Source organism: Pseudonocardia oceanicola, from assembly GCF_047200735.1.
Classification (GTDB): Bacteria; Actinomycetota; Actinomycetes; order Mycobacteriales; family Pseudonocardiaceae; genus Pseudonocardia.
Genome location: NZ_JBJZON010000020.1, coordinates 1 through 53,553 on the forward strand (window position 1 = coordinate 1; position 53,553 = coordinate 53,553).

A 53,553-nucleotide genomic window follows, 5' to 3' on the forward strand; every position below is an offset into this window, starting at 1 on the left:
GACGGAGACCGGCTTGCCCTTCTCGAGGGAGACGACCCCACGGACCTCTTGCGCCATGCCTCTCACTCCCTGTGTCGGTCCACGTCGTGCCGGACGCACGCATCGTGACCCTTTCATGGATGCGGCGCGAGGTGGCCGGCGTCCCTCACACCGAAACGTCCCCCGTGGGAGGCATCCCGCTCAGCCTGCGAGGTCGAGCGGGCGCAGCCAGATGCCGTTCTTGGTCTGCACCAGGTCCAGCCGGCGGGGGTCGGTGCACGCACCCTTCGGCCGGTGCGCGTCGAAGAGCTTCGCGTCGTCGAACACCGCGCCGCAACCCCCGAACCGCCTGCAGCAGTGCGCCCGGTCCGCACCGACCCACGACGAGCCGCAACAGGTGATCCGGATCAGCTCGCTCGTCGCCACGGCGGGGAGGGTACGTGGCCGCACCGACAGAACCGGGGCCGGTGATCACCTCTCCCGCGCCGACGAGGACGAACGGGTGGAACGGGCTGTCCGGGGTAGCGTTCGCCCATGATGCGGACGGTCGACCTGCTCCCGCCGGACCCGCCGCTGGGCACGGCCCTCGGGGTCGTCGCCGGCTCGGGCCGCCCCGGCCCCTCCCGGATCGTCGCGCCCGCCGGCACGGCCTACGTCGACGTCGGGACGCTGGCCGCTGCGCAGGACGGCCCGCACCCTCGCCTCCTCGCCGAACCCAGCCTCGACGGCCTGCTCGCGGCCGGGCGGCCCGCGTGGCGGGAGGTCCGCGAATGGCTGGCCTCCTGGCTGGCCGACCCGGAGCGGCTGGCGCCCTATGCCCTGCCGCACGCCGGCGTGGTCCCGGTGCTGCCGTTCACGGTGGCCGACTACGTCGACTTCTTCGCCTGTGAGCAGCACGCCGAGAACGCCGCCGCGATCGCCCGGCCGGGCGCCACGATCCCGCCGAACTGGAAACACCTGCCGGTGGGCTACCACGGGCGGGCCGGCACGGTGTACGTGAGCGGCAGCCCCGTCGTCCGGCCCGCGGGTCAGCGCGGGCCCGGCGACCTCGGCCCGACGAGGGCCCTGGACTTCGAGGCCGAGCTGGGGTTCGTGCTCGGCGGCCCGAGCACCGGCCCGGTACCGCTGGAGGAGGCGCTCGACCACGTCTTCGGCGTCGTGCTGCTCAACGACTGGTCCGCCCGGGACATCCAGGGCTGGGAGTCGCGCCCGCTCGGCCCGCTGCTGGGCAAGTCCTTCGCCACCTCGATCTCCGCCTGGGTCACCCCGCTCGACGAGCTGGCCGGCGCCTGGGTCGACCCGCCCGTCCGGGACCCGCGGCCGCTGCCCTACCTGCTCGGGAAGGCCGACCGCGGCCTGGACGTGACGTTCGAGGTGCGGCTCAACGGCGAGCGGATCTCCACCCCGCCCGGCGCCGACCTCTACTGGACGCCGGCCCAGCTCGTCACGCACCTGACCACGAACGGCGCCCCGATCCGACCAGGGGACCTGCTCGGCTCCGGCACCGTCTCCGGGCCGCGCCGGGACCAGCGCGGCTGCCTGCTCGAGCTGACCTGGGGCGGGCGGGACGAGTTCGCCCTCTCCGACGGCACCACCCGCCACTACCTCAACGACGGCGACGAGATCTCCCTCGTCGCCAGCGCCCCGCGGCCGGACGGCGGCCGGTTCTCCCTCGGCGAGGTGCGGGGCACCGTCCTCCCCGCGGACTGACTCCGCTGCTCGAACCCGTCCGCGACCCCGTCGACGGGGAGCTCGACAGCGGGGCGGGAACGTGCGCGGTTGCGCGAGCGGCCCGCCGCGGGGGCCGACCGGCTCCGGCCGTCCCGGTACAGCGCCTTCACCGCGTGTACGGCCCAGGAGGCGACCGGTAGCTTCCACGCCGCCCGGGCCGACCTCGCCGTCCGGCCGATCACCCTCACCGGGGTCCTCGACAAGGCGTTCTGCACCGGCGGCGGCGTCGAGCTGCGCGCCGGCGCGGGCGACCACGGCCCGAGCGCAGGGTCGAGATCGGCGGTCAGGTCGTCCTGCGGGTGAGGCGATGGAGGGCGACGCCGTCCTGCGTGGTCGGTCGGCGGATGGCCGTCCACGTCGTCCGTGCGGCGGCGAGGAACTCGGCGGCGAGCGGGCGGCCGGGGTCGGTCAGCCACACCTGCGGGGCGAGCCGGGGCAGGACCTCCAGCAGTTCGACGACGTTGCGGTGCCCGTAGAGCAGATCCGCACCGAGCACCAGGTCGACGGCGGGCAGTGCCGGATCGGTCCAGCTCAGGGCCTCGGCGCGCAACGGCAACCCGTTGAGCGCGGCGCTGCGGCGGACCAGGGTGATCGCGGTCGTCGAGAGGTCGGTCGCGAGCACCTCGGCGCCGGCCCGCGCCGCGGCGAGGGCGGGGAGCCCGAGGCCGCAGCCGAGTTCGAGCACCCGCGTGCCGGCCGGGACGGCCCGGACAGCCTGCGCCAGGGCGATCCCGCTCGGCCACAGCTCGGCCCAGTACGGCGGCAGGAGCTCGTCGCCGACCTCGTCGAACGGGACCTCGGCCCCGGGCGCGGGCCGGACGACGACGATCTCGCCGCCGGGCAGGGTCAGCGACTCCCGCACCACCTCGATCACGCCCTGAGGCTGCCCGGCAAGTCTGCTGCCGGCAACTCCACGATCATCCCCGGCCCGCGATGTCCTGGTGCCCCGCGCCGACACCGGGGTCGGCGCACGTCCCCGCAACTCCCGACTCGCGCGCCGTTGCTCGCGACTCGCGCTGCCGCAGCTCACCCCGCCCTCTCACCTCACCTCGCCCACCCGCGTCACGACGTGGTCGACGAAGCCGTAGTCGCGGGCCTCCTCGGCGGAGAACCAGCGGTCGCGGTCGAAGTCCGCCATGATCCGCTCGACGGTCTGGCCGGTGTGCTCGGCGATCAGCCGAGCCATCTCCTCCTTGTTGCGGCGCAACAGTTCCGCGCGGATCCGGATGTCGGTCTCGGCGCCGCCGACCCCGGCGGAGGGCTGGTGCATGAGCACCTTCGTGTGCGGCAGGACGTACCGCTTCCCCCTGGTCCCGGCGGACAGCAGCACCTGCCCCATCGAGGCGGCCAGCCCCATCGCGTAGGTCGCGACGTCGCAGGGGACGAACCGCATGGTGTCGAGGACGGCGAGCCCGTCGTGCACGGAGCCGCCGGGCGAGTTGATGTAGAGCGAGATGTCGGCCTCGGCGTCCTCGGCCGCGAGCAGCAGCATCTGGCCGGCGATGCGGTTGGCGATGTCGGCGTCGACCTCCTGCCCGAGGACGACGATGCGGTGGGTGAGCAGGCGCTCGAACACTGCGTCGGCGAGGCCGGGGGAGGCGGTGGGCGCGCTCATCCGGGCCGGCGGCAGCGGACCGGGGAGCGGGACGGCCGGCAGGTGGAACGGCGGGTGCGGGGACGGGATCGGGACGGGCACGGTGACCTCCACGCGGTGCGGCGACGGGCGGGACCTGACTCGGCCGACGCTAGGACCGGTCGGGCCGGTGGGCCCCGTGCTTCGCCCACGGCGAATTCGTGACCTGCGCTCTTCGCCGACGGTGAACGCCGGCCCCGGTCCCGTGATCGGACGGTCGCTCCGGGCCGACATCTCAGCAGCCGGCGCCGGCCGAGGGCGCCGCGGAGGGTCGGGGTCGGGACGGGTCCTCTGACGAGGGACACGGGGTCTCCGGGGAGGGCGGTGGGAACCGTTGCGCGGAGACGTGCTCCTGCGCGAGCCGGCGGAGGGCGGCGAGCAGTCGCTCGCCGAGGACCGTGCCGACCAGCGCGGTCTCCACGCGGGTCTCCCGGTCCTCGAGGGCGGTGATGGTGTCGAGGTCGGCCTCGGCCACCCGCTCGGCGGCCTCGGCGTACACGGCGGCGAGCCCGTCGAGGCGGTCGCCGGTCACGCGGCGCATGGTGGCGAGGACGTCGATCGCGGCGCGGCGGGCCGCCGGGTCGGGCGAGAGCCGCCAGCCCCGCTCCGCGACCAGCCCGTCGATCCGCTCGGTCGCCTCCGCGTGCAGGGGGTCGTCGACCGGGGGCCCGGGCGCCGCGGTGGCGCCGACGGTGAGGCCGAGCGTGACGTGCAGCGGGACGGCGGGGTCGTCGACCGCGGCGAGGACGGCCCGCACCGCGGCGATGGACAGGCCGCCGACCTCCACCAGCGACCGGACGAGCGCCAGCCTGCGGACGTGCTCCTCGCCGTAACGTGCCTGGTTCGGCGAGGTGGTGACCTCGCCGCGGGGCACGAGCCCCTCGCGCAGGTAGTACTTGATCGTCGCGACCGGCACCCCGGTCGCCCGGCTCAGCTCGGCCATCCGCACGCTCGATACCTTAGCTATCCGATAGTTCTGCTGTCCACTCACTGTCGAGGGGCGTGGCGGGGATCGTTCGCGGCGGGTGATGCCGCACGGGTCCGGCCGGTCGACCGTGGCCCGATCAGCGCCGTCGAGGAGGAGCTCATGCCCGAAACCGCGATCGCCGACCACGGGTTGATCGGGGACCTGCACACCTCCGCCCTGGTGAGCACGGAGGGCACGGTGGACTGGTTCTGCTGCCCGCGCATCGACTCGCCCAGCGTGTTCGGCGCGCTGCTCGACGACGAGCGCGGCGGGCACTTCCGGCTCGCCCCGATGGACCCGCACACCTCCCGGCAGATGTACTTCCCGGACTCCGCGGTGCTGGTCACACGCTTCTTCACGGATTCCGGCGTCGGCGAGGTCGTCGACTTCATGCCCGTGCTGGGCCGGCACAACGGCGGGAGCCGGCTGGTCCGGATGGTGCGCTGCATGCGCGGGAAGATGCGGTTCGCGGGGCACGTCGCCCCGCGCTTCGACTACGGCCGCCGCGCCCACCGGACCGAGGTCACCGAGAGCGGCGGGATGTTCGTCACGGACGCGCTCACGTTGACGGTGCACGTCGTCCGCGAGCCGGAGGACCCGCGGATCGCCCACGTGAAGGTCGAGGAGGGCGACGTCGGCTTCACGCTGGAGCTCGACGCCGGAGAGCTGCGCGGAGTGGTCCTCGAGGCGGACGCCGACGGCCCGCCCCACGAGATCCGGGTCGGCGAGATCAACCAGCTGTTCGACGACACCGTGGCCTTCTGGCACCGTTGGATCGGCCGCTCGACCTACCGCGGACGCTGGCGGGAGATGGTGAACCGCTCGGCGATCACGCTGAAGCTGCTGACCTACGACCCTTCGGGCGGGCTGGTCGCGGCCCCCACCGCGGCCCTGCCCGAGCAGGTCGGCGGCGAGCGCAACTGGGACTACCGGTACACGTGGGTGCGCGACGCGTCGTTCTCGGTGTTCTCCCTGCTCAAGATGGGCTTCGTCGAAGAGGCGTCGCGGTTCGGCGGGTGGCTGGGCGACCGGGTGCGCGAGCGCATCGGCGGCGAGGGCGGCCCGCTCAACATCATGTACCGGGTCGACGGTTCCTCGGACCTCAAGGAGGAGATCCTCGAGCACTGGTCCGGGTACCGCGGCTCGGCTCCCGTGCGGATCGGCAACGGCGCCGCCGAACAGCTCCAGCTCGACATCTACGGCGAGGCCGCGGACAGCATCGCGGCGCTGGACCGGGTCGGGCTCCGCGCCCCGCACCGCGGGTGGACGGCGATGGTGGAGGTCCTCGACTGGCTCTGCGAGCACTGGGACCAGCCGGAGGAGGGGATCTGGGAGACCCGCGGCGGCCGCCAGTCCTTCACCTACGGCCGCGTGATGGGCTGGGTCGCGCTCGACCGCGGCATCCGCCAGGCGATCGAGACCGGCCGGCCCGCGCCCCTGGAGCGGTGGCGCGAGGAGCGGGACCGGATCTACCGCCAGGTCATGGAACGTGGGTGGAACGCCCGCCGCGGCGCCTTCGTGCAGCACTACGACACGGAGGTCCTCGACTCGTCGTTGCTGCGCATGGCGACCGTCGGGTTCATCACGCCCGAGGACCCGATGTGGACCTCGACGCTCGACGCGATGGAGGCCGAGCTGGTGACCGACAGCCTGGTGTACCGCTACGACCCGGCCGCCTCGCCGGACGGGCTGCGCGGCTCCGAGGGCACGTTCTCGCTGTGCTCCTTCGCCTGGGTCGACGCGCTCGCCCGGGCCGGCCGGCTCGACCAGGCCCGGCAGGCGTTCGAGAAGATGCTCACCTACGCCAACCACCTGGGCCTCTACTCCGAGGAGATCGCCCTCACCGGCGAGCAGATCGGCAACTTCCCGCAGGCGTTCACCCACCTCGCGTTGATCGACGCGGCCACCACGCTCGACGCCGCTCTGGACCGTCGACGCTGAGGGAGGACACCGTGTGCCTGCTCGTCGGACTGCTGCTGTTCGGACCGCGCGTGGTCGACGTGCTGTGGTGGCTCCTGGACCCGGTGCGCTGGGACGCGACCTTCGGCACCGTGCTGTGGCCGATCATCGGCATCGTGTTCCTGCCGCTCACGACGCTGATCTACGTCCTGGTCGCGCCCGGGGGGATCGCCGGCCTCGACGCCGTCTGGCTGGCGCTGGCGTTCCTGGTCGACCTGTCGGGCTACGCGGGCGGTCGGCGGTACGGCCGGCGGCGGAGCGTGGCGGCCTGACCCGGCTCACCTGTGCGGGGTGAGTCGGTGCGGATCCCGGACCGGCAGCATGGGCGGCGACCGGGGGAGGCGCGGCCGCGGCGTGGGGCGGTCGCGCGAGAGGGGGTTCCACGTGCCGTTCGTGCTGCTGCTGTCGGTGGCGCTCGGTCTGCCGCTGCTGCTCATGCTCGCCGTCCTGCTGCTCGCGCGGTTCGAGGCGGCCCTGCTCGCACCGGCCCGCCGTGGCCCTGCGCCCGGGGCGGCCCGGGATCCCCGCGACCACGTCCCGGCAGCGGCCCGACCGCACGCTCGTCCCGCACGGGTGGTGCGTCGGCCGGCCCCCCGCCCGACGGTCGGGGCGTTGCGGACGTCCCGGCTGCGCGTGCGGCGGTCCTGAACCGGCGCCGTCGCTCACCGGTTCTTCGTGGTGGCCCGCTGCACCGCGCCGAGCAGCAGCCTCGCCACGACGCCGACGGCGAGCAGACCCGTGATCATCTGGATGGTCACCACGATCCGGGCCGGCTCGCTCACCGGGGTGATGTCGCCGAACCCGACCGTCGCGAAGACGGTGACGGTGAAGTACAGCGAGTCCGTGGGGCTCAGGGGCTGGGTGAACGAGGCCGGGACGTCGTTGGACATCAGCGTGTAGACCGACGCGTAGAGCAGGAGGAGGGCGGGCAGACCGACCATCGCGGTCTCGGCCGCCCGCAGTTGCGGGACGTCGGAGCGCAGGATCGCCCGGGTCTGCCACGCGACCGCGACCGCCAACGCGGCCAGGCCGCCCAGCAACCAGATCAGGGTCGAGAGGCCGACCTGCCGGTCGAACGGCGCCCGGTAGTAGATCACGAGCAGCATGATCGTGGTCAGGACCGCGCGGACGAGCGAGAGCGCGGCCTGGCGCCGCCGCGACCGCCGCCCCTCCGCGGGACGGCCGCTCATCCGGCCCCTGGCCGGTCGCTGCTCGCCTCCCACCCGGGACCTCCCTCCGCGCAGGGTCCTCCGCGCAGGGCCAGTCTCGCGGCGGATCCCGGGCGGCGGGTCACCCTCCGGAGGTGGCCCCCGCCCGCGACGACCGCCCGACCGGCGGGTGTGCGGAGCGCTCGCGGATGGTCCGGTTCACCGCGCGCCCGAACGCGGTGACCACGCCCTGCACCGTGACCGGCTTCAGCCGGGACAGCGCGGCGGCCAGCCGGGTCCGCTGCTCGGCGGGGCGGCCCGCGTCCCGGTACGGCTGCAGGACCTCCTCCTGGAACAGCGACATCAGGTCGTCGGCGAGCGCGGAGGTGTGCCGGTCGATGATCTCCCGGGAGCGGCGCCAGAAGTCGGCCGGCAGCGCGCAGTCCAGCGCGTCGAGTCCGGCGCCGAGCGCGATCGGGCCCTGCACCCGGTAGCGGTCCCCGTCCACGGGTTCGACGGCGCCGTACGCGATCAGCTTGTCGACGGCTCCCTCGTCGAGCCGGCGCCCGGCCCGTTCCTCCAGCCCGGCGTGGTCGACCTCGTCGAGCTGCTCGGGAGCCCAGGGGGTGAGCAGCGCGAGCTGCAGCGCGAGCTCCTCGGGGCCGGCCGAGTGGGGGAGCCGTTCGAGGTGCCGTTCGATCGCCGACAGGGTGAACCCGAGGTCCGAGAGCTCGGCGACCAGGAGCAGTCGGGCCACGTGATCCGGCCCGTACAGCCCGGTGCGGCCCCGCAGCTGCGGTGGGGGGAGGAGCCCGCGACCTGCGTAGTAGCGGATCGTCCGCACCGTGGTGCCGGTGCGGGCGGCCAGCTGGTCGACCGTGAGGAGCTCGGGATCGGGTCCCGCAGGCGCTGGGGCAGCCATGGTCGGCACGGTACGGCACGGGTTGCTCATGTGACAGTCCTGCTGTAACAATTCCGCTGTCACGATCGGACGCGGGGCGGCGCCGCCGCCGGCGCTCCGGGCAGACTTCTTCACGAGAGGGTTCGCATGAGCGAGACCGCCCCGTCGATCCCACAGGCGTACGTCTACGACGCGATCCGGACCCCGCGGGGACGCGGGAAGGCCTCCGGCTCCCTGCACGAGGTGAAGCCGGTCTCCCTGGTCATCGGCTTGATCCAGGAGATCCGGGCCCGGTACCCGGAGCTGGACCCCGACGTCATCGACGACGTCGTGCTCGGTGTCGTGTCCCCGATCGGCGACCAGGGCGGGGACATCGCCAAGACCGCCGCCATCGCGGCCGGCCTGCCGCCGACCGTCGCCGGGGTGCAGCTCAACCGGTTCTGCGCGTCCGGCCTGGAGGCGGTGAACATCGCCGCGCAGAAGATCCGCTCGGGCATGGAGGAGATGGTCCTCGCGGGCGGCGTCGAGGCGATGAGCCGCGTGCCGATGGGCTCCGACGGCGGCGCCTGGGCGATGGATCCGGACACCAGCTACGAGACGGGCTTCGTGCCCCAGGGCATCGGCGCCGACCTGATCGCGACGATCGAGGGCTTCTCCCGCGAGGACGTCGACACGTTCGCGGTGGAGTCGCAGGCCCGTGCGGCCAAGGCCTGGGCCAACGGCTACTTCGCCAAGTCCGTCGTGCCGGTCAAGGACCGCAACGGCCTCACCGTCCTCGACCACGACGAGTTCATCCGCGCCGGCGCCACGCTGGAGAGCCTGGCCGGCCTGAAGCCGTCGTTCGAGATGATGGGGCAGGACGGCGGCTTCGACGCCGTCGCGCTCCAGCGCTACCACTGGATCGAGAAGATCGACCACGTGCACCACGCCGGGAACAGCTCCGGCATCGTCGACGGCGCGTCGCTCTGCCTGATCGGAACCGAGGCGGCCGGGAAGGCCGCCGGGCTCACCCCGCGCGCCCGGATCGTCTCCACCGCGCTCTCCGGCGCCGACCCGACGATCATGCTCACCGGGCCCGCCCCGGCCAGCCGCAAGGCGCTCGCCAAGGCCGGTCTCACGGTCGACGACATCGACCTGTTCGAGATCAACGAGGCGTTCGCCGCCGTGGCCCTGCGCTACCTGCGGGACATGGAGATCCCGCACGACAGGACCAACGTCAACGGCGGCGCCATCGCCATGGGCCACCCGCTGGGCGCCACCGGTGCCATGATCCTCGGCACCCTGCTCGACGAGCTGGAGCGCCGCGATCTGCAGCGCGGCCTCGCCACCCTGTGCGTCGGCGGCGGCATGGGCATCGCGACCATCATCGAGCGGGTCTGAGGGAGATATCCGTTGTCTGACAAGGCTGTCCGCTGGGAGAAGGACTCCGACGGGGTCGCGATCGTGACCCTGGACGACCCGAACGCCAGCGCGAACACGATGAACGACGCCTACAAGCAGGCGATGGGGGAGGTGATCACCGAGCTCGAGGCCGCGAAGGACGAGATCACCGGTGTCGTGATCACCTCGGCCAAGAAGACCTTCTTCGCCGGCGGCAACCTCGACGACCTCATCTCCGCCGGGCCGGACGACGGGCCCGCGGTGTTCGAGAACGTCACCGAGGTCAAGGCGCAGCTGCGCCGGCTGGAGAAGCTCGGTCGGCCCGTCGTGGCGGCCATGAACGGCACCGCGCTCGGCGGCGGCCTGGAGATCGGGCTGGCCTGCCACCACCGGATCGGGCTCGACGCGAAGGGTGTGGTCTACGGCCTGCCCGAGGTCACCCTGGGCCTGCTGCCCGGGGGCGGCGGCGTCACCCGCATCACCCGGCTGCTGGGCATCGCGAACGGCTTCATGAACGTCCTCGCGCAGGGTCAGCGGCTCACGCCCGCCAAGGCCCTGGAGCTGGGCGTGATCCACGAGGTGGCCTCCTCCAAGGAGGAGATGTTGACCCGGGCCAAGGCCTGGATCGCGGAGAACCCCGAGGCCAGGCAGCCGTGGGACACCCCCGGCTACAAGATCCCCGGCGGCACCCCGTCGAACCCGAAGCTCGCCGCGATCCTGCCGGCCTTCCCGGCGAACCTGCGCAAGCAGCTCAAGGGCGCGCCGATGCCGGCGCCGCGCAACATCCTCTCCGCCGCCGTCGAGGGCGCGCAGGTGGACTTCGACACCGCGCTGCGCATCGAGAGCCGCTACTTCGTGGACCTCGTGGTCGGCCAGGTGTCGAAGAACATGACCAAGGCGTTCTTCTTCGACCTGCAGGCGATCAACGGCGGCAAGTCCCGCCCGGACGGGTTCGAGAAGTACACGCCGCGCAAGGTGGCCGTGCTCGGCGCCGGGATGATGGGCGCGGGCATCGCCTACGTCTGCGCGCAGTCCGGCTGGGAGGTCGTGCTCAAGGACGTTTCGCCGGAGGCGGCCGAGAAGGGCAAGGCCTACTCCGAGGGCCTGGTCCAGAAGGGCGTCGAGCGGGGCAAGGTCACGCAGGAGAAGGGCGAGGCCCTGCTCGCCCGGATCACTCCGACCGCGGACTACGCCGACCTGGCCGGCTGCGACATCGTGATCGAGGCCGTGTTCGAGTCGGTGCAGCTCAAGCAGGAGGTCTTCCGCGAGGCGATGAAGGTCGTCGAGCCCGACGCGCTGCTCTGCTCGAACACCTCCACACTGCCGATCACCGAGCTCGCCCGGGGGCTCGACCGCCCGGCCGACTTCATCGGCCTGCACTTCTTCTCGCCGGTCGACAAGATGCCGCTGGTCGAGATCATCAAGGGCGAGCAGACCGCCGACGCCACGCTGGCCAAGGCGTTCGACGTCACCCTCGCGATCCGCAAGACCCCGATCGTCGTCAACGACTCCCGCGGGTTCTTCACCAGCCGGGTGATCGGGACGTTCGTCAACGAGGGCATCTCCATGCTCGCCGAGGGCATCGACCCGCAGACGATCGAGCAGGCCTCGTCCCAGGCCGGCTACCCCGCGCCCGTCCTGCAGCTGATGGACGAGCTCACGCTGACCCTGCCGCAGAAGATCCGCAAGGAGACGCGGGCGGCGGCCGAGTCGGCCGGGCAGACCTGGACCCCGCACCCCGCCGACGAGATCGTGGACCGCATGGTCGACGAGTTCGGCCGCAAGGGGAAGAGTTCCGGTGCCGGGTTCTACGAGTACGCCGAGGGCAGGCGCGTCCGGTTGTGGCCGGGGCTGCGCGAGCAGTTCGGGGCCACGAACCACGAGGTGGACCTGCACGAGCTCGCCGAGCGCATGCTGGTGATCGAGTCGCTCGAGACCGTGCGCTGCTTCGACGAGGGGGTGCTCGAGACGGTGCCCGACGCCAACATCGGCTCGATCTTCGGCATCGGCTACCCGGCCTGGACCGGCGGCGTGATGCAGTACATCGAGGGCTACCCGGGCGGCGTTGCCGGCTTCGTGAAGCGGGCGGACGAGTTCGCGGCCAGGTACGGGCCGCGCTTCGAGGTCCCCGTGAGCCTGCGCGAGCGGGCCCAGGAGCACGCCGCCGCGGCCTGATCACGCCGGGTCCGTGCTGCTCGCGGCCCGGTCGGGTGCACGAACGGCACTCTTGTGCGGTAGGTCCGCACGAGAGTGCCGTTCGTGCGTTCCGGGAGGCGCGTGCGTTCCGGGACGTGCGTGAGTTCGGGGAGGCGCCGCTCAGCGTAGATTCAGTCGAATCGGGCACCCTGGGTCCGTGGCCGACTGGGTGTTCTCGATCGTCGACCGCCTCGGAGCGGCCGGGGTGGGGCTCCTGATCTTCCTCGAGAACGTGATCCCACCGATCCCGTCGGAGGTGATCCTGCCGCTCGCGGGCTTCCGCGCCCGGGTCGGCGCGATCGACACCCTGTGGGTCTGGCCCGCCGCCACCGCCGGTTCCGTGCTCGGGGCGCTGGTCCTCTACGGGCTCGGCGCGTGGCTGGGCTACGAGCGGCTCTACGATCTGTCCGGCAAGAAGTGGTTCGTGCTGTCCAGCCGCAAGGATCTCGAACGCGGGTACGCGCTGTTCGCGAAGCACGGTTCCTGGATCGTGCTCGCCGCCCGCTGTGTGCCGTTGATCCGTAGCGTCGTGTCCATCCCCGCCGGCCTCGCCCGGATGCCGCTGTGGCGGTTCACCGTGCTCACGGCCGTCGGCAGCGGGGTCTGGAACGCCGTGTTCCTCGGCCTCGGGTGGCTGCTCGGGGAGAACTGGCAGCAGGTCGAGGGGTACCTCGCGCCGGTGTCGACGGTGATGGTGGTGCTCGTCGTCCTGGGCCTGCTGTGGCTGGTCGTCCGTCGCCTGCGGGCGCGGGACCGGCGCGGCGGGGCGCACCGCGACCGGTGAGGTTGCCTCCGTGCCCGCTTCGGGTCACGATCGCTCGGCGGCGGACGGCGGAGGGGTGGCGTGGTGACCACGGAGCAGGACTGGGCGGAGGACCGGCGTCGGTTCGCCGTACCGCACGAGGACGTGGGCGGGCCGTTGGCCCGCGAGTTCGTCGGGCTCGCCACCGCCCTGCTCGAGGCCGTCACGGTCGGCGAGGTGCTGGAACGCGTGATCCGGGCGGCCCGGGCCGTCGTCCCCGGGGCGGACCTGGTGAGCGTCACCCTGCGCGACCCGCAGGCGGGCTTCCACACCCCCGTCGAGACCGAACCGCTGGCCACCCGGCTGGACGAGCTGCAGTACCGCCTCGACGAGGGGCCCTGCGTGGCCGCGACCCGGCGGGAGGGGATGGGTCTGGTCCACGAGGTGGACCTGGCCGACGCCCCGCAGTTCCCCCGGTTCGGCCGGGCCGCCGCCGATCTCGGTGTCCGGGCGGTGCTGGCCGTCGGCCTCTTCCCGGAGCGCGACGCCCCCCGGATGGGCGCGCTCAACCTGTACTCGCGGGAGGTCGGCGGGCTGGGCGAGGCCGAGCGGGACGTCGCGCTGGTGCTCGCCGCGCACGCCTCGACCGCGCTGGCCGCGACCCGGGCCTGCGCGGCGGCGGACCTGGAGGCGGCGCAGCTGCGCCGGGCGCTGCAGAGCCGGGACGTGATCGGCCAGGCGAAGGGCATCCTCATGGAGCGCCGCGGCATTTCCGCGGAGGAGGCCTTCGACATCCTGCGGCGCACCTCCCAGCAGCTCAACGTCAAGCTCGGGCAGCTGGCCGAGACGCTCGCCAGCCGCCGGTCGGAGCTGTGAATCAGCAGGTCGTGAGCCCCGGACGGGTGCACTGACGGCCGTGTGCCGATCCCCGGCCGCGCCGGGACGACGATCTACCCAGCTCAGGGGAGCATTTCCGCGTTCCCCGGACCTCCTCGGGCGTCCGTGTCGGTCCGGCCCTCCCGGCTGCGCGCTTGACACCCGGCTGGAGCGCCTGCATGGTTAGCCACATGAGTAACGAACCAACGGACTGGGACAGGGGCGGGCGGTCGCCGTGAAGGACGACGGGCGGCCCCTCTTCCTGCAGATCGCCGAGCAGATCGAGGCGTCGATCATCGACGGCTCGCTGCCGGAGGAGGGCCAGGTCCCGTCGACCAACGAGCTGGCCGCGTTCCACCGGATCAACCCGGCGACGGCCGCGAAGGGCGTGAACCAGCTCGTCGCCGACGGGGTGCTGTACAAGCGGAGGGGGATCGGGATGTTCGTCAGCACGGGTGCGCGCGCCCAGCTGCTGGAGCGACGCCGCGAGGAGTTCGCGAAGCAGTACGTCGCGCCGCTGCTGGCGGAGGCCGGCAGGCTCGGGATGGACACCGAGCAGATCAAGAAGATGATCGACGTCTGGGGGGACGACCGATGACGGCGGTGCGGATGCGCGGGGTCGTGAAGCGCTACGGCGATGTCACCGCGCTCGACGACGTGAACCTCGAGCTCAGGGAGAACACCGTCCACGGTCTGCTCGGCCGCAACGGCGCCGGCAAGACCACCATCATGCGGATCCTGACCGGGCAGGGCTTCGAGACCGCGGGTGAGGTGGAGGTCTTCGGCCTGCACCCGTTCGAGAACCCGACGGTGCTCGACCGGATCTGCTTCATCCGGGAGGGGCAGAAGTACCCGGACAGCTTCCGGGTGCGCGACGCGCTGAGTGCGGCGGCGATGTCCTACCCGAACTGGGACGCGGACTTCGCCGGGTCGCTGGTGGACGAGTTCGACCTGCGTCCGCGGCAGGGGATCAAGAAGCTCTCGCGCGGCCAGCTCTCCGCCGTCGGGGTGATCATCGGGCTGGCGTCGCGGGCGCCGCTGACCTTCTTCGACGAGCCCTACCTGGGCCTCGACGCGGTCGCCCGACAGCTGTTCTACGACCGGCTGCTCGCCGACTACGCCGCGCACCCGCGCACGGTCGTGCTGAGCACCCACCTGATCGACGAGGTCTCGGACCTGATCGAGCACGTCGTCCTGATCGACAGGGGCCGGATCCTCATGGCCGAGGACGCGGACGTGCTGCGCGGCCGGGCCGTCACGGTCACCGGTCCGGCGGCCGCCGTGCGGGCCTTCGTCGCCGGGCACACCGAGCTGCACCGCGAGGAGCTGGGGGGCTTCCTGCGGGTGACGCTCGAGGGCGCCGACCCCGACACCCGGCTGCGCTCCGAGGGGCTGGAGTTCGAGCCCGTCTCGCTCCAGCAGCTCGTGGTCCGCACGACCCAGCTCGCGACCGAGAGCCGCCGCGAGAACCACGACGGCCGGGAGCTGGCCGCGCGATGAGCGCCGCTCTCCACTGCGCCCCGTCCGCCCTCGACACGCCGGGCCGGCGGCGCCGCCCGCTCGGCGTCGCCCGGATGCAGGTGGTCAACCTGCCCGTGCAGGTGGGGTTGCCCTGGCTGATCCTCGGCCTCGCCTTCGCGGTCAACCTGGTGATCTTCGCGCTGGTGCCGGACGCGCCGCCCGGGGAACCGAAGGTGACCGGCGGGATCCTGTCGATCTACATGTTCGTGGTCGTGGCCCACCTGGTGACCATGACGCAGGTGTTCCCGTTCGCCCTCGGGCTGTCGGTGACCCGGCGGGACTTCTTCACCGGCACGTCGCTGTTCATCCTGGCCCAGTCCGCCGTGCAGGGCCTGCTGCTGACCCTGCTGCTCGGGCTGGAGCAGGCCACCGGCGGATGGGGGCAGGAGCTGCACTTCTTCGGGGTGCCCTTCCTGGTGCAGCAGAACTGGGTGCTGCAGTGGGTCGTCTACACGGTGCCCTTCCTGTTCTTCTCGTTCGTGGGCATCCTCGCGGGCACGATCTACGCGCGCTTCGGCCAGCTCGGGATGTGGATCACCTCGGTCGGCCTGGTGCTGCTCGGCGGGACGGCGGCGATCCTGCTCACCTGGCAACGGGCCTGGCCGGCCGTGGGCCGGTTCTTCGTGGACACGCCGACGTCCGTGCTGCTCGCGGGGTACCCGGCGGTCCTCGCGGCCCTCGCCGCGGGTGCCGCGTACCTGCTCCTGCGCCGCGCCGCGCCGTAGTCGGGCACGGCGGTGGGGGCCGCCGAGGGGGAGTCGTCGTCCCGGATCGGGGGGTCCGGGACGACGGCGTGTCCGCGATCAGGTCCGCACGAGGAGGTCGGGCTCGGGGAGGGTGGCGAAGTACCGGCGCTCCTGGGCGAGGAAGCGGGCGCGGTGCGGGGCGTACCCCGGCCAGTCGGCTCGGGCGCGCAGCCTGCGCTCCCGGTCCGCGGGCGGGCAGTCGACCTGGATCGCCGTGCTGGTGAAGGGGCGCAGCGCGGCGGCACCCGAGCCGCACCCCTCCAGCACCACCACGGGTGCGCAGGGCTGGGTGCGCAGGCCGGGCGACCGCTCGCCGCGCTCCCAGTCCCACGGCCGCCAGCGGGCGGGACGGCCGTGGAAGAGCGGCTCGGCCACCCAGTCGCGGGCCAGCGGCACCGCTGCGGCGAGGCCGTCCCACCCGGGGTAGAGCTCCTCGATCGAGAGCACCGGCGCCGCGAGCGTCCGGCCGAGCAGTTCGGCCAGCACGCTCTTGCCCGAGCCCGACCAGCCGTCGACGGTGACCAGCCGGCACCCGCCGGGCCCGGGAGGACGCTCCCGGACGAGGTCGGGTAGGGCGCCGGTGCCCGTCTCCACCCCGTCAGCCTGCCCGCCCGGGGAGCCCGAGGTCGTCAGGCCCCCCGCTTCCTTCCGCCGGGCGCGGTGTCCCCGGAGGGCGTCGACCAGCAGGAAGGCCTGCAGGCTGGTGCCGAACCCCCGCGAGGAATGCGTCCGATCCGGTCGGCCCTCGCCAAATGGCTCGACCCCCGCGCCCCGGCCCACCACACTCGCGGCCGTGACCGTCTCCTTGTGTTCCCTGGACGAGCCGTTGCTCGTCGCCCTGCTCGACGCCGCCGTGGCGGGTGCCGAGCCGGTCGAGGTCATGCCGCCGGTCGCCGGTGCCGACGGGTGGACCGACGCCACGCGGGCCGCCTTCCTCACCTTCCACCGCAGCCGCTCGGTCGGCGCGGTGGCCCCCGTGGAGCGGACCTGGGCGATCCTCGACGCGGACACGGTCGTGGGAGCGGGCCGGCTCGAGCCGATGGCCGAGGGCCTGGAGATCGGGCTCTGGCTCGTCCGCGGGGCCCGCGGCCGGGGGATCGGCCGCGCGGCCGTCGTCGAGCTGGTCGCGCGGGCCGGGGACCGGCCCGTCGTCGCCGCGACGACGGCGGACAACGCCGCCGCGGTCGCGGTGCTGCGCGAGCTCGGCGCGGTGCTGGTCGAGAGCGAGGGTGCGGTGCACGCGGTCCTGCCGGGCGGACGGGTCCCCGAAGGAGCCGCGGCCGGCTCCCGGTGAGGGCCCGCCCGGTCGAGCTGCGCTGGTGCTCGCGGCGTTCGCGGGGTAGGCCTGGGGTATGAGGTCAGCCTTCTACGACCGCACCGGGCCCGCACGCGAGGTGCTGCAGGTCGGCACCGTCGACACCCCCGAGCCCGGATCGGGGCAGGTCCGCGTCCGTGTCCGGGTGTCGGCGGTCAACCCGACGGACACCAAGACCCGGGACGGCACGACCGCCCGGCCCTTCGACGGGGTCCGGGTCCCGCACCAGGACGGCGTGGGGGAGATCGACGCCGTCGGCGCGGGGGTGGACGCCGCCCGGGTCGGGCAACGGGTGTGGCTCTGGCTCGCCTCGCCCGGCGGAGCGGGCGGCGCCCCGCTCGCGGAGTGGGGCACGGCCGCCGAGTACTGCGTGGTGCCCCAGGAACAGGCGGTCCCGCTGCCGGAGTCGGCGTCCGACGAGCTCGGCGCCTGTCTCGGGGTCCCCGCGCTGACCGCCTACCACTGCCTGTTCACCGGCGGCTCCCCGCACGGGACGAACGTGCTGGTCGCGGGCGGGGCGGGCGCCGTCGGCCACTACGCGGTCGAGATCGCGGGATGGGCCGGGGCCACCGTGGTCGCCACGGTGTCGGGCCCGGAGAAGGCCGAGCTGGCGAAGCAGGCCGGTGCCGACCTCGTCGTCAACTACCGGGAGCCCGACGTCGAGCAGCAGATCCGCGCGCTGGTCCCGCAGGTCGACCGGGTCGTCGAGGTGGCGCTCGCGGCGAACCTCGACCTCGACCTGGGGCTGCTGGCGAACGGCGGGACGATCGTCACCTACGCCGCGGCGCAGGACCCCACGATCCCGGTGCGGCGGCTGATGACGGCGAACGCGACGCTGCGGTTCGTGCTGCTCTACGGGGTGGCGCGCGAGGAGCTGGCGGCGGCCGCGCGTGAGATCACGGTGGCGGTGTCCGAGGGGGCGCTCAGCCCGCTGCCCGTGCAGCGTTTCCCGCTCGACGAGATCGCCGCGGCCCACGAGGCGGTCGAGTCGGGGACGACCGGGAAGGTGCTGGTCGACATCGGGTAGGTCGACCCGGACGGCCGCGTGCGAGCCCGCCGTGCGTGGGTAGCCCTTCGGCATGTCCGACCGGTCCACCTCCGAGCCCATCACCGTCGTCGGCCTGCTGGCGGACCCGAACCTGCCCGGGGAGCTGGCCACCCGCCTCGCGGACGGCCTGCCGCAGGTCCTCTCCGCACGGCTGGACGTGCCGCGCACGTGGCGTGTCGAGACCGTCGTCGAGCCGTTCGAGGCCAACGACCGCGGCGAGGGTGCCCTCGACCGGGCGCGGGAGCGGGTCCGCCGGACGCGGTGGGACGTCGCCGTCTGCCTCACCGACGTGCCGGCCAAGTCCAGCGGCGTCCCGGTCGTCGCGCAGGTGGGCGAGCGCGAGCGGGTCGCCGTCATCTCCGTGCCCGCCCTCGGCGGCGTCCGCCTGCTGCCGCGGGTGCGCGACGCCGTCGTCGACCTGGTCGGGAGGTTGCTCGGGATCGACGCGGCGCCGGCGGCGCGGCGCCCCACCCGCCGGACGGCGCTGCTGCACGAGCCCGGCGCGACGACCGAGGACACCGACGAGACCGTCGTGACGCAGCGCGGCTCGTTGCGGCTGCTCGCGGGCATGGTCCGCACGAACCGGCCGTGGCGGCTCACCCTGGGACTGTCGGCCGCGCTCGCGGGGGCCGCGGCCGGGTCGGCCTTCGGGTTGCTCTACTCGAACCTCTGGGAGTTGGCCGCCGCACTGGACGTCTGGCGGCTCGCGCTGGCCTTCGTCGGTTCCCTCGCGATCTTCGTCTTCTGGCTCATCGTCGGACACCGGCTGTGGGAGCGCACGGGGCCGGAACGCGGCCTGGGCCGGCTGCTCAACCTCGGCACGGTGCTCACCCTCACCGTCGGCACCGGCGTCTTCTCGTTGGTCCTGCTCGTCCTGAACTCGGCGGTGGCCTCGGTGATCATCCCCGTCGACTACCTGGCCCAGGTGCTCGGCCGTCCCGTCGGGGTGGCGGAGTACGGGCGGATCGTGGTGCTGGCGACGATCATGGGCCTCGTCGCCGGGGCGGTCGGTTCGGGGCTGGAGGACGACGCCACGGTCCGCCAGGTCGCCTACGGCCACCGGCAGCAGGACCGCCGTGACCTGGCCGCCCGGCTCGAGACGGTGTCCGAGGAGGAGTAGCTACCCGACCACCGTCGCGGCGCCGTCCGCGGCGACCACCAGCCCCGTCCGGCCGCGCGCGGTGAGCCAGTCCGCCGCGCCGGGGCCGAGGGCGTAGGCGGCGGTCGCGTCCACGTCGGCGACCGTGAGCGAGGGCGCGAGCACGGTGACCGAACCGAGGCCGGCCGGGGGGAGCCCCGTGCGCGCGTCGACCACGTGGGCGCCGCGGTGGGCCGTCCCGGAGGTGGCGACGGCGCCGGTGCGGACCGGGACGACCGCGACGAACCGGCGCGGGTCGCGCGGGTCCTCGATCCCGATCCGCCACGGAGCGTCGTCGGGATGCAGGGTGCGACAGGTCAGGTCGCCGCCGGCGGAGAGGCAGAAGTCGGTGTCGGGCAACGCCTCCAGTGCGCCGGCCGCCCGCTCCACGGCCCAGCCCTTGACCACGCCGGAGGGGTCGAGCCGGCCGGCGCGACGGACGTCGAACGCCCCGCCGGAGTCCCGGCGGGCGGCCTCGCCGATCGCGAGGACCTCGCCGATCCCGTCCGGGCAGTCCCGCTCGTCGAGCTCGCCGCGGTCGAGGCGAGAGATCACCGAATCGGGCCGGTAGGTGCTGAAGACCCGATCGGCCTCGCGCAGGACGGCGAGTGCCCCGGTCCAGGCGCGGCGGGCACGGGCGTCGGTGGTGTGCCGGCCCCGCAGCGCCAGGCTGATCGGCATCCCCATCACGTGCTCGACGTATCGGGCGGGGCGGGGGGCGACGGTGGGGGCGGTCATCCCAGGCCCGCCCGGTCGAGGGCGCTCTGCAGGGACTCGACGTAGCCGTCGGAAGTCACGGTGGCCCCGCTGACCAGGTCGATGTCGGCGCTCTGCGCGGTCAGGGTCTCCTGCGTCAGGACGGGCAGGGCGTAGGCGTTGATCTGCTGGTCCTTGCCGTTGCCGTCCGGGTACTGCGGCACGGAGACGTCCGTGATCCTCCCGCCGGCCACGGTGATCGTCACCTGGACGGCGCCCCAGCGGGTCTGGGCGACGGAGCCGGTGTAGGTGGTGGTGGCGGTGCTCGCGCCGGAGTCGGTGCTGTCGGTGCCCGTGCTGCTGGTGCTCCCGGCGCCCGGCGCGGCGGCGGTGTCGGTGGCGGGCTCGGCGGAGGCGCCCGTCGAGGTCTTGTAGCCGAACAGCAGCACGACCACGGCGACCGTGCTGAGGAACCAGGTCAGGATGCGGCGCACGCGGTCACCATCCGAAGGTCTCGACGTGGATGCGGCTCTCCGGCACCCGGGCGGCGGCCAGGGACCGGCGGACCGAGGCGGTCCAGGCCTCGGGGCCGCAGAGGTAGACGTCGCGCCGGGCGACGTCGGGGATCAGGGTGAGGAGGACGGTCGGATCGTCGGCGGGACCGGCGCCGTCGCCGAGCCAGGAGTCGGGGGCGCGGCGCCGGCCCGGCAGCCAGTGCACGCGCAGGCCCCGCTCGTGGGCCAGGACGTCGAGCTCGCGGGCGAACAGCGGTGTGCCGGTGCCGCGCTGGAGCAGCACGGCGTCGCCCGGGGCGTACGGCAGCTCCTCGGCGAGGGCGCGTAGCGGTGTGATGCCCACGCCGGCGCCGATCAGCGCGATCCGGTCGCGGGTGCGCGGTCGGGCCGTCAACCGGCCGTACGGACCCTCGATCAGGGCTCGGGTCCCCGGCCGGAGGTTGCGGACCAGCCGGCTGCCGTCGCCGAGGTCCTTGACCGTGATGCGCAGGCTGCGTCCGTCGGGGGCGGCGGACAGGGAGTACGGATGAGCTCGGGTCCAGCCCGGCCCGCTGAGGAAACGCCACGTCAGGAACTGGCCCGCGGTGACCGGGAGACGGTCCGTGTGCCGGCCGGTCACGTACACCGACACGACGTCGGGCGCCTCGGGGACGATCGAGGTCACCCGGAGGTCGTGCCGCAGCGAGCGGAGGACCGGCAGGCCGACCCGCCACACCAGGACCGCCGCGGCTGCCGAGGCCCACAGCGTCCACCAGAAGACCGTGGCGGCCGTCGAGGAGAGGAACTCCTGGCCGGTCCACAGCTGGTGCGGCAGCGCGAGCCCGACGCCGAGGTAGGCGTAGAAGTGCAGGAGGTGCCAGGACTCGTGCCGCAGCCGGCTCCGCGCGGCCCGCACACTCGTCACCACGACGAGAACGAGGCAGATCGTACCGGCCAGGGCCAGCAGCATCCCGGGGTAGTCGACGGTCAGATTCCAGAACGTGGCTGGTAGGGCGCTGATGCGGCCGGCGGCGTAGCCCCACGTGATCAGCACGAGATGCGCGAGCATCAGTGTGAACGAGGTGAATCCGACCAGCCGGTGGGTCCGGGCGAGCCGGTCCTGGCCGACCGCCCGTTCCACCGGGGGGATCCGCGCCATCAGCACCACCTGGATCAGCAGGAGGTCCGAGGCCAGCAGCCCGGTCCAGCGACCCAGCGAGGTCAGGCCGTCCGTCCAGGAGCCGAGGTCGGCGACCCCGCCCCCGGCGATCCAGAGAGAGGTGACGACGACGAGGCTCGCGGCCGCGAGGACGCCGGCCAGGTAGCGGATCGCCGCGTCGGTGCGGGCCGGTCGGACGTCGACCCGGCTGCCGTGCCGGGCGGTGGACGGCTCGACGGTGACGCTCAACTCGGTCGTCCGGTGCTGCTGCGGCCACCGAGGCCCGGATCGCCGAGATGGTGCCGCTCGCCGCCGGGTCCGCCGGGTCCGCCGAGGCTGCCGACGGCACCGGCGACGCCGTCGATCCCGGTCGCGGGCGGCGCTGCCGCGGCATGCCCGATCGCGTAGCCGCCCACCCCGCCGGCGAGCACGAAGCCCGCGGCCGCGGCGGCCAGCACCACGGTCCGGCGCAGGCCCGTGCGGCGGGCCGGCGGTTCGGGGGTGACGGGTTGCAGGGCTGCCGAGGTGATGTCGTACACGGGGTGCGGAGCCTCGGATCCGGCGCGCTCCCGGGCCGGGACCGTCCCCGCCGGTTGGTCGGGGCGCGACAGGACGGGATGCGGGGAGGAGAGGGGTTCCCAGCGGGACCCGCTGGGCGAGACGTCGTTGCTCACGGTGCTCCTTCGGTGGCGTCTCCGGCCAGGGTGCGAGGGCTCCGTGGGTGAAGTCGGTGTGCGAGCTGTGAACCGGCTGTGGGCGCGAGGCGTGTCGGCGGTGGGTCAGGCGCCGGATCGATCTCGTGCACGGGACGTCGCGGCCGGGCCGCCTCTCAGGGCGACAACCCGCGCCGCAGGGTCGCGAGCGCGCGAGCGAGCAGCCGGGACACGTGCATCTGCGAGAGCGCGACCATCTCCCCGATCTCCGACTGGGTCTTGTTGCCGAAGAACCGCAGCAGCACGATCCGGCGCTCCCGCTCGGGCAACGTCGCCAGCATCGGCCACACGCTGCCCCGCATCTCCACGTCGTCCATGCCCGGGTCGGTGTCACCGAGCCGCTCGGCGAGGGGCGGATCGCCGGGCTCGATCGCGGCGTCCAGGCTCGCGCTGCGTCGCTCGGCCCGGACGCCGATCGCCTCGATCACCCGTCCGACGTCGACGTCCAGGCGCTCGGCGAGCTCGCTCGGCCGGGGCGCCCGGCCGAGGCGCTGGGTGAGCGGACCGGTGGCCTTGTCGACCGCCACGACCAGCTCCTTCACCGGCCGCGCCACCCGCACCGACCACGTGCGGTCCCGCAGGTGCCGCAGGATCTCCCCGCGCACGCACGGGACGACGTAGCCGAGCGCGTCGCCCCGCGCCGCGCCCGGGTCCCAGTGGTCGATGGCGTGGATCAGGCCGATCACGCCGGCCTGGGTCAGGTCCTCGCGGGCCGCGTCGTCGCCGTAGCGCCGCGCGAGGTGTTGCACGACCGGGAGGAACGCGAGGATCAGCGTGGACCGCAGCCCCGCCCGGCGCGGGTCGTCGCAGGGCAGTGCGGCGTACTCGGCGAGCGTCGGCAGGTGCCGGGCATAGTCACTGGGGACGTCCACCGTGCGCGCAGCCTCCTACGGGGAAGGGGACGGAGCCCGGCCGAGCCGGAGGGAGGCGAAACCGCCGCCACGTCCGCCGCTGTCCGCCGCTGTCTGCCGAACGGCGGTGCGCTCCTCCTGCCGGAGCGAGATGCCGGGCGAATGCCCGGGCGGGCGGTGGCCAAACCCGCACGCCTCGGGTTCGACCGCGTCGGCCGGTGGCCTGTCGGGCACGGAGGGCCGAGTGATCCTGACGGAACCTGTCAGGGTTGCCGGGCATCGTGTCCGGCATGAGCGACGGAGCACCACTGCACGGGACGGTCGCACTGGTCGCGGGGGCGACGCGGGGCGCCGGGCGGGGGATCGCCCTCGAGCTCGCGGCCGCGGGCGCGACGGTCTACGCCACCGGCCGCAGCACCACCGGCAGACCCTCGGAGTACGGGCGCGCCGAGACGATCGAGGAGACGGCGGAGCTGGCGGCGGGGACGCCCGGGCAGGTGGTCCCCGTCGTCGTCGACCACCTCGACCCGGTGCAGGTGGAGGCGCTCTGTGCCCGGATCGACGCCGAGCAGGGCCGGCTCCACCTGGTGGTCAACGACATCTTCGGCGGTGACCCGCTCACCCAGTGGTTCCGCCCGGTGTGGGAGCACTCGCTCGAGCACGGCCTGCACCTGCTGCGGCTCGCCATCGACACGCACATCGTGACCGCGCGGTACGCCTTCCCGCTGCTGATCCGCGAGCCGGGCGGCCTCGTCGTCGAGGTCACCGACGGCACGGCGGAGTACAACGCCGAGAACTACCGGTTGACCGTCTACTACGACCTGGCCAAGGTCGCGCCGATCCGGCTGGCCCGCAGCTGGGCGCACGAGCTGCGCGAGCACGGCGGCACCGCCGTCGCCGTGAGCCCCGGGTGGCTGCGTTCCGAGGTGATGCTGGACCACTACGGCGTGACCGAGGAGACCTGGCGGGACGCGCTGACCACCGTGCCGCACTTCGCGATCTCCGAGACCCCGCGGTTCGTCGGCCGCGGGATCGCCGCGCTCGCCGCGGACCCGGACCGGGCGCGCTGGACCGGCCGCTCGACCTCGAGCGGCGAGCTCGCGCAGGTCTACGGAGTCGACGACCTCGACGGTTCCCGGCCCGACGCGTGGCGCTACGTGGTGGAGGTGCAGGACGCGGGCAAGCCGGCCGACCCCACCGGCTACCGCTGACCTCGGCCGAGCGTCCCGCGGCGGGGCAGGGACCCGATCACGAGCGCGCCGAGCACCGGCACGGCGGTCAGCGCGAGGGTGCCGGGGACCCCGCTCGTCCGGCGGCGGGCCGAGTACATGCGCGCCGGCCGCCGGGTGGTGCGGGCCGGCGACCACGCGGCTCCGGTTCCGCGCGAGCCGGAGTGTGGTCGGCGCCTCGGGCTGCTCGAGCGCTGCGCGGACGTGCCGAGGCGGGCGTAGCCGACACCTCAGCTCCCGCTGCGCACCGTCACGTCGCCCAACAACGACCACACCCGCAGGCGGACGACGGGGGAACCGGGCACCCGGGGCACGGGCGCGAGATCGACCTTCTGGTCGCCGAGCAGCGAGAAGCCGCCGAGCTCGACCTCGACGCCCGCCGGGACCGTGAGCCGCACGTCACCGATCAGCGACCAGGTGTCGAGCACGATCGGCTCCGCGGCGTCGCCCTGGTCGACGACCGCTCCGCGCAGGTCCAGGTCGACGTCGCCGAGCAGCAGCAGCACGGTCGTCCGGCGGCGCAGCGACCAGCGGCCCCTGCGCTTCAGGTCGCCCAGCACGCCGACCAGCACCGACCGCCCCGGCCGGGTGGCGCCGACCACCGGCACCGGCAGATCGGCGAGGACGCGCTCGAGGGCCACGCCGTCGTCGGCCGCCCAGACCCGGCCGACCCGGTCGGTGAACTCGTCGAGGGTCAGTCGGCCCTCCCCGACGGCGCGTTCGAGCCGTTGCTGCGCGTCGCGGCGACGAGGTTCGAGATCGTCGGGGACGGCGGCGGTCACGGCCCGACCGTACCGGCCCACGTCGTGATGCGGAGCCACCCGGACCGTCAGGCTCGCCGACGGAGGTGGTCGGTCAGCCGGCGAGCCGGACCGCGGCGGTCGCCGTGCGCCACCGCTCGTCGAGCCGGGTGGAACCCACCGTGCCGGCGCGGTGACAGTCCTCGATCGTGCCGATCAGCCGGTAGAGGGCCTCCGCGACGAAGCCGGCCGGCAGGGTCGCGACGGCGGAGCTCGCCTCGGAGATCGCCTGCGAGACCCGCGGCGAGCGCGGCGCGTGCCGCAGCGCGGCGATGGCGAAGTAGACGGCGCGGAGGGCGCGCCGCAGCTCGCGGTCCTGGCCCGGCCCGCGCCGCCCGCCCTCCGTCCGGCCCTGCTGGTGGAGCCGTCCGTCCATCTGCACACACCTCCTGCTCGCCCGAGGACATCGTCAACGTCTGGTTGACGATCGTCAACCTATCATTGACGAGGGAAGCGTCAAGCTAGCATTGACGTGTGTCGGGTGACAGCGGCCTCAAGCACGTGCACAAGGCCCTCGCCGCCCTCGCCGCCGCCGCGAACCCCTTGGAGGCCCTGGCCGCCGCGAGGGACCTCCGCGTCGCCGCGGAGGAGGTCGAGCGCCGCCGCGCCGCCGAGGCCCGCGAGGCCGGGGCCAGTTGGTCGAGGATCGGCGCCCTCTACGGCACCACCAAGCAGAACGTCCAGCAGCGCTTCGGCGCCGCCCGGAAACGCGCGGCGGAGGAGCCGGCCTGACCCGACCGTCCCCCCGCGAGGGGGCTCGGCGACGCGGCGCCCCGACCGTCGGTCCTCGTCAGTGCAGCAGCATCTTCAGCCCGATGACCACCCCGCCCAGCGCTGCGCTGCACAGGCCCCACCCGATCGCCTGGAGCCGGGTCGCACCGGCCCGGCGGGCCGCCACGTGCCCGAAGCCGCCGAGCATCAGCGTGGCGAGGCCGAGCGCGGAGAACACCGCGAGGCCCAGCCGGCCGGTGAGCAGCGCGACGACGACGAGGAGGACGAGCGGGGTCAGCCCCGCCTCGACGACCGGGAGCCCGCGGCGCAACGCGGTCAGCACCCGCTCGCGCCGCCCCGCCGCGTGGACGGCGGCGGCGAGGACCTCCGCGTACCGCTCGGCGGCCCAGTACACCGCGACCGTCACGACCGCGGTGAGGACCGTCTCGGTCAGGTCGGCGTGCGCGCTGCCGACGGCGATCGCGGCGGCGCCGATGACCGTGCCGTAGATGGCCTGGGCGAGGTCCCGCTCACTTCGCCACCGGTGATGGCCCAGGACGCTCCGGTGCAGCACCCTGCGAACCGGTCCCGGCGGGGTCGTCCCGCCCGGGGCCCGGCCGGCCGTGGCACTCACTCCTGGTCTCGCCGGCGTCGCCGGTGGACGAGCACCCACGCCGCCCCGGCCAGCGCCAGCCCGCCGAGGAACACGCCCGCCTCGGCGGCCACCAGGCCGACGAGGATGCAGAGCACCGCCAGTGTGGTCAGCACGGGCAGGAGCCAGCGGCGCCGCCGTGCGGGCGGTCCCGGTCCCAGCCCGAGCCGCCGGTCGAGATCCGGGTCCTCCGCGCGAAGCTGGCGTTCGATCGCCGTCAGCAGGCGCTCCTCGTCGCCGCTCAGCACGGCGCACACCCCGTACCGGGTGTCCCCGTCCGTTCGTCCCCCGCAGGCACCGCGACCTCCCTGGTTCGCCTGCGACGGACGATGGGCGGTCCGGCGCCCGCGCACCTCGCCCCGGCGGGGTGAAGGTGGGTGGGCGACGAGGCGTTCGGAGTAGCCCCCGCCGTCCGGCCGTTTCGGGGCTTTCGCCACTTCACGCGCTGCGACCGCGATGACACCGTGGCCGGACGGTCCAGGTCGGGGCCGGGGTGGGAAGGGGTGGTCGGCGATGGGCGTGCGCTCGGCGGGTGTTGACCGGGACCGGCCGGGCAGGGTCCGGTGAGCATGGCCCGCCGGGAGTACTACCACCATCCGTGCCCGCCGCGGCCGACGATCGTCGCCCCCAGCGTCTTCGCCGTGGTGCGCGACGACGCCGACCGCATCCTGCTCGTCCGCCGCGCCGACGACGGGTTCTGGGAGCTCCCCGGCGGCCGCGTCGAGGTCGGGGAGTCCGCGGTCGACGCGGTCGAGCGGGAGGTGGCCGAGGAGAGCGGCGTGACGATCAAGGTCCTGCACGTGGCCGGGGTGTACAGCGACCCGGGGCACGTGATCGTCGACACCGCGGGCGAGGTCCGCCAGCAGTTCGCCCTGTGCGTGCACGCCCGGCCCCTGTCCGGGGTCCCCCGCCCGGACGGCGAGGAGACCCGCGAGGCGGCCTGGGTGGCCGTCGACCGCCTCGGCGCCCTGGCGATGCACCCGGCCATGCGCGAGCGGCTCGAGCGCGCACTGGCCGAACCCGACCACGGGCATGTCGGCTGAGACGCCTTCTCCCGTGGGGAGGCGCGCGCTCCTGCGCCCGGACGGTGGCGCAAGGGCCGGGCGGCCCCTGTCGGGCGCCGGCCGGTGCGGGGGAGACTGACCGCCGTGACGAGTGATCAGGCTCCCGCGGCCGAGCAGCTGCTGCGCGTGGAGTCGCGCCGGACGGGGTCCGCGACGGTGGTGACGGTCTCGGGCGAGGTGGACATGTACACCGCCCCGCGCCTGGAGGCAGCCGTCGGTCGGGCGCTGGCCGATCCGGCCGTCGGCCCGATCGTGGTCGACCTGACGAACGTCGAGTTCCTCGACCAGGCCGGACTGGCGGCACTGGTGGACGCGCACCGCGCGGCCGAGCGGCAGGACGACCCGCTCCGGGTGGTCGTCGACCACAACCGCCCGGTGATCCGACCGCTCGAGATCACGGGTCTGGAACGGGTGCTGGCCCTGTACCACGACGTCGCCGAGGCCCTGGGCGAGCCGATCTGACCGACCCGGCGATCAGCGGGCAGCGGCGCGCCGGTGGCCCGACTGGCCGTGCCGCGGGGAGGACCGTCACACTCTCGTGTGGTGCGCACGCGGCGGGATGGGTCGGAGGGGAACACGGAGCCGTCCTCGGGGGCGGCCCCGGCCCGTGTCGCGCCCACCGGAACCTGGCGCAGGCGCCTGCCCGCGGTCCTGGAGACGCTCGGCCTCGTCCGATCCGGGCTGCGCCGCTGGCTGGCGCAGCTGGGTTGGCCCGAGGACGCCGCCCTGGACGTCCTGCTCGCGGTCAACGAGGCGGTCAGCAACGCCGTGGAGCACGGGTTCCCGCCGGCCGGATCACCCGACGGGGTCGTGGACGTCGCCGCCGAGGTCGAGTGGATCGGCGGGGACCGGCGCCTCCGGCTACGGATCCGCGACAACGGCTGCTGGCTGCCGCGTCCGGGACCGGAGGTCGAGGTGAACCGCCGCCGTGGGTTGCCGATGATGAGCGCGCTGATGGACGAGGTCCGGATCCACCGGGGCGGGCCGGAGCCGGGAGACGGCACCGAGGTCGTCCTGCTCGGTCCCCGGGTACCCGCGCCCTGACCCCTGCGCCGCGGCAGGGCGCCGGGCGTACCGAGGCGCTCCCGCACCCCCGCTCCGACGCGGGTCGAGCCCCGCCCCGGATCGGGTCGTCCTCGCTGCGGAAGGGCGGTGCCAGGGGCGCCGGGGGGCGGCCCGGAGCGGGTTCCCCTTCGGCCCTGTCGCCCCGCTCACATCTGGCCCACACTGCGAGGGGGAGCAGCGAGCGGGAGGAGCGGAGATGGCCGTGTGTCTGGCGGAGCCGGGGGTCCGGCCCCTGGTCCGGCCGCCCGAGCGGACCGGCGGGCGGACCGTCCTCGCGACGGCCCGCGCGATCCTGGAGCGCGGATGGCTGCAGCACGGCTGGTGCACCGACAGCCGCCCCTCGACGCTGGCGCGGCTCGTGTCGGGGCCGCCGCGCTCGGACGAGGTGGAGCAGGCCTGCCTGGTCGGAGCGCTGACCGTCGCGGCGCACCGGGGTGGCCGGCTGGTCAACGTCGAGCGGGACGCGATGCCGTGGATCGGGCTCGTCTGGCGGTGCCTGCCCGGCTCTGGTGAGCGGCCCGCTCCGGTGCTGCGCGGGCCTCGGGGAGCGGCCCTGATCCGTGACCTCACCACCTGGAACGACGCCCCGCAGCGCACCCGGGACGACGTCCTCACCCTGCTGGAGGCCGCGGAGCGGCGCGCCCCGGCCGGCTGAGGGGCCGAGGCCCGCGACTCAGCGGGTCGTGGGGTTCGCCCGGGGTCCGGCGGCGAGCAGCCGGCCGAAGGACTCGAGGGCCCGGACCGCCGTCGCGTCGGCGGCGTCGACCACCCCGAGGAAGGCCGCGTAGCCGTGGATGAGCCCGGGCCCGGGGACGTGGTCGACGCTCACGCCCGACGCCTGGAGGTGCTCGGCGTGGGCGATGCCCTCGTCCCGCAGCGGGTCGAACTCCGCCGTCGCGACGACGGCGGGCGCGACGCCGGTCGGGTCTGCCCCGAGCAGGTCCACCACCGCGAGCCCGCGGTCCCCGGGAGCGGCGCTCGCCAGTGGATCACGCGCCGGGGGGGTTCACGCCGGGCGGCGGCCGGGCCGGGATCCGGACAAACCCGACGATAGAGTCGCCCGTGTGCGTGCACTCCTGTCGTCCCGCCGGCTCCTGACCGGCCTCGCCGTCGCCGTCCTCACGCTCGGCCTGGCCGCGTGCGGCGGAGGCTCGTCGAGCACCGAGTGCGGGCTCGACGGCTGCACCGTCACGTTCCCGCGCAACGGCGCCGCCGCGGTCTCCGTCCTCGGGGTCGAGGCCCGCCTGGTCGGGGTGGAGAACGACGTCGCCGAGCTCCGGGTCGCCGGTCAGCAGGTCCGGGTGCCGGTCGGCGGGCAGACCGAGGCGGGCGGCTTCACCGTCGGCGTGGAGCGGGTCACCGACTCGGAGGTGGTCGTGCGGGTGCGTCCCTGAGGCGCAGCCTCGAACGGCACGACCTCCGGGTCGGGGCGATCGGCGCGACCACGTCGCCTCGTACACCGCCCGGCCCGCCCGTGGCCTCCGGCCCCCGGGTCTGGGACCGTACGACCGGGCGGTCTCTCGGACGGACGGTGGGCGATGGGGCACGGCATCTCCTGGATCGGGCGCGCGGGCCTGCGGACCGGCCTGGCCGCCCTCGCCGCGCTGGCGTCGGTCGGTCTGGCGGGGACGGCCTGTGCAGGAACCACGGTCACGACGGGATCCGGCACCGTCCGGACCGAGAACCGGCCGGTCCCCGGCTTCGACGCGGTGGAGTTCGCCGGCGCGGGCACGCTCGCCATCGAGCAGACGGGGGCCGAGTCGCTCGAGGTCACCGCCGACGAGGCCGTGTTGCCGTCGCTCACCAGCGAGGTGGACGGGACCACGCTGACGCTCGGCCTCCGCGAAGGGACGATCCCGGTGCGGGCCGACCGGATCAGCTTCCGGGTCACCGTCCGGGAGCTCACGGGCCTCACGGTGTCGGGGGCCGGCAGCGTCACCGTGAACGGGGTGGACGGCCCCGAGCTCGCCATCACCCACGGTGGAGCGGCCCGGGTCGTCGTGTCCGGCCGGGTGACCCGGCAGGTGGTGGACCTGACCGGGGTGGGCGAGTACGACGCCGTGGACCTGGCGTCCGAGGAGGCCGACGTGACGGTCAGCGGGGCGGGCTCGGCGGTGGTCGACGTGAGCCGGTCCCTGCAGGCGCGGGTCACCGGCGTCGGCAGCATCCGCTACGAGGGCTCACCCCGGGTCACGCAGGAGATCACCGGGCTCGGGGAGGTCACGCGGCAGTAGCGACCACTCGCGTCAGCACCCCTGGCCCTATCGTGTGATCTCCGTCACACTCATCGCTCGGGCGGTGCGAGTGGGAGGGGACGGCGATGACGACAACCGACATCGAGAGCGGCACGTACGTGGTCGAGGGGCGCCTCCTCGAGGTGTGCACCTGCAAGGCGGTCTGCCCCTGCTGGGTGGGCCTCGACCCGGACGGCGGCATGTGCGACGGCTCGGTCGTCTGGTACGTGGACAGCGGCACCGTGCAGGGCGTCGACGTGTCCGACCGCGGCCTGGCCCTGCTCGCCCACATCCCCGGCAACGTGCTGGCCGGGAACTGGACCGCGATGGTCTACGTCGACGACCGGTGCTCGGAGGAGCAGGAGAAGGCGCTGCTCGACGTGTTCACCGGCGCGCTCGGCGGCCCGATCGCGGATCTCGCCGCGTTGATCGGGGAGGTCGTGGGCGTGGAGCGTGCGCCCTTCTCCGCGACGGTGGAGGAGGGCAAGGGCACGCTCAAGATCGGTGACGTCGTGGAGGCCGAGTTCGAGCAGCTGGTCGGCGCCACCGGAAGGCCGACCACGTTGTCCGACTCGGTGTTCTCCACCATCCCGGGCTCGCCGGCCTACCCCGGCACGGCATCCGTGTACCGGCGCAGCGGCACGAAGCTCGGCCGCCCGGACATCGACATCTCCGGCTTCAACTCGGTACAGGGCCACTTCCGGTTCACCGGCTGATGTCCCCGGTCGCGGCCCCTACCTGGCTCCGCGACCCGGCGACCGGGCTGTGGGCGGCCGCGGGCGCGTGCTGGCTGCTCAGCGGCTGGCTCGTGCTCGGGGGCGGCCACCACCACGGTCCCGCGGTGCCCCGGCTCGGCCCGTTCCTGGTGGCCTGGCTGGTGATGGTCGGGGCGATGATGCTGCCGACGGTCGTGCCGCTGGTCCGGCTGTTCGCGCACGTCCGGGCGCGGGCGCCGCAGCCGGGCGGGGCGCTGCCGGCGCTGCTCGGCGGCTATCTCGCGGTGTGGACGGCGGTCGCGGGGCTCGCCTTCGCCGTGGCGCTGGGCGTGGCCGCGGCGAGCGGCGCGGTCCCGTGGCTCGCCGCCAGGCCGGAGGTCCTGCTCGGCCTGGCGATCCTGCTCGCGGGCGGCTTCCAGTTCAGTCGGCTCAAGGAGGCGTGCCTGCGCGCCTGCCGCAGCCCGGCGACCGTGCTGCGGCGCGAGTACCGGCGCGGCCCGGCGGGGGCGGCGCGCCTCGGCCTGCGGCACGGGGTGTCCTGTGTGGGGTGCTGTTGGGCGTTGATGCTGGTCATGGTGGTGACCGGGGCCGCGAGCCTGCTGTGGATGCTCGGCCTCACCGCACTGATGGTGCTGGAGAAGACGAGCCGGCACGGGCCCCGACTGGTCCCGGTGATCGGTACCGGTCTGCTCGTGCTCGGTGGCGCGCTCCTCGTCGCCGGGGTGGCGCGGCCGGCCTGACCGGCCCGTTCAGACGAGGTCGCTGCGGCTGAGCACCCCGACGAGCCTGCGACCCCTGGTCACGGGCAGGACCCGGAAACCGCGGTCCACGACCAGGTGCCGCGCCTCGGCCAGTGAGGTGTCCGGGCGGACGACGGTGGGGGAGCGGGTCATCGCCGCGCCGACCGTCCGCGGGGGTCCGCTGCGGCTGCCGTCCAGCGGGTCGCGCAGGAGATCGGCCTCGCTGACCACGCCGACCAGCGTCTGGTCCGCCTCGACCACGGGCAGCAGGCTGAACCGCCGGCCCAACAGCAGTTCGACGGCCTGCGAGCACGGTGTGGTGGGCCGGACGACGACGAGATCGCCGCCGGTCATCACCTCACCGACCGTCCGGGCGTCGGGCCGTGGCTCCCGCGGCTTTCGCGGCGGCACCGGATCGGGCAGCCGGGTCCGGCCGAGCAGCCGGGTCACGAGCCCCGGCCGAGTGCGGGGCCCGCGGAGCAGGTCGCTACGCGTGACCACGCCGACCAGCAGCCCGCGCTCCACGATCGGCATCACCCGCAGCTCGCCGTAGGTGCGCAGCCGGTGCGCGACGACGGCGGCGCTCGTCGCGGGCGACATCGTCAGCACGTCCGTGGTCATGATCGACCCCACGGTGGCGCCGGGGTCGGCGCCGTCCTCCCGGTGCCGCAGCACGTCCACCAGGCTGACGATGCCGACCAGCCGGTCGACGCCCCGCACGACGGGTAGTGCGCTGAACCCGGCCCGCAGCATTCGCTGCGCGGCCAGGTCCACCGGATCCTCCGCCTGCACCGTGACGAGCCGCCTGGTCATGACATCGCGCACGCGAACGGGCATCCGCCGACACTAGGCCGTGTTTAAGAAGTCCCTGATCGCGGTCTTCGCGCCCAGATCACGCCTGGCGGCGTTGCCGCCCGCGGCCGAGTACGCCCGGTACGAGGCCGGGGCGGCGCCTTGCCAGCCGCAATCTGGATCACGAAGCCCATCGATCGTGACTTCCTCAACACGGCCTAGTTCGCTCCCGGCGCGGATCGGGGTGTCCGGCGAAGAGGCGACCGGCGGAATCCCGACGACCGGTCGGCGGTTGACGGCCCGACCGGCGGGCAGGACCCTGGCGTCCCGCTCGGCCGGTCGGCGCGTGCTGTCGCGGCCCGCCCGCCGACGGTCTCCGTGGCGGGAGCCCACCGCGGCCGCATGATCCGGGGAGGTGCCGCCATGCCCGTCACCGACGTCGAGGCCCTGCACCAGGGCGTGGAGAAGATCGCTCCCGTGCTTCGGGAGAACGCGCCGGTCGCCGACCGGGAGTGCCGGCTCCCGGACGCGTCGGTCGAGGCCATGCGGGAGGTCGGGCTCTACCGTATGTGGATCCCCCGCGCGCTGGGCGGCCTGGAGATCGACCCGGTGAGCGCCTTCGACCTGGTGGAGGAGATCGCGCGGGTCGACGCCGCCGCCGCGTGGAACCTCTACATGTCCATCACCCCGGGCATCGTCGGTATGTGGCTGCCGGAGCGGGGCGCCGACGAGGTGTACGCGGGGGAGCCGCGGTTCGCCGGGACGCTGGTCCCGCCGATGACCGCCGTCCCCGTGGAGGGCGGTTACCGGATCACGGGCCGGGTTTCGTTCGTCAGCGGCTGCCACGCCGCGACGTGGCTGAACTTCACCGCGGTGCCGACCGACGACGGCACACCACGCACGACGGACGACGGCCGGCCGGTCACGGTGCTCGTGTTCGTGCCGCGGGCCGAGTGCCAGATCGTCGAGAACTGGGACGTCCTGGGCATGCGTGGCACCGGCAGCGACGACGTGATCGTGGACGGCGCCTTCGTCCCCGATCGCCGGACGCCGCTGCTCGTGCCCTTCGCCGACGCCCCACCGGGTCCGGCCTTCCAGGGGCCGCTGTACCGGATGGTGATCTGGCAGTCCACGGCGGTGTTGGCCGCGGTCGCCCTCGGTATCGCACGCACCGCGATCACCGAGGTCACCGAGCTCGCGACGGCGAAGACGCCCGCCTTCACGACCGTCCCGCTGCGGGAGCGCGCCATGGCCCAGTCGGAGATCGCCCGCGCCGAGGGGCATCGGTGTGCGGCCCGCGCGTACCTGCGCGAGGTGCTCGCCGAGGGCTACGCGGCCTGCGAGGCGGGACGCCCCTTCGAGACCGACCACCGCCGATCCATCCAACTGGCAGCCGCCCACGGGGTCGAGGCCGCCGCCACCGCCGTGCGGCTCGTGCACCAGATCGCGGGCACCTCGGCCATCCGCAACAACCGCCCGTTCGCGGCCCACTTCCGCGACGTCCACACCATCACCCAGCACGCCTTCGTCTCGCCCAGCCGGTACGAGTCGGTCGGCCAGCTGATGTTCGGGCTCCCGCCGGAATGGCCGATGTTCGCCTTCTGACAGCTCGGCGGGGCCACCAGCAGGCCCGCAACCTCACCGGGAACCCCGCGATCCCGCTCCCGCTCGGCCGGCCGTTCACCGCGATGGTCACCGGTGCGGCGAGCGGGATCGGTCTCGCGCTGGCCGAGCAACTGCGCGGGGGCGCCGAGCTGGTGCTCGCGGACGTCGACGAGGGGGGGTGCACGCGGCGGCCGAGCGGCTCGGCGGCTCCGGAGGTGGTGGTGGACGTCGCCGACCCCGCCGACCCCGCCGACGCCGACCGGCTGACGCCGCTCAGCCCGGTCCGTCCGCCTCGCCGCCCACCCTGATCTCGACACCGACCACGACGACCGGGAGCCGACGCAGCGGCTCCTCCGCCGGCCCGCCCGCGACGCCGCCGTCGGCGATGCGGAAGCGGCTGCCGTGACAGAAGCAGTTGATCGTCCCGGCAGCCACGGCCCGCACCGCGCAGCCGCGGTGAGGACAGGTCGTGGAGAACGCGACGAACGTGCCCTCCACCGGCTGCGTCACCACCACCCCGCGCTCCGCCACGATCACCCCGCCGCCGACGGGAACCCGGTCCGTGGTCGTGAGCGTGGCGGACATGAGACTCAGCGGTAGACGAGGCCGTCGTCGAGATCGGCCTTCGGCAGGATCTCCTGTTCCTCGTCGTGCTCGAGCATGTGCGTCCAGGGCTCGCGGTCGCCCTGCTTGAAGAGCACGTGCTGGGAGCGCATGACGTAGCCGGAGTTGAAGTTCTCCGGGTCCGACCACGGGCGCAGCGGCATGTCGGCGTCGCCCGGCCGCAGCGTCGGGACGACCACTGTGGCGCCCTTGTCCTGCATGTGCTCCCACAGCCGGCACACCAGGTCGGCGACGAGGTCGACGCGCAGCGTCCAGCTGTGCCGGAAGTACCCGAACACGTAGGCCATGTTCGGTACGTCGCTGATCATGACCCCGCGCCAGGTGACCTTCCGCGTGAAGTCGACCGGCTCGCCGTCGACGGTGAATGCCACATCGCCGAAGGCCGAGAGGTCGAAGCCGGTGGCGGTGACCACGACGTCCGCCTCGAGCTCCTGGCCCGAGGCCGTCCGGATCCCGGTCTCGGTGAACTCGGCGATGCTGTCGGTGACGATCGACGCCTTCCCCGCGCGCAGGGCCGCGAAGAAGTCGCCGTCCGGCACGATGGCGATCCGTTGCTGCCAGGGGCGGTACCGCGGGGTGAGGTGCTTCTCGACGTCGAAGCCCTCCGGCAGCAGCGGGCGCATCGACTCCATGAGGAACGTGTGGACCTCGTCGGGTGTCTCCAGCGACGCCCGGGCCAGCCAGTCGAACTGCGACATGTACTGACGGCGCATGATCTCGTGGGTCCACTCCTCGGGGATGTCCAGCGCGCGCAGCTGCACCGCGAGCTCGTGCGTGACGGGCGGGGCGAAGTAGTAGGACGGCGAGCGCTGCAGCATCGTCACGTGGTCGGCCGTCTCGGCGATCGCGGGGATCAGCGTCGAGGCGGTCGAGCCGGAGCCGATGACGACGACGCGCTTGCCGGTGAGGTCGAGGTCCTCGGGCCAGTCCTGGGGGTGCACGATCGTGCCGCCGAAGCGGTCCATGCCCTCCCACTGCGGCTGGTACGGCTCGGCGTGGTTGTAGTAGCCCTGGCACATCCAGAGGAAGTCGGTGGTGAAGCGCACTCGCCGACCCGTGTCCTCCCGGTCGACCTCGACGGCCCACCGGCGCTCCGCGGAGGACCAGACGGCCGCGACGACCCGGTGCCGGTAGCGGATGTGCCGGCGCAGGTCGTCCTCGTCGAGAACCTCGTCGAGGTACGCGAGGATCTCCTCCCCGGCGGCGATCGACGGGCCGCGCCACGGCTTGAACCGGTAGCCGTACGTGAACAGGTCGCTGTCCGAACGCACGCCCGGGTACCGGTGGGTCCACCAGGTCCCGCCGCGGTCCGGCTGGGCGTCGAGGAGGAGGAAGGTCCGTTCGGGGAACCTCTCCTGCAGGTGATGGGCAGCGCCGATGCCGGAGACGCCGGCGCCGACGATGAGAACGTCGACGTGGCCGGCCTCCTCGACGGCGGGGTCCTCGGGAGCGCTCGCGGGTGCAGACGTCATCGGCTCACCTCCGGTACGCGTACTGTGACTCAGGTCATGGTAGGGCTGACGGCGACGCGTAACGACGGCCGAGCGGGGCGCGCGAAGTAGGGCGTTGTCACGGGCCGTCCGGGGGTGCACCTTACGTGGACCACACAGTCGGGAGGCCGCCGTGGGTGACCCCTGGGGATTTCTTCGCACCGCTCGCAGACCCACCCCGCGGCGGCCCGTCGACGTGCGACTGCGGGACTGGCGTGAGGTGTACGAGCCGCTCCCGGAGCCGGCGCTGCGCGCGCAGGCCGGCCGCTGCATGGACTGCGGGGTCCCGTTCTGTCACGCGGAGTGCCCGCTGGGCAACCTCATCCCCGAGTGGAACGACCTGGTCCGCCGCGAGCGCTGGCGCGCGGCGAGCGAGCGGCTGCACGCCACGAACAACTTCCCCGAGTTCACCGGCGTGCTCTGCCCGGCCCCGTGCGAGGAGTCGTGCGTGCTGGCCATCAACGCCGACCCGGTGTCGATCAAGCAGGTGGAGCTGCAGATCGTCGACCACGCCTGGGCACAGGGATGGGTGCGGCCGCTCCCCCCGCCGCGCCGGACGGGCCGGTCGGTCGCGGTGATCGGGTCGGGCCCGGCCGGCCTGGCCGCCGCCCAGCAGCTCACCCGCGCGGGCCACGACGTCGTGGTCTGCGAACGGGCGGACCGGATCGGCGGCCTGCTCCGCTACGGCATCCCCGCGTTCAAGTTGGAGAAGCGCCGGCTGGACCGGCGGTTGGCGCAGATGCTCGCTGAGGGCACGGCGTTCCGGGCCGGGGTGGAGGTCGGCGTCGACGTCAGCCTCGAGCGACTGCGGGACGAGTCCGATGCCGTCGTCCTGGCCTGTGGCGCGACGGCCGCCCGCGAGCTGCCGGTGCCGGGGCGCGACCTGGCCGGGGTGCATCTCGCGATGGACTACCTGACCTGGGCGGACCGGGTGCAGGAGGGCGACCTCGCCGAGTCGCCGATCAGTGCCGAGGGCAAGGACGTCGTCATCATCGGCGGGGGCGACACCGGCACGGACTGCCTGGGCACCGTGCACCGCCAGGCCGCCCGGTCGGTGGCGCACGTCGACATCCGGCCCCGCCCGCCGGAGCGGCGCACCCCCGAGATGCCGTGGCCGACCTATCCGGCGGTGCTGCGCACGTCGCCCGCGCACGAGGAGGGCGGGGTGCGGCTGTTCTCGGTCGACACCGTCGAGTTCCACGGGGACGCCGACGGCGGACTGCGGGCGGTCACGCTCGCGGAGGGTTTCCGCGACGAGACCAGGCGCTTCCACCCCGCCGGGGCGACCAGGGAGGTCCCCGCCCAGCTCGCGCTGATCGCGCTCGGGTTCACCGGCGCCGAGCGGGGCGACCTCCTCACCCAGCTGGACGTCCGGCTCGACGGGCGCGGCACCGTCCTGCGCGACGAGGACTTCATGACCACCCAGGAGGGCGTCTTCGTCGCCGGGGACATGGGCCGCGGCCAGTCGCTGATCGTGTGGGCGATCGCCGAGGGCCGCGCCGCGGCCGCCGCGGTGGACGCCTACCTCACCGGGCGCGACCTGCTGCCGCGGCCGATCCACCCCGACCGCGTCCCGATCGCCTGATCGAGCGCCGGAGCCACAGGATCGCCCCGACCGCCACGCCGAGGATCCCGACGGCCACCCGACCCCGGGGAGGTCGGCCGGACGGGGGTGACGCGCGGGCCACCGGCCGCGCGCAGACTGTCGCCCATGTCCGACAGCCCGACGGGGAGCGGCCCGTCCGCACGCACGGCTCGCGCCAGCCGCCGCCGGTGGCGCCGCATGCTGGCCGACGAGCGCGAGGAAGCCAAGGTCTACCGCGACCTGGCCGCCCGCCGCAGCGGTGACGAGCGGGAGATCCTGCTCGGGCTCGCCGACGCGGAGGAGCGGCACATCGCCCACTGGGCGGGCCTGCTCGGCGACGACGCGGCCTCGGCCCGGCGCGGCTCGTTGCGGATGCGGCTGCTCGCGCTGCTCGGGCGGCGGTTCGGCTCGGTGTTCGTGCTGGCCCTCGCGCAGCGGGCGGAGACCCGCTCGACCTACCGCTGGGACGTCGACGCCACCCCCGCGATGGCGGCCGACGAACGGATCCACGAGGAGGTCGTCCGCGGTCTGGCGATCCGCGGCCGGGCCCGGGTGTCCGGCACCTTCCGCGCCGCCGTCTTCGGGGCGAACGACGGCCTGGTCAGCAACCTCTCGCTCGTCCTCGGCGTGATCGGCGGCGGGGCGAGCCGTACGACGGTCCTGCTCACCGGCCTCGCCGGGCTGCTCGCCGGGGCGCTGTCGATGGGGGCGGGGGAGTACGTGTCGGTGCGCTCGCAACGCGAGTTGCTCGCGGCCTCGGCCCCGGACATCAGCGACGCCGCCCGGGTCCTGCCGCAGCTCGACGTCGACGCCAACGAGCTCGCCCTCGTCTACCGGGCCCGCGGGCTGAGCGCCGACGACGCCCGGCGGCGGGCCGAGGAGGTGTTGCGCAGCAACGACCCCGCGGTCGCGGTGGCCGCGACGAACCCCGTCCCGGAGGGGCACGACGTGGTGGGCAGCAGCCTCGGCGCCGCCCTGTCGAGCTTCCTGTTCTTCGCCTCCGGGGCCGCGATCCCGATCCTGCCGTTCCTCGTCGGCCTCGCGGGCGGTCTCGGCGTCGCGGTCTCGGGGGTGCTCGTCGGTATCGCGCTGATGCTCACCGGGGCCGTCGTCGGCGTGCTGTCCGGGGGTCCGCCCCTGCGCCGCGCGCTGCGCCAGCTGGCGATCGGCGGGGGCGCCGCCCTGGTCACCTACGGCCTGGGGGTGCTGTTCGGCGCCACGCTCGGGTAGCGGCCGTCGTCCGATGCGCGGAGCGGCGACAGGACCGGGATTCCGCCGATACTTCGGTATGTCTTCTTCGTCACGGAAGCCCCAGGTGAGGCGACGGCAAAATCTCGCCGCCGGGTACTTGGTCCCATTGTTCGCAGGGGTCCGCCGGGGACACCCTCGGACGGGCTGACACGAACCGTCGCCGCGACGATCTCCGTCGGGTGGCGCAGCAGCTGTCGTGCCGGGGTGGGGGCCTCATGTCGATCGTCACGCCACGGGACCGCGGTCCCGTGCTCCCGGGTGCCGTCCGCCGCCCGGACGTCCGGCTGTCGGACCTCGTGGTCGTCGACCGGCACGAGGCGCAGGGCTGGCGGGTGCGCCGCCACGAGCGGCTCGACGCCGTGTTCGAGGAGCGGTGCGACTGGATCCGGGAGTACGGGCGCGCGACCCAGCTCGCCGTCGACGCCCCCGGCACCGCGCTGACCTACGACGAGCTCGACGCCCGGGCCAACCGGCTCGCCCGCTACCTGCGGTTGTGCGGGACCGGTGCCGGCGACCGGGTCGGCCTGCTGTTCGACGATCCCGTCGACGCCTGCGTCGCCCAGCTCGCGGTGTTCACGATCGGCGGGACCTGCGTGCCGCTCGATCCCGGTGCCCCGGCGGACCGGCTGGCCTTCGTCGTCGCCGACTCGGGGGCGCGGACCGTGCTCGGTCGCGGGCACCTGCAGGACGCCCTACGGCGGAGCACGGCCGAGGTCGTCGCGCTCGACGCGGCCGCGCGGCTGATCGCGGAGCTGAGCCCCGGGCGGCTGCAGCCGGCCGAGCGGGGTGAGCCCGCCGACCGGCCCGCCTTCGTGCTGTACGCGCCGGGCGCCTCGCAGGTGCGGGAGGCGGTGGCGATCGACCACCGTGGCCTCTGCAACGCGGTGCGGATCGCCTCGGAGACGTTCGGGATCAGCGGTCACCGCGTGTACCAGGGGCGACCGCTCTTCACCGGCGCCGGGATCGCGCAGACGTGGATGGCGTGGGTCGCGGGTGCGACCCTCGTGCCCGGTGATCCCACCCTGGCCGGGCGCGCGCTGCACACCGAGATCGCCGATCGCCGGGTGACCGCGTGGTGCACCACACCGACCCTGCTCTCGACCGTCGAGCCGGACCTGCCCGCGCTGCGGTTGCTGGTCGTCGCGGGGGAACCGTGCCCGCAGCCCCTGGTCGCGCGGTGGTACCGGCCCGGCCGCCGCGTCGTCACCGCCTACGTGCCCGAGGGCGCGGTGGTGCCGGCCGGGTGGGCCGAGGCCGACCCGGACACCCCGGCGTCGATCGGCCTACCGCTGCCGACCTACGCGGGCGTCGTGCTCGACCCCGACCACCCGATCGCGCTGCGGCCCGGCGAGACCGGGGAGGTCGGGCTCGCCGGACTCGGGCTCGCCTGCGGGTTCGGGTCGGCAGGCACGGCGGAGGTCGAGGACTTCCTCGGCATCCCCGGCAACCCGTCCGGACGGATCCACCGGACCGGCGACCTCGGGCGGGTCGACGACACCGGGCGGATCGAGTACCGGGGCCGGATCGCGCTGCAGGTGGACCTCCGCGGCGAACGGGTCGACCTCGGCGCGGTCGAGTCCGCGATGCTGACCGCGCCCGGGGTGGCCTCCGCGGCCGCCGGGGTGCGGGACCTCGCCCCGGAGGGCCCCGGGCTGGTCGGCTACTACACCTGCCGCGCGGACGCGCCCCCGGTCGACGAGCAGACCATCTCCTCCCGGCTGCGCGAGCGCCTGACCGGGGTCCACGTCCCGGCGGTCCTGATGCGGGTCGACTCCCTCCCGATCGGCTCCGACGGGCACGTCGACCGCGCGGGCCTCCCGACACCGACCGCTCCGGTCGCGCGCCCGGCGCCGACCCCGCCGACCCCGCCGGACGTGGGCCTGGCCGCGGCCCTGGCCGACGTGCTCGCAGAGGTCCTCGCGGTGGAGCACGTCCCGACCGACCGCAACGTGTTCGACCACATCGGCGCCGACTCGATGGTGATGACCCGGTTCTGCGCGCGGCTGCGCAAGCGCGACGACCTGCCGTCGATCTCCATCAAGGAGGTCTACGCGCACCCGACGCTCGCCGGGCTGGCCGCGACGGTGGCACCCGTGCCGCAGACACCCGCGACGTCGCCGCCCCACGACGCCGTCGTGCAGGGGCTCGCGGGCGTGCTGGCCGAGGTGCTGGGCGTCGAGCAGGTGCCGACCGACCGCGACGTGTTCGACGACCTCGGTGCCGACTCGATGGTGATGACCCGGTTCTGCGCGCGGCTGCGCAAGCGCGACGACCTGCCGTCGATCTCGATCCGCGACGTGTACGCCACCCCGACGCTCGACGGGCTGGCGGCCGCTGCCGCCGGTCCGGCGGACGGGGCGCCGCCCGTTCCGGTGGCCCCGCCGGCCGTCGTCCCGGTGCGGCACAGCACCGCGGGGTACGTGCTCACCGGGGTCCTGCAGCTGCTGGTCTTCCTGCTCTACGTGACGGGTGCCGGGGTCGTGCTGGACCGCGCCTACGTCTGGATCTCCTCGAGCGTGGGACCGGTCGAGATCTACCTCCGCTCGGTGCTGGCGGGCGCCCTGGCGTTCCTGGCCCTGACCCTGCTGCCGGTCGCGGCGAAGTGGGTGCTGATCGGGCGCTGGAAGGAGACGGAGATCCCGATCTGGGGTCTGCGCTACTTCCGGTTCTGGCTGGTCAAGACCCTGGTGCGGGGGAACCCGCTGGCGCTGCTCATGGTGGGGTCGCCGCTGTACACGCTCTACCTGCGGCTGCTCGGGGCGAAGATCGGCCAGGACGTCGTGATCCTCACCCGCTTCGTCCCCGTCTGCACGGACCTCCTGCGTATCGGCTCCGGGACGGTCGTCCGGAAGGACACCTACCTGCTCGGCTATCGCGCCCACGCCGGGCGGATCCAGCAGGGGCCGGTCACGCTCGGCCACGACGTCGTCGTCGGGGAGAAGTGCGTGCTGGACATCGGCACGGCGATGGGCGACGGCGCCCAGCTGGGCCACGCCTCCTCCCTGCACCGGGGACAGGCCGTGCCGGCGGGGGAGCGGTGGCACGGCTCGCCCCCGGTCCCGACACACACCGACTTCCGTGCGGTGCCGCCCGTCCGGGTGCGGCGTCTGCGCAAGGTCACCTACGTGACGAGCCAGCTGGCCAAGCTGTTCGGGATCTACCTACCGCTCGGCTTCGGCGGGCTGTTCCTCCTGCTCACCGAGGTGCCGAGGCTGCGGGCGCTGCTCGACCCCGGCGCCACCGGGTACACCACGCCGGAGTTCTACCTCGACGCCCTGGCCGGCTCGGTCGCGATCGTGTTCGGCGGCCTGCTCGTCGGGCTGGCGGTCGTGTTCACCCTGCCGCGGCTGCTCGCGCCGGTCGTGCGGCCGGACCGCGTGTACCCGGTGCACGGGATCCGGTACTCGCTGCACCGCACCGTCGCCCGGCTGACGAACGTGAAGCTGTTCGTCACCCTCTTCGGCGACAGCTCCTACATCGTCGGCTACCTCCTCCTGCTCGGCTACGACCTGGGGAAGGTGGAGCAGACCGGCTCGAACTTCGGCTCGATGGTGGCGCACGAGACGCCGTTCCTCGCCTCGGTGGGGACCGGCACCGTCATCGCCGACGGGCTGTCGGTGAACAATGCCGACTTCTCCAACAGCTCGTTCCGGACGTCGCGGGTCGCCATCGGTGCCCGGAACTTCCTCGGCAACCACGTCGCCTACCCCGTCGGCGGCCGCACCGGCGACGACTGCCTGCTCGCCACCAAGGTCGCGGTGCCGATCGACGGGCCGGTCCGCGAGGGCGTCGGCCTGCTCGGGTCCCCGGCGTTCGAGATCCCGCGGACGGTCCAGCGGGACCGGGGATTCGAGATCACCCGGGACGAACGACGCCGACAGCTGCGCCGGAAGAACGCGCACAACGCGGTCACGATCGCCCTCGCCCTGCTGGTGCGGTGGGTCCACGTGTTCGGGCTGCTGCTGCTCGCGATGCTGGCCGTGGACCACTACACCGATCTCGGAGCGCTCGCCTTCGCCGCCGAGGTCGCCGCGAGCGTGCTCTTCTCGCTGCTCTGGTTCGCCCTGTGCGAGCGGGCCGTGAACGGCTTCCGTCGGATGCGCCCCAAGTCCTGCTCGATCTACGACGTCCGCTTCTGGCACCACGAGCGGTACTGGAAGCTCACGATGCCGCCCGTGGAGCGGCTGCTGGCCGGCACGCCGTTCCACAACATCGTCGCCCGGATGCTCGGCCTGCGCATCGGCCGGCGCGTGTTCGACGACGGCGCGTCGATCACCGAGCGCACCATGACCACGGTCGGCGACGACTGCTCGCTCAACATCGGCAGCATCATCCAGTGCCACTCGCAGGAGGACGGCGCCTTCAAGTCCGACTGCTCCGCGCTGGGCGCCGGGGTCACCCTCGGCGTCGGCGCCCTCGTCCACTACGGCGTGTCGGTCGGGGATGCCGTGGAGATCGAGCCCGACTCGTTCGTCATGAAGGGCGAGGAGGTCCCGGCCGGAGCGCACTGGGGCGGCAACCCCGCCCAGGACCTGGGCGAGCCGGCCGCCGCGATCCCCGAGCGCGCACCGGCGGCGGTGGTCGCACACCCCTGAGTTCGGGGGAGCCGGCCGGTCCGAGGGACCCGCACGTCGACCTGGTCGCCGGTGTCGCCATCAGCGACCTCCGTCACTCCGAGTCGTGGTGGGGGATCCGGTGGCCGACGTGCTCGGCGAACGCGTAGGTCTCCGCGACCAGCCTCCGCACGTGGGCACTGGTGAGCCGGTACACCATCCGCCGCCCCTCGCGGCGGGCGCCGACCAGCCCCGCCAGACGCAACCGGCCGAGGTGCTGCGACACCGAGGACCGCGACGCGGCCACTCGTGCGGTGAGCGTGGTCACGTCCTGCGGGCCCTCGGCGAGCAGGCCGAGCAGGTGGAAGCGGGTCGGGTCGCCCAGCTGCCGCAGGACGTCGGCGGCAAGGGCCACCACGTCGGCATCCAGTGGTTCCCGCCCGGCACTGGCAGCTGCGATGTCCTTGTGCGCGCGCATGGTTGCATAATGCCTCTGAGCTGGGCATCCTGCCAGCATGACGGAGGTGCGGGGCGCCGCTCGACAGCACGGCCACGGCCACGGCCACGGCCACGACACCGGGCACGGCCACGACACCGGACACGGGCACGGGCACGGGCACGGGCACGGGCACGGGGGCCGCGGCCCTGGCGGGCTGCTCCAGCTCCTCCGCGCGGTGTTCACTCCGCACAGCCACGACGCGGCGGACTCCGTCGACTCCGCGCTGGAGGCGAGCACCGACGGCATCCGCGCCCTGAAGATCAGCCTGGTGGCGCTGCTGGTGACGGCGCTGGCGCAGGCCGTCGTGGTGGTGCTGACGGGGTCGGTGGCGCTGCTGGCCGACACGATCCACAACTTCTCCGACGCGCTGACCGCCGTCCCGCTGTGGATCGCGTTCGTGCTGGGGCGGCGCCGGCCCACGCGGCGCTACACCTACGGCTACGGCCGCGCCGAGGACCTGGCCGGGGTGTTCATCGTGGCGATGATCGCGCTGTCGGCCGTGGTCGCCGGGTACGAGTCCGTCCGCCGCCTCGTCGACCCGCAGCCGATCGCCGACCCCGGCGTGCTCGCCGCGGCCGGCCTGATCGGGTTCGTGGGCAACGAGCTCGTCGCGGTCTACCGGATCCGGGTGGGCCGGCGCATCGGCTCGGCCGCCCTGGTGGCCGACGGGCTGCACGCCCGGATCGACGGGTTCACCTCGCTCGCGGTGGTCCTGGGCGCCCTCGGGGTGCTGGCCGGGTTCCCGGCGGCCGACCCGATCGTCGGCATCCTGATCACGGTGGCGATCCTCGTCGTCCTGCGGGGCGCCGCGCGGGACATCTACCGGCGGCTGATGGACGCGGTGGACCCGGAGCTCGTCGACCGGGCGGACGCGGCGCTGCGTGCGGTGCCCGGCGTGCGCGGGATCGAACAGCTGCGGCTGCGCTGGGTCGGGCACCGCGTCCGCGCCGAGGCCGGCCTCGAGGTGGACAGCGACCTGTCGGTGGTCGACGCGCACGCGATCGCCGCCGAGGCCGAGCACCGCCTGCTGCACGAGGTGCCGAGACTGGTCGACGCCACCGTGCACGTGAGCCCGCACGGGCCCGAGGGCCACGCCCACCACGCACGGCTCGCCCACCACGGCGTCGCGACCTGACCCACCCGGTCGCTCAGCGCCGGCCCCGGGCCGAGACGAGCGGCGCAACGGCGTCGGGTGACCGGCGGGACGGGGGCGGCCACCCGGTTCAGCGCGCCCCGGCCTTCCGGCGGTGGGCCGGGCGCCTGGCGGGTGCAGAGGTCTTCTCCGCGCCGTCGTGCCCGGTCGCCTCGGGGCCGGGGGACTCCGTGGAGTCGGTGGAGTCGGTGGAGTCGGTGGAGTCGGCGGAGTCGGGCGAGTCGGGCGCGTCCGCTGCGGGCTCGGTCCGCCCGCCGTCCCCGTTCGCCTCCGCGGCGGCCTCGGCGAGGTCGGGGTGCCGGCGCATCGCGGTCGACCAGCGCAGCTCCACCTCGAACTCCACCTCGTCCTCGTCGATCTCCACCTCGACCTTGCACTGCACCTCACCGGGCACGCGCACGGCCATGCTCGTGGTGCCCAGCGTGAGCTCGACCTTCCCGGTCCCGGCGAGCGCCTCGGCCAGTGCGGACAGGGTGCGGGCGGTCTGCGCCCGGGTCACGGGCTCCTTGTAGGTCACCTCGACGTCGGACATCGTCGCCTCCAACGGGATCGGCCGCGGGCCCGGGCGGCTCGTCGGGCATCCGACGGAAGTGTCGACGGCCGGTGCCCCCGGCCTCGTCATCCGTTCCGGGTGGTCGCGAGCCGGGGGCGGGTGTGCCGGACGAGCGCCGTTACGGAGGGTAGGTACCGCTCGGCCGGTCGAGGTGGCGCCGACCTGGCCCCTGAATGAACAGGTGGCCTGGAGGGCGCTCAGCCGTGGCGCCGCTGCTCCGTCCGGGGTTGACTACGGCTCCACCGTCGTTCGAGTGGCTGTGGCGAAGGGGTGGGCACCGTGGCAATCGTGCCGAGGACAGGGGTCTCGTCGACCGGGCGGCGCGATGCCGTCGCAGGGGTGGCCGACGTCATCCGCGAGGTGATCCCGTTCGTCCAGACGGCGATCAAGGGGGTCGACGAGCTGCGGGACCGAGCGGTCCTGAGGCTGCGCGCGAGGTCGGCCCGCCGGACGCCCCGGCGTCAGCGCGGCGGATGGCCGGCCAGCGGCGGGAACACCGCGCAACCCTCGCCCGCCTCGAAGACCGACGCGGCGGGCCCGACGATGAGCGGGTCCGGCGGGGTCGCGACGCCCGGGTCCTTGCCCGGGTAGTCGAACAGCCCCAGCACGTGCCGGATCGCCTCCAGCCGGGCGCGCTTCTTGTCGTTGCTCTTGATCACCGTCCACGGTGCGTCCGCGGTGTCGGTGTAGAAGAACATGGCCTCCTTGGCCTCGGTGTAGTCCTCCCAGCGGTCCAGCGAGGCGAGGTCCATCGGGGAGAGCTTCCACTGCCGCACCGGGTCGACCTGGCGGATGAGGAAGCGGGTGCGCTGCTCGTTCTGCGACACCGAGAACCACAGCTTGACCAGGTGGACCCCGGACCGGACCAGCATCCGCTCGAGCTCCGGGGCGGCGCGAAGGAACTCCATGTAGTCGCGCGGCTCGGTGAAACCCATGACCCGCTCGACGCCGGCGCGGTTGTACCAGCTGCGGTCGAACAGCACGATCTCGCCGGCCCCGGGCAGGTGCGCGACGTACCGCTGGAAGTACCACTGGCCGGCCTCGCGCTCGGTCGGCTTCTCCAGCGCCACCACCCGGGCGCCCCGCGGGTTGAGGTGCTCCATGAACCGCTTGATCGTGCCGCCCTTGCCCGCGGCGTCGCGGCCCTCGAACAGCACCACGATCCGCGCGCCCGTCTCCTTGACCCAGTTCTGCAGCTTCAGCAGCTCGATCTGCAGCAGACGCTTGACCTGCTCGTACTCGTCGCGGGAGAGCCGCTCGGCGTACGGGTAACCCTCACGCCAGGTGTCGACGGGGACGCCGCCGGCCTCGAGCAGCACCGGATCGTCGTCGTCGGAGTCGTCCACCTCGTACCGCGCGGCCGGGAGTGCGAGGGTCCCCGGCACCTCCAAGGCGTGTTCGTCGTCCATGAGCCCCAGCCTCACCCATGTGGGCGACCGGAAGATGAACGCCGGTGGACGACGGGGCGGGACGGTGGTCGAGATCGGATCACCCCGGCTCGTCGAGCGCGTGTCCTGCCAGGGTCTCCTCGAGCAGCCGGACCGCCTCGCGGTGGCTCTCGCCCAGGTAGCGGCCGGGAACCAGGCCAGCAGGACGCACCCATCCGGGCGCGGCTCGGGTGCGAACGCCACGATCCGCGAGAGCCAGGTGCGCGCGGCCTCGATGGCCAGGTGCTCGTGGCCGACGTCGCAGCTCCCGATCTCCCACCAGTGCCCGATCCGGCGCATCGCGGGCACGAGCACGAGGTCCCGTGGCGCCCAGGCCCAGCCGCCGGGCGGCGTCGTCGAGGCAGGAGCGGCGCGGTGCCCGTCGAGGGGTCACCGCCGCGCGTGGCCCGCCTCCTCCCGCGCGGAGCGAGGCGGGCCCGCTCGCGCGTCGCCGCCGCGGCGATCCGGCGTCCGGGTCTGGTCCCCGGCCCCGCGGCGCGGCAGCATCGGATTCCCGGCTCGACTGCGGGGTGAGGACCTTCCTGTCCGACGACGTGTGAGGTGGCCGATGCAGAAGTACGTCTACGAGTTCACCGAGGGCGGCAAGGACCAGAAGGATCTGCTGGGCGGCAAGGGCGCCAACCTCGCGGAGATGACCCGGCTGGGGCTGCCGGTGCCGCCGGGCTTCACGGTGACCACCGAGGCGTGCCGGCGCTACCTGACCGACGGCACGGTGCCGGCCGAGCTGCGGGTGCAGGTGACCCGGGCACTGCGGGCGCTGGAGGACCGGATCGGCCGCCAGCTCGGCGACCCCGAGGACCCGCTGCTCGTCTCGGTCCGGTCGGGGGCCAAGTTCTCGATGCCCGGGATGATGGAGACCGTCCTCAACATCGGGCTCAACGACGCCTCGGTACGCGGGCTGGCCGCGGTGGCGGGGGACGAGCGGTTCGCCTGGGACTCCTACCGGCGCCTGATCGCGATGTTCGGCAGGACCGTGCTCGACATCGACGGCGAGCTGTTCGCCGACGCGATGGACGCGATGAAGGGCGAGCGCGGGGTGAGCCAGGACGTCGACCTCACCGCGGGCGATCTCGAGGAGCTGGTCGAGGCCTACAAGAAGGTGGTGCAGCAGGAGACCGGCCGGCCCTTCCCGCAGCACCCACGCGAGCAGCTCGACCTGGCGATCAAGGCCGTGTTCGACTCCTGGAACACCGAGCGGGCCCGGCTCTACCGCCGCCGGGAGCGGATCCCGCACGACCTCGGCACCGCGGTGAACGTGTGCACCATGGTGTTCGGCAACCTCGGCCCGGACTCCGGCACCGGGGTGTGCTTCACCCGCGATCCCGCCACCGGCAAGCAGGGCGTCTACGGGGACTACCTGCCCAACGCGCAGGGCGAGGACGTCGTGGCCGGCATCCGCAACACGCTCACGCTCGCCGACCTCGCCGAGCGGGACCGGGCGTCGGCGGACCAGCTCCACGGCGTGATGCGCCGGCTGGAGACCCACTACCGCGACCTCTGCGACATCGAGTTCACCATCGAGCGCGGCACGCTGTGGATGCTGCAGACCCGGGTCGGCAAGCGAACCGCGGCCGCAGCGTTCCGGATCGCCGCCCAGCTCGTCGACGAGCAGCTGATCACCCTGGACGAGGCGTTGCAGCGGGTCACCGGCGAGCAGCTCGCGCGGTTGATGTTCCCGCAGTTCGACCCCTCCGCCGACCGGACGCTGCTCGCGCGGGGCCTGGCGGCGTCGCCGGGAGCCGCGGTCGGTGCGGCGGTGTTCGACTCGGCCGCCGCCGTCGCCCGGCACGCGGCGGGTGAGCACGTGATCCTGCTCCGCCGGGAGACCAACCCCGACGACCTCGAGGGCATGATCGCCGCGGCCGGGGTGCTGACCAGCCGCGGCGGCAAGACCTCGCACGCCGCCGTCGTCGCACGGGGGATGGGGCGCACCTGTGTCTGCGGGGCCGAGGCGATCGACGTCGACGCGGCGTCCCGCACAGCCCGGGTCGGCGAGGTCGTGGTGCGCGAGGGCGACATGGTCGCGATCGACGGCTCCACCGGCGAGGTCTTCCTCGGCGACGTCCCCGTGATCCCGTCGCCCGTGGCCCGCTACCTCGAGGAGGGCCTCGACGCGGTGCTGGACAGCGCGGACGAGGAGACCACGGAGCTGGTGGTCGCGGTGCACCGCATCCTGTCCCACGCCGACGCCACCCGGCGGCTGCGCGTGCGCGCCAACGCCGACACGGGGGAGGACGCCGCCCGGGCCCGCCGGCTCGGGGCGGAGGGCATCGGCCTGTGCCGCACCGAGCACATGTTCCTCGGGGAGCGACGGACGTTGATCGAGCGGCTCGTCCTCGCCGACTCGGCCGAGGCCCGCGCCGCCGCGCTCGACGCGTTGCGGCCGTTGCAGCGCGGCGACTTCGCCGACCTGTTCGCGGCGATGGACGGCCTGCCGGTGACGGTGCGGCTGCTGGACCCGCCGCTGCACGAGTTCCTGCCCGACCGCACCGAGCTGGCGGTCCGCGTGGCCCTGGCCCGCGAACGCGGCGAGGACCCCGCCGCGGACGAGGCGCTGCTCGCCGCGGTGGAGCGCCTGCACGAGTCGAACCCGATGCTGGGGCTGCGCGGCGTGCGGCTCGGACTCGTGGTGCCCGGGCTGTTCGCGATGCAGGTCCGGGCCGCCGCCGAGGCCGCCGCGGAGCGGATCGCGGCCGGCGACCGCCCCCAGGTGGAGATCATGGTGCCGCTCGTCGGATCGGTGATGGAGCTGCACCTGATCCGGGACGAGACCGACGGGATCCTCGCCGAGATCGCCGAGCGCGAGGGCGTCGCACTCGACATCCCGGTCGGGACGATGATCGAGCTGCCGCGGGCCGCGCTCACCGCCGGCCGGATCGCCGAGGCCGCCGACTTCTTCTCGTTCGGCACCAACGACCTGACCCAGACGGCGTGGGGGTTCTCGCGCGACGACGTCGAAGCCGCGTTCTTCGCCCTGTACCTGGACAAGGGCGTGTTCACCGTGTCGCCGTTCGAGACCCTCGACGAGATCGGCGTCGGCCGGCTCGTCCGGCTGGCGGTCGAGGAGGGCAGGCGGGCCCGGCCCGGGCTGAAGATGGGGGTGTGCGGCGAGCACGGGGGCGATCCCGACTCGGTGCACTTCTTCCACGACGTCGGGCTCGACTACGTCTCGTGCAGCCCCTTCCGGGTGCCGGTCGCCCGGCTCGAGGCGGGCCGCGCCGCGGTCTCCCTCGACGACACCGCGGCCGGGCTGGCCGGACCGCGCTGAGCGGTCACCGTGCCCGTCGCGACCTGGGGTGCGCTGCCGTTCCACCGCGCGGCTCTCGCGCACCTGCGCCGCACCCGCGCGACCATGGGGACCCTCGTCTCCCTGGGCGTGCTCACCGCGCTCGGGTACTCGACGACGACGCTGTTCCTCGGCCGCGCGGGCGAGCGCGGAGTCACCCACCCCTTCCACCTGGGCATCGGCGCCGGCGACCCGGCCGGCTCGGTCCTCCTGGTGGGCCACGGCCTGCGCCTGCGGGGGAGTGCGGTCCCGGCGCGTCCGTACCACGATGGGCGGACACGGGGAGAGGAGCAGCCATGACCGACATCGCGGCGATGGTCAAGGAGACCGGCACGGCCGCGACCCCGGAACTCGTGGGCGCGATCGAGGCTCTCGTCGACTGCGCGCAGGTGAGCTCGGCCTGCGCGGGCGCGATGGTCCGGACGGGTGGGATGGCTGACGAGGTCCGGCTGGCGCTGGACTGCGCGGACGTCTGCACCGCCGCGGCCCGGGTCCTGTCCCGCGGGGCGGGTCACCCCACGGTGATCGGTGCGACCGTCGAGGCCGCCGCCGTCGCGTGCGAGGCCGGCGCGGTGGCGTGCGGGAAGCACGGCGACCACCACGTGCACTGCCGGCTGCACGCGAGCAGCGCCCGTGCCTGCGGACAGGCGTTGCGGACGCTGCAGGCGCGGACGTCGTCGCGGAGGGCGTGACCGCCCGGCACCCGGGCTTGCCGACCGCCTCACCGGTTCGGGTGATTGCTGGAACCCGACCTGCGGCGACGGTCGACCGGTGTGGCGGGTCGCCCGGACGGCGGCTCCGGCTCGCCGCCCGGCTGCCTACGGTCGGGATGTACGGCCCGTCACCATCCGGTCACCCCGAGAGGAACTCGTCGATGACGCACGACACCAGCGGCCTGCAGCACGTCACCACCTTCTGCGGGCAGTGCAACTGCGGGTGCCCCGAGCTGTACGTCGACCCCGCCGCTCCGGAGGAGAAGCGGATCGTGATCACGGACGACTTCGGCCAGCAGATCCGGATGAGCGTCGCCCAGCTGCGCGTGATCGTCGACGACGCCCGCGCCGGCGTGCTCGACGAGCTGGTCGGCACCGCCTGACGGGGCGGGCGGCCCCGCCCTCACAGCATGGCGAGGAGCATCCCGGCCATGCCGAGGCTCATCAGGAGGTGGCACCCGGCGTCGACGCGCGGGCTGGTGAGCCGGGTGGAGCCGGTGCGGAGGGGCGGGCCCGCCACCGCCTGCTCCGCAGGGACGGGGCCGCTCCCCTCGGGGACCGAGGACGGGGGCGCGAGGGGTACGCACGACTCGGAGCGCGCCGTCGGCTCGGAGGGGACGACGGCGACGCCAGAGCGTTGTGTCGCCCTGCCGGGTGACCCAGCGCGTACGGCGCGGGTCGCCCACAGCACCGCGGCGGCGCCGAGCAGGACCACGAACGTCCAGGTCACGATCGTGACCCAGAGCGGCGTTGCGCCGGACATCGGCCCGTCGGCGCCGCCCGTGTTCGGCGCAGCGGACCCATGGCCGGCGTGTCCGGCCGGGCCGACCGCGGTCGTCATCCCCATGATCTGCGGCATCGCCGCGACCATCCACACCATCGCCGCCGCCGTCACCAGGTGATAGGCATCGGAGACGCGCCCGTGTCCCGTCGCCCTCCTCGCCGCCCGGGTGAGGAACCAGAGCGCGAGCAGGCCGAACACCACGATCTGCACGGTTGCGCCCGGGCCGCCGGGCCGGCCGGTCCACGCCCACGCCATCCCGATCATCGCCAGGCTCATCAGCAGGTGCGCGAACTCCGCGACCCGATCGCCGTCGCGCTCGGCGCCCGAGGTCAGCAGCGTGAACCGGACCGCCGAGTACGCACCGGTCAGCGCGAACACGAGCGTGAACGTCCAGGACGTCGTCGGCGACGAGAACACATCCCCTCCTCCTGCTTCCCGGAGAAGAGGTCGCCCGGGAGGAGGGAACGGTTCCCGCGGACGGGGTGCGGGTCGGTGGCGGGCCGGTTCAGCGCTGCGCGGCCTGGACCGCCGCGACGAGGGCGTCCGTGGTGCGCTCGATCTCCGCGCCGTCGACCTGCACCGTCGGGGTGGCGTTCACGCCGGCCCTGGACGCGGCCTCGGTGACCGACGCCGTCCAGCCCTCGTAGGTGTCGCCCTGCACACACCGGGCGAAGTCCTCGCCCGCGCCGACCTGCTGCCCGAGCGCGACGAGCTGCTCGTCGGGCAGGCCGGCGGAGTTCTCCGGGGGCTGGTTCGCGAAGAGGGTCTTCGCGTACTGCGGGAAGACGCCCGCATCGGCGGCGCAGGCGGCTG

60 protein-coding genes (1 of these 60 only partly in view) are annotated in these 53,553 nt (G+C 74.0%); 35 read left to right on the forward strand and 25 right to left on the reverse strand.

Translation table 11 applies throughout. The features are described from left to right. Positions 1-180 precede the first annotated feature (180 nt). Positions 181-405: an FDXHR family putative zinc-binding protein gene (locus tag ACL02T_RS24460; RefSeq protein ID WP_412833099.1), complete on the reverse strand. Its 225-nt coding sequence runs from the start codon at positions 403-405 to the stop codon at positions 181-183. A gap of 111 nt (positions 406-516) precedes the next feature. Here ACL02T_RS24460 and ACL02T_RS24465 point away from each other — a divergent pair, with 111 nt between their 5' ends. Together ACL02T_RS24465 and ACL02T_RS24470 are read left to right on the forward strand one after the other, a co-directional pair. Continuing rightward, positions 517-1,689 carry a fumarylacetoacetate hydrolase family protein gene (locus ACL02T_RS24465; protein WP_412833230.1) on the forward strand — a complete coding sequence of 391 codons (1,173 nt, stop codon included), beginning with the start codon at positions 517-519 and terminating at the stop codon, positions 1,687-1,689. A 69-nt stretch (positions 1,690-1,758) separates the two neighbouring features. Beyond that, positions 1,759-2,013 (forward strand): enoyl-CoA hydratase-related protein, encoded by a 255-nt coding sequence (locus ACL02T_RS24470; RefSeq protein WP_412833100.1) that lies wholly within the window; start codon positions 1,759-1,761, stop codon positions 2,011-2,013. Here ACL02T_RS24470 and ACL02T_RS24475 read toward each other — a convergent pair. The 3 genes from ACL02T_RS24475 to ACL02T_RS24485 form a co-directional block, all read right to left on the reverse strand. Then, entirely contained in the window at positions 1,994-2,584 is a 591-nt protein-coding gene (locus tag ACL02T_RS24475) for a class I SAM-dependent methyltransferase (protein ID WP_412833101.1), read from the reverse strand. The two genes, ACL02T_RS24470 and ACL02T_RS24475, sit on opposite strands and share 20 nt — an antisense overlap. A gap of 165 nt (positions 2,585-2,749) precedes the next feature. After that, entirely contained in the window at positions 2,750-3,325 is a 576-nt protein-coding gene (locus tag ACL02T_RS24480) for a ClpP family protease (RefSeq protein ID WP_412833231.1), read from the reverse strand. A 253-nt stretch (positions 3,326-3,578) separates the two neighbouring features. After that, entirely contained in the window at positions 3,579-4,286 is a 708-nt protein-coding gene (locus ACL02T_RS24485; RefSeq protein ID WP_412833102.1) for a MerR family transcriptional regulator, read from the reverse strand. A gap of 144 nt (positions 4,287-4,430) precedes the next feature. On the opposite strand from ACL02T_RS24485, the gene ACL02T_RS24490 reads away from it, so the two are divergent. From ACL02T_RS24490 to ACL02T_RS24500, 3 genes are all read left to right on the forward strand, one after another. After that, positions 4,431-6,251: a glycoside hydrolase family 15 protein gene (locus ACL02T_RS24490; protein WP_412833103.1), complete on the forward strand. Its 1,821-nt coding sequence runs from the start codon at positions 4,431-4,433 to the stop codon at positions 6,249-6,251. A gap of 11 nt (positions 6,252-6,262) precedes the next feature. Then, the gene (locus tag ACL02T_RS24495) at positions 6,263-6,541 is read left to right on the forward strand and encodes a hypothetical protein (protein WP_412833104.1); all 279 of its coding nucleotides are present in this window, start codon (positions 6,263-6,265) and stop codon (positions 6,539-6,541) included. Positions 6,542-6,653: 112 nt separating this feature from the next. Beyond that, the gene (locus ACL02T_RS24500; protein ID WP_412833105.1) at positions 6,654-6,917 is read left to right on the forward strand and encodes a hypothetical protein; all 264 of its coding nucleotides are present in this window, start codon (positions 6,654-6,656) and stop codon (positions 6,915-6,917) included. A gap of 14 nt (positions 6,918-6,931) precedes the next feature. Here the strand turns inward: ACL02T_RS24500 and ACL02T_RS24505 are convergent, their stop codons facing one another. After that, the gene (locus ACL02T_RS24505) at positions 6,932-7,459 is read right to left on the reverse strand and encodes a potassium channel family protein (RefSeq protein WP_412833106.1); all 528 of its coding nucleotides are present in this window, start codon (positions 7,457-7,459) and stop codon (positions 6,932-6,934) included. 100 nt (positions 7,460-7,559) lie between these two features. Then, complete coding sequence (locus tag ACL02T_RS24510; RefSeq protein ID WP_412833107.1) at positions 7,560-8,339, reverse strand: MerR family transcriptional regulator; 780 nt, start codon at positions 8,337-8,339, stop codon at positions 7,560-7,562. Between the two features lie 126 nt (positions 8,340-8,465). Between ACL02T_RS24510 and ACL02T_RS24515 the strand changes: the two genes are divergently transcribed. The 7 genes from ACL02T_RS24515 to ACL02T_RS24545 all read left to right on the forward strand — a co-directional run bounded on the left by ACL02T_RS24515 (position 8,466) and on the right by ACL02T_RS24545 (position 15,758). Next, entirely contained in the window at positions 8,466-9,698 is a 1,233-nt protein-coding gene (locus tag ACL02T_RS24515) for an acetyl-CoA C-acetyltransferase (protein WP_412833108.1), read from the forward strand. A 12-nt stretch (positions 9,699-9,710) separates the two neighbouring features. Then, on the forward strand, positions 9,711-11,873 hold the full coding sequence (locus ACL02T_RS24520; RefSeq protein ID WP_412833109.1) for a 3-hydroxyacyl-CoA dehydrogenase NAD-binding domain-containing protein: 2,163 nt from the start codon (positions 9,711-9,713) through the stop codon (positions 11,871-11,873). A gap of 178 nt (positions 11,874-12,051) precedes the next feature. Continuing rightward, on the forward strand, positions 12,052-12,678 hold the full coding sequence (locus ACL02T_RS24525) for a DedA family protein (RefSeq protein WP_412833110.1): 627 nt from the start codon (positions 12,052-12,054) through the stop codon (positions 12,676-12,678). Between the two features lie 63 nt (positions 12,679-12,741). After that, positions 12,742-13,512, forward strand: coding sequence for an ANTAR domain-containing protein (locus ACL02T_RS24530; RefSeq protein WP_412833232.1), 771 nt, complete (start codon positions 12,742-12,744; stop codon positions 13,510-13,512). A gap of 235 nt (positions 13,513-13,747) precedes the next feature. After that, the gene (locus ACL02T_RS24535) at positions 13,748-14,110 is read left to right on the forward strand and encodes a GntR family transcriptional regulator (protein WP_412833111.1); all 363 of its coding nucleotides are present in this window, start codon (positions 13,748-13,750) and stop codon (positions 14,108-14,110) included. Then, positions 14,107-15,012 (forward strand): ABC transporter ATP-binding protein, encoded by a 906-nt coding sequence (locus tag ACL02T_RS24540; RefSeq protein ID WP_412833112.1) that lies wholly within the window; start codon positions 14,107-14,109, stop codon positions 15,010-15,012. Before ACL02T_RS24535 ends, ACL02T_RS24540 begins: the two co-directional genes overlap by 4 nt. Then, positions 15,009-15,758 (forward strand): hypothetical protein, encoded by a 750-nt coding sequence (locus tag ACL02T_RS24545; protein ID WP_412833113.1) that lies wholly within the window; start codon positions 15,009-15,011, stop codon positions 15,756-15,758. Before ACL02T_RS24540 ends, ACL02T_RS24545 begins: the two co-directional genes overlap by 4 nt. A 78-nt stretch (positions 15,759-15,836) precedes the next feature. On the opposite strand, the gene ACL02T_RS24550 is transcribed toward ACL02T_RS24545, so the two are convergent. Beyond that, entirely contained in the window at positions 15,837-16,373 is a 537-nt protein-coding gene (locus ACL02T_RS24550) for a nucleoside/nucleotide kinase family protein (RefSeq protein ID WP_412833114.1), read from the reverse strand. 199 nt (positions 16,374-16,572) lie between these two features. Here ACL02T_RS24550 and ACL02T_RS24555 point away from each other — a divergent pair, with 199 nt between their 5' ends. Genes ACL02T_RS24555 through ACL02T_RS24565 form a run of 3 tightly spaced genes read left to right on the forward strand, consistent with a single transcriptional unit; the run spans position 16,573 to position 19,262 of the window. Beyond that, on the forward strand, positions 16,573-17,073 hold the full coding sequence (locus tag ACL02T_RS24555) for a GNAT family N-acetyltransferase (protein WP_412833115.1): 501 nt from the start codon (positions 16,573-16,575) through the stop codon (positions 17,071-17,073). Between the two features lie 58 nt (positions 17,074-17,131). Beyond that, positions 17,132-18,121, forward strand: coding sequence for an NADPH:quinone reductase (locus ACL02T_RS24560; protein ID WP_412833116.1), 990 nt, complete (start codon positions 17,132-17,134; stop codon positions 18,119-18,121). Between the two features lie 52 nt (positions 18,122-18,173). Beyond that, positions 18,174-19,262 (forward strand): hypothetical protein, encoded by a 1,089-nt coding sequence (locus tag ACL02T_RS24565; RefSeq protein WP_412833117.1) that lies wholly within the window; start codon positions 18,174-18,176, stop codon positions 19,260-19,262. Here ACL02T_RS24565 and ACL02T_RS24570 read toward each other — a convergent pair whose 3' ends face one another. From ACL02T_RS24570 to ACL02T_RS24590, 5 genes are all read right to left on the reverse strand, one after another. Beyond that, positions 19,263-20,018 carry an FAD:protein FMN transferase gene (locus tag ACL02T_RS24570; RefSeq protein WP_412833118.1) on the reverse strand — a complete coding sequence of 252 codons (756 nt, stop codon included), beginning with the start codon at positions 20,016-20,018 and terminating at the stop codon, positions 19,263-19,265. Then, entirely contained in the window at positions 20,015-20,470 is a 456-nt protein-coding gene (locus tag ACL02T_RS24575; RefSeq protein WP_412833119.1) for an FMN-binding protein, read from the reverse strand. Before ACL02T_RS24575 ends, ACL02T_RS24570 begins: the two co-directional genes overlap by 4 nt. A 4-nt stretch (positions 20,471-20,474) precedes the next feature. Beyond that, positions 20,475-21,878 carry a ferredoxin reductase family protein gene (locus ACL02T_RS24580; RefSeq protein ID WP_412833120.1) on the reverse strand — a complete coding sequence of 468 codons (1,404 nt, stop codon included), beginning with the start codon at positions 21,876-21,878 and terminating at the stop codon, positions 20,475-20,477. Beyond that, positions 21,875-22,303: a hypothetical protein gene (locus tag ACL02T_RS24585; protein WP_412833121.1), complete on the reverse strand. Its 429-nt coding sequence runs from the start codon at positions 22,301-22,303 to the stop codon at positions 21,875-21,877. The genes ACL02T_RS24580 and ACL02T_RS24585 overlap by 4 nt, the downstream gene beginning before the upstream one ends. Before the next feature lie 155 nt (positions 22,304-22,458). Further along, entirely contained in the window at positions 22,459-23,214 is a 756-nt protein-coding gene (locus ACL02T_RS24590) for a sigma-70 family RNA polymerase sigma factor (RefSeq protein WP_412833122.1), read from the reverse strand. Between the two features lie 269 nt (positions 23,215-23,483). On the opposite strand from ACL02T_RS24590, the gene ACL02T_RS24595 reads away from it, so the two are divergent. After that, a complete protein-coding gene (locus ACL02T_RS24595) occupies positions 23,484-24,404 on the forward strand; it encodes an SDR family oxidoreductase (RefSeq protein WP_412833123.1) in 921 nt (306 codons plus the stop codon). A 248-nt stretch (positions 24,405-24,652) separates the two neighbouring features. Here the strand turns inward: ACL02T_RS24595 and ACL02T_RS24600 are convergent, their stop codons facing one another. Then, positions 24,653-25,204: a DUF1707 SHOCT-like domain-containing protein gene (locus ACL02T_RS24600; RefSeq protein WP_412833124.1), complete on the reverse strand. Its 552-nt coding sequence runs from the start codon at positions 25,202-25,204 to the stop codon at positions 24,653-24,655. 73 nt (positions 25,205-25,277) lie between these two features. Continuing rightward, on the reverse strand, positions 25,278-25,598 hold the full coding sequence (locus ACL02T_RS24605; protein WP_412833125.1) for a hypothetical protein: 321 nt from the start codon (positions 25,596-25,598) through the stop codon (positions 25,278-25,280). A 98-nt stretch (positions 25,599-25,696) separates the two neighbouring features. Between ACL02T_RS24605 and ACL02T_RS24610 the strand changes: the two genes are divergently transcribed. Continuing rightward, complete coding sequence (locus ACL02T_RS24610; RefSeq protein WP_412833126.1) at positions 25,697-25,954, forward strand: hypothetical protein; 258 nt, start codon at positions 25,697-25,699, stop codon at positions 25,952-25,954. Between the two features lie 58 nt (positions 25,955-26,012). Here ACL02T_RS24610 and ACL02T_RS24615 read toward each other — a convergent pair whose 3' ends face one another. Then, positions 26,013-26,507, reverse strand: a complete 495-nt coding sequence (locus ACL02T_RS24615; protein WP_412833127.1) for a hypothetical protein — start codon at positions 26,505-26,507, stop codon at positions 26,013-26,015. Positions 26,508-26,563: 56 nt separating this feature from the next. Continuing rightward, positions 26,564-26,833 (reverse strand): DUF3040 domain-containing protein, encoded by a 270-nt coding sequence (locus tag ACL02T_RS24620; protein WP_412833128.1) that lies wholly within the window; start codon positions 26,831-26,833, stop codon positions 26,564-26,566. A 321-nt stretch (positions 26,834-27,154) separates the two neighbouring features. Between ACL02T_RS24620 and ACL02T_RS24625 the strand changes: the two genes are divergently transcribed. From ACL02T_RS24625 to ACL02T_RS24640, 4 genes are all read left to right on the forward strand, one after another. Continuing rightward, positions 27,155-27,628, forward strand: a complete 474-nt coding sequence (locus ACL02T_RS24625) for an NUDIX hydrolase (RefSeq protein WP_412833129.1) — start codon at positions 27,155-27,157, stop codon at positions 27,626-27,628. A 105-nt stretch (positions 27,629-27,733) separates the two neighbouring features. Continuing rightward, positions 27,734-28,111 carry an anti-sigma factor antagonist gene (locus tag ACL02T_RS24630; protein ID WP_412833130.1) on the forward strand — a complete coding sequence of 126 codons (378 nt, stop codon included), beginning with the start codon at positions 27,734-27,736 and terminating at the stop codon, positions 28,109-28,111. 81 nt (positions 28,112-28,192) lie between these two features. After that, a complete protein-coding gene (locus ACL02T_RS24635; RefSeq protein ID WP_412833131.1) occupies positions 28,193-28,693 on the forward strand; it encodes an ATP-binding protein in 501 nt (166 codons plus the stop codon). A 217-nt stretch (positions 28,694-28,910) separates the two neighbouring features. Beyond that, on the forward strand, positions 28,911-29,369 hold the full coding sequence (locus ACL02T_RS24640) for a DUF6197 family protein (RefSeq protein WP_412833132.1): 459 nt from the start codon (positions 28,911-28,913) through the stop codon (positions 29,367-29,369). An 18-nt stretch (positions 29,370-29,387) separates the two neighbouring features. Here the strand turns inward: ACL02T_RS24640 and ACL02T_RS24645 are convergent, their stop codons facing one another. Beyond that, the gene (locus tag ACL02T_RS24645; protein ID WP_412833133.1) at positions 29,388-29,663 is read right to left on the reverse strand and encodes an alpha/beta hydrolase fold domain-containing protein; all 276 of its coding nucleotides are present in this window, start codon (positions 29,661-29,663) and stop codon (positions 29,388-29,390) included. A gap of 115 nt (positions 29,664-29,778) precedes the next feature. Here ACL02T_RS24645 and ACL02T_RS24650 point away from each other — a divergent pair, with 115 nt between their 5' ends. The 4 genes from ACL02T_RS24650 to ACL02T_RS24665 all read left to right on the forward strand — a co-directional run bounded on the left by ACL02T_RS24650 (position 29,779) and on the right by ACL02T_RS24665 (position 32,404). Then, complete coding sequence (locus ACL02T_RS24650) at positions 29,779-30,108, forward strand: hypothetical protein (RefSeq protein ID WP_412833134.1); 330 nt, start codon at positions 29,779-29,781, stop codon at positions 30,106-30,108. A 144-nt stretch (positions 30,109-30,252) separates the two neighbouring features. After that, positions 30,253-30,948 (forward strand): GIN domain-containing protein, encoded by a 696-nt coding sequence (locus ACL02T_RS24655; RefSeq protein WP_412833135.1) that lies wholly within the window; start codon positions 30,253-30,255, stop codon positions 30,946-30,948. Positions 30,949-31,034: 86 nt separating this feature from the next. Next, positions 31,035-31,664, forward strand: a complete 630-nt coding sequence (locus ACL02T_RS24660; RefSeq protein WP_412833136.1) for a DUF1326 domain-containing protein — start codon at positions 31,035-31,037, stop codon at positions 31,662-31,664. Next, the gene (locus ACL02T_RS24665; protein ID WP_412833137.1) at positions 31,664-32,404 is read left to right on the forward strand and encodes a DUF2182 domain-containing protein; all 741 of its coding nucleotides are present in this window, start codon (positions 31,664-31,666) and stop codon (positions 32,402-32,404) included. The genes ACL02T_RS24660 and ACL02T_RS24665 overlap by 1 nt, the downstream gene beginning before the upstream one ends. Positions 32,405-32,413: 9 nt before the next feature. Here the strand turns inward: ACL02T_RS24665 and ACL02T_RS24670 are convergent, their stop codons facing one another. Continuing rightward, on the reverse strand, positions 32,414-33,241 hold the full coding sequence (locus ACL02T_RS24670; protein WP_412833138.1) for a CBS domain-containing protein: 828 nt from the start codon (positions 33,239-33,241) through the stop codon (positions 32,414-32,416). 378 nt (positions 33,242-33,619) lie between these two features. Between ACL02T_RS24670 and ACL02T_RS24675 the strand changes: the two genes are divergently transcribed. After that, positions 33,620-34,801, forward strand: a complete 1,182-nt coding sequence (locus ACL02T_RS24675; protein WP_412833139.1) for an acyl-CoA dehydrogenase family protein — start codon at positions 33,620-33,622, stop codon at positions 34,799-34,801. Further along, complete coding sequence (locus ACL02T_RS24680) at positions 34,780-35,109, forward strand: hypothetical protein (RefSeq protein ID WP_412833140.1); 330 nt, start codon at positions 34,780-34,782, stop codon at positions 35,107-35,109. Before ACL02T_RS24675 ends, ACL02T_RS24680 begins: the two co-directional genes overlap by 22 nt. On the opposite strand, the gene ACL02T_RS24685 is transcribed toward ACL02T_RS24680, so the two are convergent. After that, positions 35,075-35,386 carry a Rieske (2Fe-2S) protein gene (locus ACL02T_RS24685; RefSeq protein ID WP_412833141.1) on the reverse strand — a complete coding sequence of 104 codons (312 nt, stop codon included), beginning with the start codon at positions 35,384-35,386 and terminating at the stop codon, positions 35,075-35,077. The two genes, ACL02T_RS24680 and ACL02T_RS24685, sit on opposite strands and share 35 nt — an antisense overlap. Before the next feature lie 5 nt (positions 35,387-35,391). After that, complete coding sequence (locus tag ACL02T_RS24690; protein ID WP_412833142.1) at positions 35,392-36,897, reverse strand: flavin-containing monooxygenase; 1,506 nt, start codon at positions 36,895-36,897, stop codon at positions 35,392-35,394. A 151-nt stretch (positions 36,898-37,048) separates the two neighbouring features. On the opposite strand from ACL02T_RS24690, the gene ACL02T_RS24695 reads away from it, so the two are divergent. The 3 genes from ACL02T_RS24695 to ACL02T_RS24705 all read left to right on the forward strand — a co-directional run bounded on the left by ACL02T_RS24695 (position 37,049) and on the right by ACL02T_RS24705 (position 44,346). Further along, complete coding sequence (locus ACL02T_RS24695; protein WP_412833143.1) at positions 37,049-38,500, forward strand: glutamate synthase subunit beta; 1,452 nt, start codon at positions 37,049-37,051, stop codon at positions 38,498-38,500. Between the two features lie 126 nt (positions 38,501-38,626). Then, positions 38,627-39,730, forward strand: coding sequence for a VIT1/CCC1 transporter family protein (locus ACL02T_RS24700; protein WP_412833144.1), 1,104 nt, complete (start codon positions 38,627-38,629; stop codon positions 39,728-39,730). 236 nt (positions 39,731-39,966) lie between these two features. Further along, positions 39,967-44,346 carry a Pls/PosA family non-ribosomal peptide synthetase gene (locus ACL02T_RS24705; RefSeq protein WP_412833145.1) on the forward strand — a complete coding sequence of 1,460 codons (4,380 nt, stop codon included), beginning with the start codon at positions 39,967-39,969 and terminating at the stop codon, positions 44,344-44,346. A gap of 73 nt (positions 44,347-44,419) precedes the next feature. Here ACL02T_RS24705 and ACL02T_RS24710 read toward each other — a convergent pair whose 3' ends face one another. Further along, positions 44,420-44,782: an ArsR/SmtB family transcription factor gene (locus ACL02T_RS24710; protein ID WP_412833146.1), complete on the reverse strand. Its 363-nt coding sequence runs from the start codon at positions 44,780-44,782 to the stop codon at positions 44,420-44,422. A 37-nt stretch (positions 44,783-44,819) separates the two neighbouring features. Between ACL02T_RS24710 and ACL02T_RS24715 the strand changes: the two genes are divergently transcribed. Further along, the gene (locus tag ACL02T_RS24715; protein ID WP_412833147.1) at positions 44,820-45,938 is read left to right on the forward strand and encodes a cation diffusion facilitator family transporter; all 1,119 of its coding nucleotides are present in this window, start codon (positions 44,820-44,822) and stop codon (positions 45,936-45,938) included. Positions 45,939-46,026: 88 nt separating this feature from the next. On the opposite strand, the gene ACL02T_RS24720 is transcribed toward ACL02T_RS24715, so the two are convergent. Beyond that, positions 46,027-46,488: an amphi-Trp domain-containing protein gene (locus tag ACL02T_RS24720; RefSeq protein WP_412833148.1), complete on the reverse strand. Its 462-nt coding sequence runs from the start codon at positions 46,486-46,488 to the stop codon at positions 46,027-46,029. A gap of 482 nt (positions 46,489-46,970) precedes the next feature. Beyond that, entirely contained in the window at positions 46,971-47,918 is a 948-nt protein-coding gene (ppk2, locus tag ACL02T_RS24725; RefSeq protein ID WP_412833149.1) for a polyphosphate kinase 2, read from the reverse strand. 586 nt (positions 47,919-48,504) lie between these two features. Here ppk2 and ppdK point away from each other — a divergent pair. The 4 genes from ppdK (at position 48,505) to ACL02T_RS24745 (ending at position 52,339) form a co-directional block, all read left to right on the forward strand. Then, positions 48,505-51,225, forward strand: a complete 2,721-nt coding sequence (gene ppdK, locus ACL02T_RS24730; protein WP_412833150.1) for a pyruvate, phosphate dikinase — start codon at positions 48,505-48,507, stop codon at positions 51,223-51,225. A gap of 9 nt (positions 51,226-51,234) precedes the next feature. After that, a complete protein-coding gene (locus ACL02T_RS24735; protein WP_412833151.1) occupies positions 51,235-51,543 on the forward strand; it encodes a hypothetical protein in 309 nt (102 codons plus the stop codon). Beyond that, positions 51,540-51,935: a four-helix bundle copper-binding protein gene (locus ACL02T_RS24740; protein ID WP_412833152.1), complete on the forward strand. Its 396-nt coding sequence runs from the start codon at positions 51,540-51,542 to the stop codon at positions 51,933-51,935. The genes ACL02T_RS24735 and ACL02T_RS24740 overlap by 4 nt, the downstream gene beginning before the upstream one ends. 182 nt (positions 51,936-52,117) lie before the next feature. After that, positions 52,118-52,339: a hypothetical protein gene (locus ACL02T_RS24745; protein ID WP_412833153.1), complete on the forward strand. Its 222-nt coding sequence runs from the start codon at positions 52,118-52,120 to the stop codon at positions 52,337-52,339. Between the two features lie 20 nt (positions 52,340-52,359). On the opposite strand, the gene ACL02T_RS24750 is transcribed toward ACL02T_RS24745, so the two are convergent. Beyond that, complete coding sequence (locus ACL02T_RS24750; RefSeq protein ID WP_412833154.1) at positions 52,360-53,157, reverse strand: DUF5134 domain-containing protein; 798 nt, start codon at positions 53,155-53,157, stop codon at positions 52,360-52,362. Positions 53,158-53,245: 88 nt separating this feature from the next. Next, positions 53,246-53,553 carry the final stretch of a DsbA family protein gene (locus tag ACL02T_RS24755; protein ID WP_412833155.1) on the reverse strand. Its footprint extends 388 nt past the window's final position, so 308 of the gene's 696 nt are visible here — the last part of the coding sequence; its start codon lies off the right edge, out of view; its stop codon occupies positions 53,246-53,248.

What these genes read in the sequence shown, in the direction of transcription:
- ACL02T_RS24465 (WP_412833230.1), top strand. Translation starts at nt 517, where the DNA reads ATGCGGACGGTCGACCTGCTCCCGCCGGACCCGCCGCTGGGCACGGCC.
- ACL02T_RS24480 (WP_412833231.1), bottom strand. Translation starts at nt 3,325, where the DNA reads ATGAGCGCGCCCACCGCCTCCCCCGGCCTCGCCGACGCAGTGTTCGAG.
- ACL02T_RS24485 (WP_412833102.1), bottom strand. Translation starts at nt 4,286, where the DNA reads ATGGCCGAGCTGAGCCGGGCGACCGGGGTGCCGGTCGCGACGATCAAG.
- ACL02T_RS24490 (WP_412833103.1), top strand. Translation starts at nt 4,431, where the DNA reads ATGCCCGAAACCGCGATCGCCGACCACGGGTTGATCGGGGACCTGCAC.
- ACL02T_RS24505 (WP_412833106.1), bottom strand. Translation starts at nt 7,459, where the DNA reads ATGAGCGGCCGTCCCGCGGAGGGGCGGCGGTCGCGGCGGCGCCAGGCC.
- ACL02T_RS24510 (WP_412833107.1), bottom strand. Translation starts at nt 8,339, where the DNA reads ATGGCTGCCCCAGCGCCTGCGGGACCCGATCCCGAGCTCCTCACGGTC.
- ACL02T_RS24515 (WP_412833108.1), top strand. Translation starts at nt 8,466, where the DNA reads ATGAGCGAGACCGCCCCGTCGATCCCACAGGCGTACGTCTACGACGCG.
- ACL02T_RS24540 (WP_412833112.1), top strand. Translation starts at nt 14,107, where the DNA reads ATGACGGCGGTGCGGATGCGCGGGGTCGTGAAGCGCTACGGCGATGTC.
- ACL02T_RS24545 (WP_412833113.1), top strand. Translation starts at nt 15,009, where the DNA reads ATGAGCGCCGCTCTCCACTGCGCCCCGTCCGCCCTCGACACGCCGGGC.
- ACL02T_RS24560 (WP_412833116.1), top strand. Translation starts at nt 17,132, where the DNA reads ATGAGGTCAGCCTTCTACGACCGCACCGGGCCCGCACGCGAGGTGCTG.
- ACL02T_RS24565 (WP_412833117.1), top strand. Translation starts at nt 18,174, where the DNA reads ATGTCCGACCGGTCCACCTCCGAGCCCATCACCGTCGTCGGCCTGCTG.
- ACL02T_RS24570 (WP_412833118.1), bottom strand. Translation starts at nt 20,018, where the DNA reads ATGACCGCCCCCACCGTCGCCCCCCGCCCCGCCCGATACGTCGAGCAC.
- ACL02T_RS24595 (WP_412833123.1), top strand. Translation starts at nt 23,484, where the DNA reads ATGAGCGACGGAGCACCACTGCACGGGACGGTCGCACTGGTCGCGGGG.
- ACL02T_RS24605 (WP_412833125.1), bottom strand. Translation starts at nt 25,598, where the DNA reads ATGGACGGACGGCTCCACCAGCAGGGCCGGACGGAGGGCGGGCGGCGC.
- ACL02T_RS24625 (WP_412833129.1), top strand. Translation starts at nt 27,155, where the DNA reads ATGGCCCGCCGGGAGTACTACCACCATCCGTGCCCGCCGCGGCCGACG.
- ACL02T_RS24640 (WP_412833132.1), top strand. Translation starts at nt 28,911, where the DNA reads ATGGCCGTGTGTCTGGCGGAGCCGGGGGTCCGGCCCCTGGTCCGGCCG.
- ACL02T_RS24655 (WP_412833135.1), top strand. Translation starts at nt 30,253, where the DNA reads ATGGGGCACGGCATCTCCTGGATCGGGCGCGCGGGCCTGCGGACCGGC.
- ACL02T_RS24660 (WP_412833136.1), top strand. Translation starts at nt 31,035, where the DNA reads ATGACGACAACCGACATCGAGAGCGGCACGTACGTGGTCGAGGGGCGC.
- ACL02T_RS24665 (WP_412833137.1), top strand. Translation starts at nt 31,664, where the DNA reads ATGTCCCCGGTCGCGGCCCCTACCTGGCTCCGCGACCCGGCGACCGGG.
- ACL02T_RS24670 (WP_412833138.1), bottom strand. Translation starts at nt 33,241, where the DNA reads ATGCCCGTTCGCGTGCGCGATGTCATGACCAGGCGGCTCGTCACGGTG.
- ACL02T_RS24675 (WP_412833139.1), top strand. Translation starts at nt 33,620, where the DNA reads ATGCCCGTCACCGACGTCGAGGCCCTGCACCAGGGCGTGGAGAAGATC.
- ACL02T_RS24680 (WP_412833140.1), top strand. Translation starts at nt 34,780, where the DNA reads ATGGCCGATGTTCGCCTTCTGACAGCTCGGCGGGGCCACCAGCAGGCC.
- ACL02T_RS24685 (WP_412833141.1), bottom strand. Translation starts at nt 35,386, where the DNA reads ATGTCCGCCACGCTCACGACCACGGACCGGGTTCCCGTCGGCGGCGGG.
- ACL02T_RS24690 (WP_412833142.1), bottom strand. Translation starts at nt 36,897, where the DNA reads ATGACGTCTGCACCCGCGAGCGCTCCCGAGGACCCCGCCGTCGAGGAG.
- ACL02T_RS24700 (WP_412833144.1), top strand. Translation starts at nt 38,627, where the DNA reads ATGTCCGACAGCCCGACGGGGAGCGGCCCGTCCGCACGCACGGCTCGC.
- ACL02T_RS24705 (WP_412833145.1), top strand. Translation starts at nt 39,967, where the DNA reads ATGTCGATCGTCACGCCACGGGACCGCGGTCCCGTGCTCCCGGGTGCC.
- ACL02T_RS24710 (WP_412833146.1), bottom strand. Translation starts at nt 44,782, where the DNA reads ATGCGCGCGCACAAGGACATCGCAGCTGCCAGTGCCGGGCGGGAACCA.
- ACL02T_RS24715 (WP_412833147.1), top strand. Translation starts at nt 44,820, where the DNA reads ATGACGGAGGTGCGGGGCGCCGCTCGACAGCACGGCCACGGCCACGGC.
- ACL02T_RS24720 (WP_412833148.1), bottom strand. Translation starts at nt 46,488, where the DNA reads ATGTCCGACGTCGAGGTGACCTACAAGGAGCCCGTGACCCGGGCGCAG.
- ppk2 (WP_412833149.1), bottom strand. Translation starts at nt 47,918, where the DNA reads ATGGACGACGAACACGCCTTGGAGGTGCCGGGGACCCTCGCACTCCCG.
- ppdK (WP_412833150.1), top strand. Translation starts at nt 48,505, where the DNA reads ATGCAGAAGTACGTCTACGAGTTCACCGAGGGCGGCAAGGACCAGAAG.
- ACL02T_RS24740 (WP_412833152.1), top strand. Translation starts at nt 51,540, where the DNA reads ATGACCGACATCGCGGCGATGGTCAAGGAGACCGGCACGGCCGCGACC.
- ACL02T_RS24745 (WP_412833153.1), top strand. Translation starts at nt 52,118, where the DNA reads ATGACGCACGACACCAGCGGCCTGCAGCACGTCACCACCTTCTGCGGG.